Raw genomic sequence first — 54,835 nt, 5'->3', positions numbered from 1 at the left:
TCATGATGGGGCGTCGCGGCGAGAGGTCGGGCGGATGACTCATGATGGGGCGTCGCGGCGAGAGGGTCGGGCGGATGACTCATGATGGGGCGTTGCGGCGAGAGGTCGGTGGATGCGGCTCCGGTCGGGGCGCGGGAGGATGTGGGGCGTGGACGAGGAGAAGGACTTCCTGGCTGAGGCTCGTGCTCTTGAGGCGGAGGCTGCGCTGGCGCGGGAGGAGGCTCGGGCGGCTGCGGAGGAGCCCGCGGCTCAGCGGGAGTGGATTCGGCAGTCGAACCTGATCTACGGCGGGTTGGGCGCGGCTGGGCTGGTGGTGGTGCAGCCGTTCTTGACCGTGGAGTCGCTGGATCCGTCGGCGATGGTGTGCGTGGTGGCGTTCGCGGTGTCGTTGCCGTTGCTTGCTGGGCTGCTGATGCTGAACTGGCAGGAGGAGTTCCGGCGCCGGGTGAGCAAGTCGGGGCTCGTCGAGGTGGCGAAGTCGCTGGCCCAGGGCTCGGCGTTCGTGGGCGTCGCGGCGGCCTTCTGGCACATCTCGATGGTCGCGGGGATCGTCTTCCTGGTCATGGGAATCGTCGCGCTGGGCGTGCACTCCTCGGGATACACAGCCCTGGAGTACGACTCGAAGTTCCGCTCAAGATTCCGCTCCCGGAAGTCCCCTGCGTCAACACCTCCGGCTGACGGCCAAGCCCAGAACACCTCAAACACCAACAACCAGTAGGCACGGCAGGCCGCAGGACAGTAGGTACGGCGGGCCGCCGAACAGTAGCTACGGCGGGCCGTTCGAGCCGAACTGGTTGACGGGCGCCGCTAGTTATCGCGTCGTGGCGTCGTTAGTCTCGCGTTCTGCGAGGAACTGGTCGAGGAGTTCGACCACGGCGGCGTGCGTGTGTGTCGTACCCAGATAGATGCTTCGGCCAGCGAACGGCGCTAGCGGTAGCCGTGTTTTAGGAGGTAGGTGGCGCCGGCTTCGAAGGAGGCTGGGGGTAGTAGTTCGAAGGCGAAGGCGTCGGACAGGCGGGTGGTGATGTTGAAGGCGGTGCAGACGGCTACGGCGTCCTTGATTTGTTGGGGAGTCGCCCCGGTGGCGAGGACTTGGCGGATGTGGTCGGGGGTGATGGTGGCGTGCTGGGTCAGGTGGGCGAGCATGCCCAGGGTGGCTCGGAGCTGAGGCGTGATGGGGGCGGAGTCGAGGTCGGTGAGGACTGCTTGGACCAAACCCGAGTCCTGGTAGGCCTGGGAAGCGGTGGCGGTGTGGGCGCGGGTGCAGAAGGCGGATTGGTTGAGGTTGGAGATGTAGGCGGCCATCAGTTCCCGGTCGGCTACGGACCAGGCTGACGGGCCGCGCATGGCTTCGTGGGTGAAGAGTTTGGCTTTGGCGCCGTAGAAGTCAGGGCGGTAGAAGACCACCTTGGCGGCGTCGGGCACGGGGTGGCCGGAGAACAGGCGGATGATGGCGAAGAGGAGCTTCGTACGGCGGCGGTAGCCGTGGTTGAGAACGGCGGGGCGCATCAGCCGGCCTCCCCGGTGGCTTCGGCGAGGGCGGCCAGGCCGGCGTCGTACATGCGGGCGGACTGACCGACGGCCGCCGCGATGACCAGTTCGAAGAGCTGGTCGTCGGTGAGGCCGGTTGCGGCGAAGTCTTCGTCGGTGATCTGGGTCGGTCTCGTGGCCACCTTGTCGATCAACGGATGCGAGGGTACGGCGTTGTCGAAGGCGCGGGCGCGCTCGTCGGCGGACGTCGTACCCGGGCCGTTCAGGATCTGGTCGACCAGGGCTCGGTGCGCTGTTTGCTTTCTCTCCACACTCATATGACGAATGAGATCAGGAGAAATGTGACATGCGGTCACTCCTCGACGAAGGGGATCTTGCTGACGCTCTCCTGGTACTGGTCGAGCGCGTCCTCGACCGAGAGGTGGCCGAACTGGAGCGAGGTCAGCACGCCTTCGAGCTCGGTGTTGCAGACCTCGGCGGCGGTGACGCGCGCGGCGAGGTCCTGGGACTTGCTCAGGTTGCTCGAGATGACGGAGATCAACGAGACGATCAAGGCCGCCAGGCACAGCGGCTGCCAGACGGCCGCGGAGGTGTCGAGGGACAAGTCTCCTTTGACTCGCTCGGTGAACTGCACGCCCATCAGCGCCGGGCCGGCCACGAAGGCGGCGGCCAAGGCGCTGCTGACGATGCTGATGTTGGTCAGCCGGTTACGGCGCGGCCGGACCTCGCGCAGGAACGCCGCGATGCCGGCCCGCCGGGTTTCGATCTGCGCCCGCAACTGCGCGCGGACGTCGATGTCCTCAGCCATGGTCCTCCTCCTGCCCCTTGCCATGCCGACAAGATGCACAAGGCGGACGATAAATACCGCGCGCTGCAACTCAACCGCCTGCCACGAAGGCGCGGAGAGCGCCGCGCGGTCGACTAACGCGCGAGTCGTCCAGTGCCTGCGTGCTCGTCCTGCTCGTCTTGGTCGGATGGCTCCGGCCAGGTCATCACCGGCAGCGGCTCCGTGAGGCCGAGCCCACTGCAGGCACGACTGCACGATAGCTGTGAGGCCCCGCCGGCGGTGGTGGGGCCGCACGGGTCAGTTGCAGAAGGCGGTGTTGAGGAAGTTCTTGATGGTGATGTCGGGGTCGCCGGTGTGGGTGGGGGTTACTACGACGGTGGCTTGGCGGTGGGTGTCTTCGGTGGAGAAGGACCAGGACTGGTAAGTGAGTGAGTCGCCGTCGTTGCCGTAGACGCGGGTTCCGCAGGAGGTGTCGCGCCAGGCCAGGCCCAGGCCGTAGTTCCGGTCGGGGACGGCAGGGGTCTTCATCTCGGCCAGCAGGTTCGGCGGGAGCAGGTCGCCGTCCAGCAGTTCGGCGAAGAAGTGGTTGAGGTCGGCCGCGGTGGAGATCAGCTCGCCGCCGGCGCCGAAGATCGACGGGTTCATCTCGGTGTAGTCGACGAGGCCCTGGTCGCTCGGGATGTAGCCGTGCGGGTGCGGTCGCCGGATCAACGGCGACGTCCCGGGCAGTTCGGTGCCGCGCAGCCCGAGCGGCAGGATCACGCGACGCTCGATCTCGTCGGCGTACGACGCTCCGGTCACCTTCTCGATGATCATGCCGAGCAGGGTGTAGTTGGTGTTCGAGTAGTCGAAGACCTTCCCCGGCTCCTTGGACGTCGGCGGTTTCGCCAGCGCCCGCGCGACCATCTCCTCGGCCGTCCAGGTCCGCCACCGGCTGTCCAGGATCTCCTGCATCGTCAGGGTGTCCTTGAAGTCGAACAGCGTGCTGGTGTGGTTGAGCAGGTAGCGCAGCTTGATGTTCTCGCCGTTCGGGACCACGCCGGGCAGGTACTTCTCCACCGGGTCGTCCAACCGCAGCTCGTCCTCCTCCACAAGCTGCAGTACGACGGTTGCCACAAACGTCTTCGTGATGCTGCCGGCCCGGAACTGACCGCGGACCGGGACCTTCCGCGTCGTACCGACCTCGGCGACACCACTGGTCCCACGCCACACGTGGTGCCCGTCGCGCACCTCCGCCAGCGCGCCGACTCCACCGTCAGCCACGACGGTGTCCAACAGTCTCTGCAGTTCGGCGCGATCCGGTGGTGCGGCAACGGCAGCCACTGGAGCCGCCATCACCGCCGACACCGTCGTCGCAGCCACCAGAACTCGCAGCCCTCGGCGCATACCAGCCCTCCCTGTCAGCGTTTTGCGTACAGGGCAAGCCTGGCGAAGTCGGGACCGCGGCAGATCCGGGAACGCCCTCCGTTCTCCCCCAAAGCCCTATAGGGGTCGACGGCAACGAGTCGTCAGGCTTCGATCCGGCGGCCGGTGAACGAGCCGGTGTCGGTCGAGGGATCCTCGCCCGGGACGAACAGCGTGAAGGTGAAGGTGCCGCGGATCCGGTCACCCTTCACCTCACCCCGCAGCTTGAGCCGTGCGGTGGGTCCGGTGGATCCCGGACCACCCTCGCCGGGGAACCCGGACCACAGCGTCGCGCGCCACTTGCTGCCGTGCTGTGCCCAGGACCCGGTGAACGGCGGGCCTGCCGGGCTGATGTCGTGCGTGATCGCGACGCCCCCGTCGGCGAAGCTGCCGACGGAAATCAGGTTGCCTCCCTGTGGACCGCCGGACGCCACGTCGACCAGCCAGCTCCCTGCCAACCGCTTGGAGCCGCTGCTCGCGGCGGCCGGTTGCGTTGCCAGCGCCCCCACCCCGACAACCACTGCCCCACCGGCGGCTGCGCCGGCTCCGTGCAGCAGTCGTCGGCGATCGATCGCGTTCGCTTCCATGACTCCCCCTCGTGCTCCCCCTTGTACTGCTGACTTCCCCGTGAATCCACCATGCGCCGCAGCAGGGAGGCCCACAACCCCGTAGGAACCCGGACCACGAACGGCCAGTGCGCGACTACGCCGCGGCAGCAGCCTCGGTCAGTTCTTCGGAAGTCGGCTGCAGTTGCGGCGAGGCCAGTGTCAGAAGGACGTTGGCCAGGGCAAACACCGCGGCCGCGAGCAGGCCGCGTTCGTACCCAGCCACGAGGGCTTGCTGCTGGGTGGCACCGTGCGTGAGTTCCTGCGTGGTGTGGGTGATGGACAACGTGGTGACGATCGCCAGACCGAGTGCGCCGCCCACCTGGTACATCGCGTTGACCACACCGGACGCCGCACCGGCCTCGGCCGGCCGGACCTCGGAGACAGCGGTGATCTGACCGGGTACGCCGACACCGATGATGCCGAAGCCGAAAATCACCAAGCCAGGCAGGAGTTCTGAGGAGTAGCTGCCAGTCGCATCAGCCTGCGACAGCAGCAGCAACCCAGTCACACTCAACACTGCGCCAGTGAGCTGCACGGTACGAGTGCCAACGCGCTGCACCAACTGCGACGCCAGCACAGCGCCGGCGATCGCCGCACCACCCATGGGCAGGAAGTGCACACCCGCCTCGAGCGCACTGTCCCCACGCACCTGCTGCAAGTAGATAGCAGTCAGGAAGAACATGGACAGGAACGCAGCCCCGTTCAGCGCAAGCGATCCGCCCGACACACTCAATGCACGCGACCGGAACAACCGCAGCGGCACCAGCGGAGCAGCAGACCGCCTTTCCACCAGTACGAACGCCAGCAGCAACACCACTCCAGCAGTCAGTACGCCGACCACCTCGAACGATCCCCACCCTGACGGCTCCGACCGCACCACGCCGTACACGACCGCCAGCAAACCCGTCGTAGCAAGCACAGCCCCCAAGGTGTCGAACGTACGGCGACCAACCGCGTGCCGCACGTCGCGCACGAACACCGGGATCACCGCGACCAGCGCAACCACGATCGGCACGTTGACGAAGAAGATCCACTGCCAGCTGAGCGAGTCGACCAGTACGCCGCCCGCCACCACGCCGAGCGTGCCACCGAGACCCGCAAGACCACCCCAGACCCCCATCGCGATGTTCCGCTCGCGCCCGTGCGCAAACGTCACCGTGAGAATCGCCAGCGCGGCCGGTGACAGCAGCGCCCCACCAAGACCCTGTACGGCGCGGGCGGCGATCAGGAACTCGGGTGAGCTCGACAACCCCGCGACCAGCGAGGTGACGCCGAACAGGAGCAGCCCGGCCACGAACACCCGGCGCGGCCCGAGCAGGTCGGCCATCCGGCCGCCGAGCAGCAGGAAGCCGCCGAAGAGCAGCGTGTAGGCGTTGATCACCCACTGCAGGGAGTCGGCGGAGAAGTTCAGGTCCGCCTGGATGTGCGGCAGCGCGACGTTCACGATCGTCACGTCCAGCACCACGATGAACTGCGCAAGGGCCAGCACCGCCAGGGTGGCCCAGGGACTGCGTCGCATGACTACCTCACTCGAAGTTCAGTCTACGTTGTATGTATACGCTGTATGCGTACGCAGTACACGCTAGGTCTACGGTGTAAACTTGTCAACGTGATCAGCAAAGAACCCGCCCGCAGGCTGGACCCGGACAAGGTCGTGGACAGTGCGCTCGCGATCGCGGACGACGAGGGACCGGCCGCCGTCACCCTCCGTCGGCTGGCCGGTCAGCACGAGGTCACGCCGATGGCGCTGTACCGGCACTTCAAGGACAAGGACGACCTGCTCGCCGCGCTCGGCGACCGGCTGCTGGCGGACGTCGTACTGCCGGAGCCGTCGGACGAGCCGTGGGATCAGCAGCTGCATGCCGTGCTGACGGCGTTCGTCACCGCGCTGCGAGGCCACCCGCGGCTCGCGGATCTCACCCTGACCCGCATCCTCGTGGCCGAGCCAGGGCTGGTGATGGCCGAGCGGACGATGGAGCTACTCACCGCGGGTGGGTTCTCCGTCGACGACGCGGCCGAGGTCGGGCGGCAGTCGATCTGCTCGCTGATCACGCTCGTCACCAACGACCCGATCGCGCGGGAGGCGAGCGACCCGATCACCCGTGAGGACTCGTTGCGGCGCAAGCGTGCGTCGCTGGCCTCACTGCCCCCGCGCAAGTACCCGCTCGTCACGTCCGCCGCGGACACCCTGGTGTGCCCGACCTCGACGGACCGGTACTACGAGCTCGGCATCGACCTGGTCGTCGCGGGCGTCCGCGGCGTACTGAAAGAGGAGAAGTAGCTTGGCACTCAGCGTCCTGACCTACCTGGAGCAGCACAGCCCGGACGAGATCTTGCCGGCCAACGAGCAGCCGATCGAGATCCGGCGGGTCGAGGAAGTCTCCCCGGAGTTCGCCCGCTACCTCTACACCGCGGTCGGCGGTCACTGGCACTGGATCGGCAAGCTCGGCTGGAACTGGGACCAGTGGACCGGCTGGCTGAGCCGGCCCGGGTTCGAGACATACGTGCCGTGGGTCGACGGCGTCCCGGCCGGGTACGTCGCCCTGCGCGGCGTCGGCAGCGAGGTCGAGATCGAGAACTTCGGGCTGCTGAAGGGTTTCATCGGCCGCGGTATCGGCGGCCACCTGCTGACTGTCGGGCTGCAGATGGCCTGGACGCTCGACGAGCGCCACGAAGGCGTCGACCCGATCACCCGGGTCTGGGTAAACACGAACACGCTCGACGGGCCGGCCGCCCTGGTCAACTACCAGGCCCGCGGCCTCAAGCCCTACAAGACGGTGGAGGAGGAACGCCCCGATGCCGACGGACCCGCGCCCGGTCCCTGGCCCGGCTGGTCCGGCCCACCCGGCGTGGTGCGTGAGGTCCCGGCAGGCTGACGGGGCTGGAGGTAGGGCGTCGACGACCAGACCGACCGAGAACCCAAGAGAACAAGGGGGTCTCGCCACGACGCGGCGAGACCCCTTGTGCTCAGAGACCGGACTCGAACACCACGCCACGGACCTCCACACCGAGGCCCTCGATCGAGGCGTCCGGGATCATCGCGGCCAGCTCGTACGCGCGCTCCGCCGAGGCCACGTCGACGATGTAGTAGCCGCCGAGGAACTCCTTCGCCTCCACGAACGGCCCGTCCGTCACCGCCGGAACCCCGTCGCGGACCTTGACCACGGCGGACTTGGCCGGCTCGGTGAGCGCGACTGTGCTGTGGAACTCCCCCGAGTCCTTGATGGTCGCCATGAACTTCTCGTGCCCCGCGCCGATCGCAGCCTGCTCCTCCTCGGTCAGCGCGGCCAGCACCTCGGCGTTGATGTTCAGCACCAGCAGATACTTCACGGTGTCTCCTTCATCCACGGCCCCCGGTTGGAGAGCCTCTCGCCCATCAGTACGGAGCCGGCCGCGCCATCTTGACATCGGATGCGCAGCAGAGCGGATAGCGTCGGCGGCATGGCCGAACTGAGTCTCACAGACATCCGGTCCGCCGCCGACCGGATCGCCGGAATCGCCCACCGTACGCCGGTCCTGACCTCGCGGACCCTGGACGAGCGAGTGGGCGCGCGGGTCTTCCTCAAGGCGGAGAACCTGCAGCGCATCGGCGCCTTCAAGTTCCGTGGCGCGTACAACGCGGTCAGCCGCCTGGCCCCGGAGCAGCTCCGGTACGGCGTCGCGGCGTACTCCTCCGGGAATCACGCCCAGGCCGTCGCGCTGGCGGCGCAGATCGCAGGGACGAAGGCGGTCATCCTGATGCCGGCGGACGCCCCGCCGACGAAGGTCGCGGCCACCCGTGGGTACGGCGCTGAGGTCGTCACGTACGACCGGTACGCGCAGGACCGGACCGCGCTCGCGAAGGAGCTGGCCTCCGAGCGGGGGCTCACGCTCATTCCGCCGTACGAGCACTACGACGTGATGGCGGGGCAGGGGACGGTCGCGCTGGAGCTGATCGAGGAGACCGGGCCGCTGGACGCGCTGCTCGTACCGGTCGGGGGCGGTGGGTTGATGGCCGGGTGCGCGACGGCAGCGACCGCCTTGGCACCCGGGATCCGGATGATCGGGGTCGAGCCGGCCGCCGGGGACGACCATGCCCGGTCGCTGGCAGCGGGTGAGCGGGTGGAGATCGACGTACCGCGGACGATCGCGGACGGGCAGGCGATCTCGACGCCGGGTGAGCTGACGTTCGCGGTGAACCGGCGGCTGGTGGACAGCTTCGAGCTCGTCACGGACGACGAGATCCTGGCCGCGATGGCGTTCGCGTTCGAGCGGCTGAAGATCGTGCTCGAGCCGAGTGGCGCGAGTGCGCTGGCGGCGTTGCTGGCCGGGCGGATCCAGTCGCTGCCGGAGCGCGTCGGGGTGGTGCTGTCCGGCGGGAACGTGGGCCTGGACCGGTTCCTGGAGCTGCTCGGGAAGTAGCTGAATGCGCAAGCACCTGAGGGTGCCCTGAGTACGCACTGTGCCCGTTGTCACAGAAAGCTACTAGCGACTGTGACTGAGGTCACATGAAAGCGCTCATTTGCCCGCTGAGCCCCGCTCAGACACGCTCAGGACACCTGATGTTCACCCTCGATCCCTGATCCGTCAGAGAGCCTTCCAGGGCCTTCCTGAGGGCTGCCTGTGGATCGGAGGGTTTGCGTCGTGATCGTTCTGTTATACAGTCGTCGGCGGTTCGGTAAACAACACGAACCGCATCTGTGTCAACGCCGAGCCCTGCCAGGCACAGTTGCTCCCCTCGAACAACCAAGGCAGGGGTGGGGGACCCAGGAGGTTGGGTCTCGACCGTGAGTGGTCGGAACCCTGGGGTGAAGTCCGCGGGAGCGGACCGGGCGATGAATCCCAGCCCGAACCCGACAGCTAACTCCGCAGGCGTCGGGAGACAACCATGCCCGTCACTGCCCGACGGACGTCGCTTTCGCGCGCCGTCAGTCAGACCAGCGAGCTGAGTACCAGGCCCACCGGCCGGACCCTCGCGAAGCACCGCAAGCCCACCAAGCCCGCGACTCCGCGGGCCGCAGCCGCTGTCCTCACAGTGGGCCTCACGGTCGGCGGTGGAGCCGCCATCACGCTCGCCGCACCTCCGGCCACCGCCTCGGCGGCGACCACCTCCGCCACCGCAACCACCACGCCGCGTGGCTACTGGAGCATCCCGAGTCGGCCGCTGCTCCGGTTCCGCGACAAGGGCCCCACCGTCAAGTACGTGCAGCGGGCCCTGCACCTCGGCCCGGACGGGTACTACGGCGCCAGCACCATCCGGATCCTGAAGAAGTACCAGGCATCCTGGGGTCTCAAGCCCACCGGGACGACGACCCGGGCGACCTGGGGCCGGCTGACCTACACCGCCAAGCGCGGACTGCTCTACGGTCCGTACGGCAAGAGCAGCGGCAACACCACCTTCCGCGCCAAGGTGCTGCGCGAGGCGGCGAAGCTGAAGGGCACGCCGTACCGCTACGGCGGCACGACCCCGCGTGGCTTCGACTGCTCCGGCTACACCGGCTACGTGTACAAGAAGGCCGGCAAGAAGCTGCCCCGCACCTCGCGTGCGCAGTACAGCGCGACCAAGCACATCAGCCGGTCCACGGCCAAGCCGGGTGACCTCGTCTTCTTCAAGAGCGGTGGCGGCGGCGTGTACCACGTCGGCATCTACGCCGGCGGCAACATGCTGTGGCACTCCTCGAAGCCGGGTGTCCCGGTCCGGAAGGCCAAGATCTGGACCAAGAGCGTGGCCTTCGGCCGCGTCTGAGCCAATCCCGTCAGCGTTTCCCTCCCCCCAGGATCGCTGACCTGAAACCGGTCGCGGGCCGTCGTCCCCCCACCCCTCCGACGGCCCCGGCCGGTTTCCCTTTCACCCGTCCAGCAGGCCCGCGTCGTGGGCGAGGATCGCGACCTGGACGCGGTTGGTGGCGTCCAGCTTCACCAGCACCCGGGAGACGTGCGCCTTCACCGTCGCCTCGCTCATGTACAGCGTCTTGCCGATGTCGGCGTTCGACAGCCCGCGCCCGACCGCGGCCAGCACCTCGCGCTCCCGGTCGGTGAGCACGGCGATCCGCTCCCGCGCCTGCCGCTGCCGGTCCGAGCGCGAGTCCGCCGCGAAGTGCCCGATCAGCCGCCGGGTCACCGCCGGCGACAACATGGCGTCCCCGGCCGCGACCACCTTCACCGCCTGCACCAGTTCCCGCGGCGGGGTGTCCTTGAGCAGGAACCCGCTCGCCCCGGCCTGCAGCGCCCGGAACACGTAGTCGTCCAGGTCGAACGTCGTCAGTACGACGACCTTCGGCGGATCCGGCAGCGCCTGCACCTCCCGGGTCGCCGCCAGCCCGTCCAGCCGTGGCATCCGGATGTCCATCAGGACGACGTCCGGCCGGTGCTTCACCACCATCGCCGCCGCGTCGGCGCCGTCCTCGGCCTCGGCGACCACCTCGAGGGCGTCGTCCGACTCGAGGATCATCTTCAGCCCGGCCCGGACCAGCGCCTCGTCGTCCACGATCAGCAGCCGCGTCATCGTTCCCCTTCGTCCACACCCGAGTCCGCACCCGGGTCCACACCTGACTCGACGTCGTCCCGGCCGTCCGGCCAGGGCAGCCAGGCGTCCACCTGCCAGCCGCCGTCCTGCGTCGGCCCGGTCGACAGCCGGCCGCCGACCAGCTGCACGCGCTCGCGCAGGCCGACGAGCCCCGCTCCGGCGCCTGGGAGCAGTGAACCAGCAGCGACCGGCCGCACGTTCGTCACCCTCACCCGGACGCCGTCTCCCCTGCTGCCATGGACGACGACCTCGGTCGAGGCACCCCGGGCGTGCTTGTGTACGTTGGTCAGCGACTCCTGCACCACGCGGTAGACCGTCCGCCCCACCGAGGTCGGTACGTCGTCCGGCAGCATGAACTCGCCCGTCACACTCACCCCGGCGCTCCGGGACGCCTGGACCAGGCGATCCAGGTCCGAGGCCCGCGGCACCGGAGTCAAGTCGGCTCCGTCGACGCTGAGGTCGGAGCGCAGTACGCCGAGGACCTCGCGCAGATCCTCCATCGCCTGCCGCGCGGTCTCGCGGATCAACCGGGCCGAGTCCTCCACCTTCTCCGGACCGACCGCCGGGTTCACCTCGAGCCCGCCGGCGTGCAGCGCGATCAGCGACACCTTGTGCGCGAGTACGTCGTGCATCTCCTGGGCGATCCGGGCGCGTTCGCCCAGCCGGGCCTGCTCGCCACGCAGCTCACGCTCGGCCTCGGCCCGCTCGGCGCGGTCCCGCAGCGACACCATGAGATCCCGGCGCGCGCCGACGTACGCGCCGACCGCGATCCAGGACCCGATCAGGAACGGCGCGGTGAACAACGCGACCCAGACCTCGCCGTCACCGGACGCCGTGTTGACGACGTAGGCGACGTAAGCGGCGAATCCGACGATGGCGAGGATCAGGTCGCGACGGCGGATGGCGAGGGTCAGCAGGGCGAGACCCATCGGCACGAAGATGGCGGCGGCCAACATCGCCGCGATGCTGACCAGGGTCACGGTGACCGGGAATCGCCGCCGCCAGAACAGGGCGACCGAGGCAACCACGCCGGCGCCGAGCACGAACCACGACTTGGTGTCCCAACCGGCGTCGGCGCCGGTGGAGGCGGCCTGGGCCACGATGGTCAGCAGGCTGAAGCCGACGAACAGGATGTCCCGCAGCCGCGGGGCATGCCGGGACAACCAGGCATGCCAGCGCTGCAGTCGTCGTCGCATTCTGTCAGCGTAGTTGCGGGGTCGGGGTGTTCTCTTCACCCGATCGGGTGGGTTCAGGGTCGTTCCCCGACGACTTTCGTAGGGGGTCGCCGCAGCCGCTCGTCCGATGTGCGACCGGGGTCCCGAACGGTTGACTCGTTGCCATGATCACCGTCGAGAACCTGACCAAGCGGTACGGCAGCACCACGGCCGTCCACGACGTCTCCTTCACCGTCCAGCCGGGCAGCATCACCGGATTCCTCGGCCCGAACGGGGCCGGCAAGTCCACCACGCTGCGGATGCTCACCGGGCTCACCCCGCCGACCTCCGGCACCGCGACCATCACCGGCAAGCGGTACGTCGACCTGCCCAACCCGGGCCGGGTCGTCGGGGTCATGCTCGATGCCGCGGCGCAGCACCCGGGCAGGACCGGACGGGAGACGCTCCTGCTCAACGCGAGCCTGCTCGGTGTCCCGAAGTCGCGGGTGGACGAGATGCTCGAGGCCGTCGGCCTCAGCCATGCCGCCAAGCGTCGGGTCGGGCAGTACTCGCTGGGGATGCGGCAGCGGCTCGGGATCGCGAGCGCGCTGCTCGGCGACCCCGCCGTACTGATTCTGGACGAGCCGGCCAACGGCATGGACCCGGAGGGCATCCGGTGGATGCGCGGGCTGCTGCAGGACTTCGCCTCCCGCGGCGGCACGGTGATCCTGTCCAGCCACCTGCTGGGCGAGGTCCAGGCGACCGTCGACCGGCTGGTCGTCATCGGCGGCGGCCGGATCGTGGCCGACGGCTCGCTGGAGGAGCTGCTGGCCGGAAGCGGCACGCTGGTTCGCGGTCTCGACCCGATCGGCCTGAACCAGGCCCTGACCGCCGCCGGGCTGCACCTCGAGCCGCTCGCCGAAGGCGCGCTCCGCGTCGACGCCACCGCAGAGCAGGTCGGCCGGGCCGCGGCGGCCGCCGGCCAGATCCTGCTCGAACTCCGCCAGAGCGACGGCGCCGGGCTGGAGGACCTGTTCTTCCAGCTGACCACGCCCATCGCCGAAGCCGCCTGACCACGCCTACTCTTCTGGAGCTCATAGACATGACCACTCTCACCGAAGCCGCTCCGCCGGCCCCGGCCAAGCACCGGGCCGAGGTGGCGACCGCGCTGCCGCCCGCGCGCGGCCAGTCCTTCCTCAAGCTCGTCACCATCGAACTGCGCAAGTCCCTGAACACCCGCAGCGGCCGGGTCCTGATCGCCGCCGTCCTGCTGCTCGCCGTCGCCGCGATCGGCTGGCAGCTCACCCACCTGCCGCAGGGACCCGCCGGGTTCGACGGCTTCCTCGGCGCCGCGTCCACCGGCGTGATGCTGATCCTGCCGGTCATCGGCGTGATGGCGATGACGAGTGAGTGGACCCAGCGGACCGCGCTGACCACGTTCACGCTGTCGCCGCGCCGGGTCCGGGTCCAGCTGGCCAAGTTCGTCTCCGCGATCGTGCTGAGTGTCGTGGTGATGACCGGTGTCGTCGCCCTCGCCCTGGCCGGTACGGCACTCGCTGGAGCGGTCACCGACCACACGACGTCGTACGCCGACCTGGGTGGGCAGCTGGCCGGGGCCTACCTGACCGTCGCGCTCAACGTGGTGATGGGCGCCGCCTTCGGCGCGGTGATCGCCCAGACCGCGGTCGCCATCCTGGTGTACTTCATCGCCCCGACCGCCTGGTCGCTGGCCGGGCCGGCGCTGTTCAAGGACAACGCGAACTGGCTGGACGTGTTCGGCGCCTTCGGCCGGATCATCGAGCGCGACCTGAACGGGATGCTGCCCGAGACGCTCACCGCGATCGGGATCTGGATCGTGCTGCCGACCATCGTGGGACTGTGGGCAAGCTCACGTCGCGAGGTCAAGTAGCTGTTAAGCAGCGGGGGATCGACGCGGTGGGGTGGGCCGGTTCGAGGGGACCGGCGCACCCCGCCGACGGTGTGATCGGACCTCTCGGGGTCCAGCCAGGGGGCCGGTGCGTGTGTCGATCCCGTGCTCCGGGTATCCTAGAAACACGATTACTGACGACTGATCCGTGGGCGCCACGCTGCGTACCCGGTTGACTTGTGCGAGGGGGTCGACGCTATGGGGCGCGGCCGTGCAAAGGCCAAGCAGACGAAGGTCGCTCGCGACCTGAAGTACCGCACCTGGGACACCGACTTGGACCAGCTCAAGCGAGAGCTGTCCGGTGACCAGGGGAGCGACCGTTCTGCCAACGGCGAGAACGACGGCGACGACTACGACGCCGACGACTACCACCCCCGTCGGTAAGCAACAGCTCGGCTGACCTGCTCAGCGCCCTCAGGGGTGGCTGAGCAGTTAGTCGCGCGTCCGACGAGCTTCACCACACCAGCAGTAGCCGGAGCGGTCCCGCCTGCTCGAAAGCCGGCGGGACTTCCTCGGTGCCTCGGTCAGCCGCTCAGCGGTCGGCCTACTTGGCGTACACGCCTTCCAGCGTGACGGTCCCGCCCGCGGTCGGGCCGACCTCGCCGCACACCCATGCCGGGATGTCGCGCGCCGCCAGCGCCGCGATCGCCTGGTCCGCCACCGACGGATCCAGTACGGCGACCATCCCCGCCCCCATGTTGAGCGTCTTCTCCAGCTCGGGCAGCGCCACGTCGCCGAGCAGCCCGACCAGCCCGAAGATCGGGTCCGGCGTCCAGGTGGACCGGTCGATCCGGACCGACAGCTCGTCCGGGATGACCCGGGCCAGGTTGGCCGCGAACCCGCCGCCGGTGATGTGCGACATCGCGTGCAGCGGCTTGGCGTCGCCCTCGAACTCGCCGTTCAGCTCCTGGATCAGCTCCAGGCAGTGCTTGGCGTAGACCCGGGTCGGGGTCAGCAGCACCTCACCCAGCGTGGTCCCCAGCTCCGGCACCTCGCGGTCCAGCGTCCAGCGCGCCCGCTGGAGGAACACGTGCCGGACCAGCGAGTACCCGTTCGAGTGCAGGCCCGAGGATCCCATCGCCACGACCACGTCACCCGCGCGGACCCGTTCCGCACCCAGCACCTCGTCGGCCTCGACGACACCGGTCGCTGCGCCGGCGACGTCGTACTCGTCCGGCTCGAGCAGGCCCGGGTGCTCGGCGGTCTCGCCGCCGACCAGCGCCGTACCGGCCTCGACACAGGCCTCGGCGATGCCCTTCACGATCTGCGCGATCGTCTCCGGGACCACCTTGCCGGTGCAGATGTAGTCGGTCATGAACAGCGGCTCGGCGCCGCACACGACCAGGTCGTCGACGACCATGCCGACCAGGTCGAACCCGATCGTGTCGTGCTTGTCGAGCTTCTGCGCGATCGCGACCTTGGTGCCGATCCCGTCGGTCGAGGTCGCCAGCAGCGGCCGCCGGTACGACGTCAGCGCGGTGGCGTCGAACAGCCCGGCGAACCCGCCGAGCCCGCCGACCACCTCGGGGCGGGTCGCCTTCGCCACCCACTCCTTCATCAGCTCGACGGCCCGGTCCCCGGCCTCGATGTCGACTCCGGCGGCGGCGTAGCTCCCATCACTCACGGTTCTTCTCCTCGGTACGGCGTACGCCCGTTACGGGCAGCCCATTACGGACGGCCCATTACGGACGGCTGAGTGCGTCGGCGGCGCCGGCGCCACCGGAGACAGTGGCCAGGCCGTCGATGTCGGTGGCCACCGGCAGCTCCAGCAGGTGCTTGCCGAGGTGCTCCGGGTCCGGCAACTCGACCGGGTAGACCCCGTCGAAGCAGGCACGGCAGAGCCGCTCCTTCGGCACCGTGGTGGACTCGACCAGCGCGTCCAGGCTGATGTAGCCGAGCGAGTCGGCGCCCAGCGAGCGGCAGATCTCCTCGGTGTTCAGGCCGTTCGCGATCAGCTCGGCGCGACTGGCGAAGTCGATGCCGTAGAAGCACGGCCACTTCACCGGCGGCGCCGTGATCCGGACGTGGATCTCCTTGGCGCCGGCCTCGCGCAGCATCCGGATCACCGCCCGCTGGGTGTTGCCGCGGACGATGGTGTCGTCGACCACGACCAGCCGCTTGCCCTCGATCACCTCGCGCAGCGGGTTCAGCTTGAGCCGGATGCCGAGCTGGCGGATGGTCTGGCTGGGCTGGATGAAGGTGCGGCCGACGTACGCGTTCTTGACCAGGCCGGAGCCGTACGGGATGCCGGACTCCTCGGCGTACCCGATCGCGCCGGGGACGCCGGACTCCGGGGTGGCGATCACCAGGTCGGCCTCGGCCGGGTGCTCGCGGGCCAGCCGGCGGCCGATCTCGACCCGGGTGGAGTGGATCCGCTGACCGGAGATCTGGGTGTCCGGGCGGGCCAGGTAGACGAACTCGAACAGGCAGCCCTTGGGGTCGGCCTCGGCGAACCGGGTCGAGCGCAGCCCCTCGGCGTCGATCGCGACGATCTCGCCGGGCTCGATCTCCCGGATGAAGGAGGCGCCGACGATGTCCAGGGCGGCGGTCTCGCTGGCGACCACCCAGCCGCGCTCCAGCCGGCCCAGCACCAGCGGGCGGATGCCCTGCGGGTCGCGGGCGGCGTACAGCGTGTTCTCGTCCATGAAGACCAGGCTGAAGGCGCCCTTCACCTTCGGCAGGATCTTGGCCGCCGCCTGCTCGATGGTGAGGTCCGGGTAGCCGGCCAGCATCGAGGTCAGGATGTCGGTGTCCGAGGAGGCGCTGTGCTTGGCGTTCGCCTTCGCGTGCTCGACCTCGACGTCCAGGCCGAGATCCAGGTCACCGCCGCCGTTGAGGCTCGCGGCCAGCTCACCGGTGTTGGTGAGGTTGCCGTTGTGACCGAGAGCGATCGACCCGGTCGCGGTGGACCGGAACGTCGGCTGCGCGTTCGCCCACACGCTCGACCCGGTGGTCGAGTACCGGCAGTGACCGATCGCGATGTGCCCCCGCAGTGAGGCCAGGGTCGCCTCGTCGAACGCCTGGCTGACCAGACCCATGTCCTTGTAGACGAGGATCTGGCTGCCGTTGCTGACTGCTATGCCAGCCGACTCCTGCCCGCGGTGCTGCAGAGCGTAGAGCCCGAAATAGGTGAGTTTGGCGACCTCTTCCCCCGGCGCCCAAACCCCGAAGACGCCACACGCGTCCTGCGGGCCAAGGTCCTGCGGGTCCAGGTCATGAGTGAGCCGACCATCGCCACGAGCCACGCCAGCAGTCTACGGGACGCGGAACAGCCCTCCGGACACCACCGATCCCGGTGGACTACCAGCAGGTCATTCCGATGCATCCGGGCCGGCTGCCCGCGGCGACGGTCGTGAGGGACGTCGGGGCGGCGGGCAGCAGGAGCAGTCCGAGGCTGACTACAGTCAGCAACTTCTTGATCACAACTTGTCCCTTCGAAATAATTCCGGAACCAACTGCCGGGTCTCACTGTCGAAGCACTGTGTATATGGTCGGTTCCACCAAGTCCTGAGGAGAGAAGAAAAGTGTTCGAGCCGCTGGGGGTGGACGAAGCCACTTTCGCGGTCTATCACGCCCTCCTCAGCCACCCAGACAGTACGCCGGAGCAGATTGCCGCGCTAGTAAAAAGTCCGTTGCCGCAGGTTCAGCAGCGGATGGACACTCTGCGCGAACTCGGCCTGCTGGTGCCGACCTGGACCGACCCGGACAGTGAGCACGCAGTGCACCCGCGGGTCGGCCTGACCGGTCTCGCCGAGCGGCGGCGCACCGAGCTGAACATGGCGCTCGGTGAGCTTCGCGAGGCCGAAGCCTCGGCCGAGATCGTCGCGGAGCAGTACAACGAGTTACTGACGGCCCGGAGCAGCGGCGACGTCGAGGTGCTGAAGGGCCGGGCGAACGCGTCGCGCCGGATCGAGGAGCTCGGCCTGAAGGCCCGGGAGACGTTCTGGGGCCTGGTGCCCGCTCACATCGACGACACCATCCAGCCGATGGACCGGTCGCCTGACCTGCCGTTGCTCGAGCGCGGGCTGAAGATGCGGACCGTCTACCTGCAGAGCATGACCGCGTCGAAGCAGGCGCTGGACTACGCCGCGGCGATGCACCGGCTCGGCGGTGAGGTGCGGGCGACCCCGACGCTGCCGATGCGGCTGCTGATCTTCGACCAGGAGATCGCGATCATGCCGATGGACCCGGAGAACCCGACGGCCGGCGCGGTCATCCACCGGTCCCCGGCCGTCGTCTCGGTGGCCCTCGCGCTCTTCGACTCCTACTGGTCCCGGGCGACCGAACTGTTCGCCCCGGAGGACCGCGACGACAACACCCCGCTGACACCGCACGAAGCCGAAGTTCTGCGTTTGCTCGCAGGCGGCGCGAAAGACGAACAGGTCGCGCGTTTGCTGGGTATTTCTTTGCGTACTGCCCGGCGAATTACCGCGAACCTTTCCGAGCGTCTCGACGCCGCCAGCCGATTTGAATTGGGCGTGGCCGCGGCAAAACGCGGCTGGGTCTGACCGGACCGGCAATTCCGGCCGAATTCCCCGGGTACGGCGCCCGCGCCCGGACGCCTGTGTCCGCAAGGATTCCCGGCCGGCGCATCCGGTCTGTACCGCTGGCCGGCGACCCGGGCAGGAAGATGCCAAACGCTTGATTATCCGGGTTTGGCGTGGTTTAGTTCGCGGCTTTCGCCGTTGACAACGTAATCGGGGTCAGACCATCTTGAGGGCGGCGAGGAGTTTGGTGAGCGAGTCACGGGCGTCGCCGAACAGCAGCGTGGTTCGCGGGTCGTAGAGGAGCTCGTTCTCGATACCGGCGAAACCGGGCCGCATCGAGCGTTTGAGGAAGATGACCCGCTGGGCCTCGTCGGCGTTCAGGATCGGCATCCCGTAGATCGGGGCGCTCGGGGTGGTGCGGGCGGCCGGGTTGACCACGTCGTTGGCGCCGACCACCAGGACCACGTCGGTGGACTTGAAGTCGCCGTTGATGTCGTCCATCTCACGCAGCTGCTCGTACGGCACCTGCGCCTCGGCCAGCAGCACGTTCATGTGGCCCGGCATCCGGCCCGCGACCGGGTGGATCGCGTAGTCGACCTTCACGCCGCGGCTCTGCAGCTCCTCGACCAGCTCGCGCAGGGTGTGCTGGGCCTGGGCGACCGCGAGGCCGTACCCGGGCACGACGATGACCTTGTTCGCGTACCCGAGCAGGATCGCGACATCCTCCGCGCCACCCGAGATGACCGGCCGCTCGGACGCCGTACCGGCGCCCAGGGTCGAGCCGCCGCGGATCGCGCCGAACAGGATGTTGTAGAGCGAGCGGCCCATCGCATCGGCCATCAGCTTGGTCAGCAACGTACCGGCCGCACCGACCAGGGTGCCGGCCACCAGCAGCAGCGTGTTGCCGAGCACGTACCCGCCGGCCGCGACCGTGAGGCCGGTGAAGGCGTTCAGCAGCGAGATCACGATCGGGACGTCGGCGCCGCCCACCGGCAGCACCAGCATGACGCCGACCGCGAGCCCGAGCAGGCAGAGCAGAACGCCGACCCACACCCGCGGGTCGGAGACCAGCCAGCCGGCCAGCGCGATGCCGCCGATGATCGCGGCGATGAACAGCACCGGCAGCCCGGGGAACGTCACCGGCCGGGTCGTCATCAGCTCCTGCAGCTTGGCGAAGGTGACGATCGAGCCGGAGAAGCTGATCGCGCCGACCAGGATGGTGAACGCGGTCGCGATCGCGGCGACGGTCTGGCCGTCGCGGACGTCGCCGAGCTCCATCAGCGCGACCAGGGCGGCCGCGCCGCCGCCGACGCCGTTGAACAGGGCAACGAGCTGCGGCATGTGGGTCATCTGCACCCGGCGGGACCCGACCACGCCGCCGACGGTGCCGACGGCCAGCGCGATCAGGATCGGCGCCAGGTGGTCCGGCTTGTAGGCGACGAAGGTGATCACCACCGCGAGCACCGCGCCGGCCGCGCCGAGCGCGTTACCGGCCCGGGCGGACTTCGGCGACGACAGCGCCTTCAGCGCGACGATGAAGCAGACCGCGGCGACCAGGTAGCCGATCTGGGCCCAGGTGGGGATCACTTGCGCAGCTCCTTCTTGCGAGCCCCCGGACCTTTGAACATCTGCAGCATCCGGTCGGTGACCACGAACCCGCCGACCATGTTGACGGTCGCCAGGACGACGGCCAGCAGCCCGACCGCCACCACGATCGCGGACTCGGCCTGGCCGGTGACGATGATGGCGCCGACCAGGATGACACCGTGGATCGCGTTCGCCCCGGACATCAGCGGGGTGTGCAGGGTCGAGGAGACCTTGCTGATCACCTCGACGCCGACGAACGCGGCCAGCACGAAGATCGTCAGCAGCGCGATGGACTCGCTCACGGGGCTTGTCCTTCCAGAAGTTCACGGGTCGGCTCGTGCAGCACGCTGCCGTCGTGGGTGACGCAGCAGCCGCGGACGATCTCGTCGTCGAAGTCCGGATCGAACGCCGCATTGCGGGTCATCAGCCGGATCAGGTTGGCGATGTTCTGACCGTAGAGCCGGCTGGCCGGTCCGGCCAGCTGACTGGGCACATTCGCGCCACCCCAGACCAGCGCGTCGCCGATGGTCAGCTCGGTGCCGGCGACCGACCCCTCGACGTTGCCGCCCTGCTCGGAGGCCAGGTCGACCACGACCGAGCCGGGCTTCATCTGCTCGACCATCGAGCGCGACACCAGGATCGGCGCAGTCCGCCCCGGTACGGCGGCTGTGGTGATCAGGGCGTCCGCGGCGGCGACGTACGGGGTGAGCAGCTCGCGCTGCAGCTGGGCGCGTTCCGGTGTCATCTCGCGGGCGTAGCCGCCGGGGCCGTCCAGCGTCCCGAGCTCCAGCTCGATCGGTACGGCGCCCATCGACGCGATCTCCTCGGCGGCCGCCGTGCGGACGTCGTACGCCTTCACGACGGCACCGAGGCGCTTGCAGGTCGCGATCGCCTGCAGGCCGGCCACACCGGCGCCCAGGATGAGGACTTGAGCGGGTGGGACCGTGCCGGCCGCGGTCATGTTCAGCGGGAAGAAGCGCGGCAGCCGTTCGGCCGCGACGATCGCGGCGCGGTAGCCGGCGACCAGGGCCTGCGAGGACAGCGCGTCCATCGACTGGGCCCGGGAGATCCGCGGGATCAGCTCCATCGCGAACGCGGTGAGCTTGGCCCGGGTGGCGGTCCGGACCACATCCGGCGGATTCGTCGGCAGGAACGACATCAGCGCCGTACCGGCGTGCAGCCGCTGCAGGCGCTCGCGCTCCAGCGGCTGCACCGACGCCACGATGGTGGCCGCGTGGTCGGCGCCCCAGGCGACGTCGGCCCCGGCGTCGCGGTACTGCTCGTCGGAGTACAGCGCTCGTTCGCCGGCGGCCGGCTCGACCGCCACCTCATAGCCGAGCTCGATGAGTTTCGCGACTTGTTCCGGCACCAGCGCAACCCGGCGCTCGGCCGGTCTGGTCTCCCGTACGACTGCGATCTTCACTCGCCGAAACCTATGCCAAACACTGGGTCGCCGGAAAGCCCGGTCAGGCTTGGTCGGCCAGGTTCTGGAGCAGGAGGGCCTCGGCGAGGCAGACCTTGCGGAACTCCGCCAGGTGCAGACCCTCGTCGATTCCGTGCGCGCGGGTGTCCGGATCCTCCACGCCGGTGACCAGGATCGAGGCCTCCGGGAAGGCCTGCTGGAACTCGGCGATGAACGGGATCGACCCGCCCATGCCCATGTCGATCGGCTCGACTCCCCACGCCGTCTTGAAGGCGGCTCGGGCTGCTTCGTACCCGGCGCCGCGCGCGTTGATGCTGCACGGCTGGCCGGTCTGCCCGTCGGTGACGGTGACCTGCGCACCCCACGGCGCATTGTTCTCGAGGTGTTCCCTCAGCGCCGCGCTCGCCTTGATCGCGTCGTCGCCGGGCGCGACCCGCAGGCCTACCTTGGCGCGCGCGACCGGCACCAGCGTGTTGCTGGCCTCGGCCACCGACGGGGTGTCGATGCCGAGGATGGCGATCGACGGACGCGTCCACAGCCGGTCGACGAGCGAGCCGGAACCGGTCAGCCGGACCGAGTCCAGCACACTCGACTCGGCCCGCAGCCGGTCCTCGGGGTACACGACATCCGCCGCCCGCGAGGCGTGCAGACCGTCCACGGCGACGTCGCCCTTGTCGTCGTGCAGGGTCGCGAGCAGTCGGCACAACGCCGACAGCGCGTCCGGAATCGGGCCGCCGAACAGGCCGGAGTGAACCGCGTGGTCGAGGGTGCGGACCTCGACGTACGACTCGACCAGGCCGCGCAGCGACACGGTCAGCGCCGGCTGGCCGATATCCCAGTTGCCCGAGTCCGCGATGACGATCGCGTCGGCGGCAAGCTCCTCGGAGTACTCGTCCAGCAGTTGCAGCAGGGTCGGTGAGCCGATCTCCTCCTCACCTTCGACGAACACCGTCACGCCCACCGGCAGGTCGTTGCCAAAGGCCCGTACGGCGGCCAGGTGCGCAGCGATCCCCGCCTTGTCGTCGGCCGCGCCCCGGCCGTACAGCCGGTCCCCGCGCTCAGCCGGCTCGAACGGGTCGGAGGTCCACTGCTCGACCGGTCCGGTCGGCTGGACGTCGTGGTGCGCGTACAGCAGGACCGTCGGCTTCCCGGCCGGGGCCGCCTTCTTAGCGATCACCGCGGGCGCGCCGTCGCCGGCGCGGACGATCTTCACCGTGAAGCCCTCGGCCTCGAACAGCGAGGCGGTCGCCTCGGCGGAGCGCTGGACGTCGGCCGCGCGGGCCGGTTCGTAGCTGACCGACGGGATCCGGATGAGGTCCTCGAGGTCGGCACGGACGCTGGGCAGAACGCGGTCGATCGCCGCGGACAGATCGGTCATGCGCCTACCGTACGGCGTCCGTTCGGGAGCGCGACGCCCGCTACACCCTCGCGCGTTACTCATTGCCGATTTACTCTGGAATTGTCGTAGGTTTCCGCCCAACCTCGAAGGACAACGCCCATGTCCAGACGACTGACAGCCATCTTCGCTGCCCTCCTTACCTCCGCTGCCACGCTGACCGCCGGACTGCCGGCCAGTGCCGCGATCAGCTGTGACACCGCCACCAGTGGCGGCTCGACCTTCTACGACGGCCCATCCGCGTCGTACAAGTACGACGCCCGCTTCAGCAACAGCGCGAGCATCCCCAACCTGAGCACGCACACCCCTCAAGGCGCCGGCACTTGGTACAACTGGGACGGCACCGGCAAGAACCTCCTGCTGGTCGGCTCCTACCGCACCGGCGCCGACTCGCAGATCTACGGCATCGACCCGGCCACGGGCGCCACCGTCGGCGTGGTCGCGATCGCTGAGTCGCACGTCGGCGGCATCACGGTCAGCAAGGGCTGGGCCTTCGTGTCCGGCCAAGGCAGCAGCATCCGCAAGTACCGGCTGACGGCCTTGCGTGATGCGCTGAAGGCTGCGGGTACGCCGTACCTCACGCAGGTCGGGACCGCGCGGGACGTGGCTGCCTCGTCGTTCATCGGGAGCTACGGCGACTCGCTGTTCTCGGGATCGTTCAACTCCGAGGGTCGCGGGATCATGTACGAGTACAAGATCGCCGACGACGGGACGCTGACCACGGTGGCCGGCGCGTGGGAGGTGCCGACCAAGACGCAGGGCCTGACGGTGACCGCGAACCACTTCATCTACAGCACGTCGTACGGGCGCACCAACCGCAGCAACATCTACGTGGTGAAGCGCGGCCAGAAGGACCTGGACGCGGCGGCACTGAGCTGCTTCCGGGCCCCGAGCATGACGGAGGGCATCACGGAGTACAACGGAACGGCGTACCTGGTCTACGAGTCCGCCTCACACCTCTACGGCTCCGACCCGGCCACCCTCAACGTCATCCCCCGCATGCACAAGGCAACCATCTCGTCGCTGACGTCGCTCGTCCCTTAGGGCGTGTACGACGCCGAGTCCAGGACGGCCTGCCTGTTCTCGGGGTTGTCGTCACGCACCTGGACCTGCAGGAGCTTTCCATCAGGTTGCAGGATGAACCGCTCCAAGACGGTGTGCGCGTCCGAGCACGGGTAGCGGAAGAGGACCGCCTGCTGACCATCGACGTCCTGTTTCTCCCCCGCGATCGCCTGGCAGCCCGGCGGAGGTGTCGCGGTGGTCGGCAGCTCGGTCTTGCTGGTGATGCCGAGATACACACCATCGGTTTGGCTGGACTTGCCCCAGTCCGCGGTGTTGGTGCTCACCAGCAGCGCAGGTCCGTCTCCCCGCTCGGCTTTCTGCGTCCACTCCCTCGGCACTTCGACGGACAGCCCGCTGTACTCGACGGTCGCCGGGCGGGTCAGCACGAACTGGTAACCCGCGTAGCCACCGCCGGCGGCGAGGACGAGGGCGACCAGTGCGGCGATGACGCGGCCGCGGACCGAGCGTTTTGGTTTGGTCGCGACTGTGGACTGGTTGGCGCTGGCGAGGGCGGTGGCCTGGTCGACGTCGGCGGGTGGGGCGGCGGGGGTTGGCATCTCGGCGGCCGGGACCAGGCCGGGCGGGACCTCGCCGGTGGTGTGCGCGTCGCGCAGGGCGTTGAGGAAGCTGTCCAGGTCCGGCCAGCGCTTGTCCCGGTCCGGCTCGAGGGCACGCCGTACGACGACGTCGATCGCGTCCGAGATGTCCTCGCGCAGGGTCGCCATCGACGGCGGCGGGGTGTCGATCTGCATCACGGCGCTCAGGCTCGCCACGCCGTACGGCGCCTGGCCGGTGAAGGCGGCGTACGCGACCGCGCCCAGCGAGTAGAGGTCGGCCCGGTGGTCCAGCCGCTCGCCGCGGACCTGCTCGGGCGCGACGTACGCCGGGGTGCCGCCGGGCATCGTGATCCGGGAGACCTCGGCCAGCGACTTGCCCAGCCCGAGGTCGGACAGCATCGCGCGGTCGCCGGCCGGGTCGGTGCGGAACAGCACATTCGCCGGTTTCACGTCGCGGTGCAGGACGCCACGACTGTGTAGGTGCTTCAGGCCCCGGCCGACCTGGCCGATCACCCGGACCACCTCGGCGATCTCGAGCGGGCCGGCCTTGATCCGTTCCGCGAGAGTGCCGCCGTCGGCGTACGTGAGCACCATGAACGGGCGGCCGTCCTCGGCCTCACCGATGTCGTGGACGCCGACGACGTACAGCGAGTCGACCTTGCGCAGGAACCGGCCCTCGGCCAGGAACCGGCGCCGGACGTCCTCGTCCTCGATCCAGTTGTCGGAGAGGATCTTGACCGCGACCTCGGCGTCCAGCTGCTCGTCCCGGGCCAGCCAAACGGTCGCGAAACCTCCGGCACCCACCCGGCGGACCAGGGAGTACCGGCCGATCCGGGGTGGCTGGTCCATGGCGCAATTATGCTCGATGCCTCCTGCGACTCGTTCGCCGGAGCATCGGGTACGGCGTTTCGGGCCGAACAAATCGGGGTTCCGGAGCGTCCAAACGGCGATGAACGAGGCAGGGGTGACCAGCAGAAACCACTCGTTGGTGGCGGGCGTACCTCCGAACCTCTGCTGCTCGGATCGTAAGTAAGGAGCCCGGTGATGCGGAGCAACAACAGGCGCCTGGTCATCCTGGTCGCCTCCGTAGCAGTAGCCGCCGTAGCGATCGGCGCAGCCTTCGCCTACCGCCAAGGCCCGCAGTCAGCCGAAGCCGACGCCGCCCCGTTGACCGGCTCACCGTCTCCGACCCCGAGCCCCACGCCGAAGCCGACGCCGTCGAAGACTTCGACGTCCGCCAAGCCGACGCCGACCGTGACGCCGACCAGCGCCCCGCCGACGTCCACCGGGCCGACCAAGGTCAACGTGGACATCAACAAGCTGTCCCAGGGCCGCGAGCCGGCGATCCCGTACCTGGTCGGCCGCGAGGTCCGCGGCGGCGCCGGCAGCGCGCTCAAGATCCCCGGCACCGGCGGCATCCTCGCGATCGGCCGGCTGGAGACCGATGCCCTGGCAGCCGTCACGAATGGCGACGCGGGGACCGAGCTGATCAAGGTGACTGGCTCCGGCGAGGTACGCCGTACCCCGGACGTGTCCTCGCTGGTCACGAAGGCCGACCAGTCCGCGGCGGCCTATGCAGCGGCCCGGCCCAGCTGGCTCGGTGCGCAGAAGCAGGGCGGCATCGTCTACGCCGAGGACCCGGGTGAGGACGGCTTCCTGAAGTCGCTGAAGCTGCCGGACGCCTGGAATCTGCAGGTGCTCGCCTACGTGGGCGACAAGGTCTACTACCGCGCGGACAACGACGACAGCGGCGCTTGGAAGCTGTACAGCTGGGTGCCGGGTGCGGCGAAGCCCGTCGTGGTCAAGACGGTCGCCTCGGCGTCGGCCGTGTCGAGGGACGGCAGCGTGGCCTCCTCGGTGAACCTGATCAACGACGGCGGCAGTTGCTCGTCGATGGTCGACGTCGGCTCCGGCAAGCAACTGTCGCGCACCTGCGACTACTGGATCACCGGCTTCACCCCGGACGCCCGTACGGCGGTCGGCGGACCGGCGTACGGCGACGGCTACTGCAACGTGGTCCAGGCCGCGGTGGACGCCCAGACCGGCAAGGTGGTCCGCGAGTGGAACGGCTGCTTCCACCGGATCGCCGCCGAGGACGACCAGCACGTGCTGATCGTGGCCGTGGGCGACGGCCAGGGCGAGACGGAGAACGTCGACCAGGCGATCGTCCGCTGCAACCTCGCCACCGCCGCCTGCGAGCTCGCCACCAAGATCGTCACCGACCAGTCGCTGGTGCTCGGCACCTGATCTGCCGGTAGCAGACATCCCCGCTGCCGTCGCGGTTTCACAGCAGACTGGCGGCATGACGACTGTTGCGGTGCTGGCGGACGTGCATGGGGTGTTGCCTGCGCTCGAGGCGGTGCTGGGCGAGTCGGACGTGCGGGACGCCGATGTGATCGTGCTGGCGGGGGACATCGCCAGCGGGCCGCAGCCGGTGGAGACGTTGGACTTGCTGGTGTCGCTCGGCGAGCGGGTGGTCTGGGTGCGGGGGAACGCGGACCGCGAGCTCGTCGCCATGGCTCGGGGGACGTTCGAGGGCGAGGCGCCGGACGGTGTGAGTCCTTGGGCCGCCGAGCAGTTGCGGGCCGATCAGGTCGCGCTATTGGCCGGCTTGCCAACCACGGTGACGATCGGCGAGGCGCTGTTCTGCCACGCGACGCCGCGGGACGACGAAGAGATGGTGCTGGTCGACAGCCCGATCTCGCGGTGGGCGCAGGTGTTCAGCGGGCTGCCGGACGAGGCCCGCACAGTGGTGTGCGGACACACGCACATGCCGTTCGCCCGCCAGGTCGACCGGCGCCTCGTGGTCAACGCCGGCAGCGTAGGCATGCCGTACGGCGCCCCCGGCCCGAGCTGGGCCCTGCTCACTCCAGACGGCGTACAGCTGCGAAGGGCACATTTGGACAGGAGGTATGCCGCCGACCGGATCGTCGCTGAGTCGTCGTACCCCGATCGAGAGGCCTGGGTGGCCGAATACCTCCTGTCGAACTACTCCGACACCGAAGCCCTGGAGGCGTTCAGGCCCCGCGCGGAGGGTTGAGCGGTTACCGTCAACACGTGTTCGCGCGACGGCGGAAGCATTTTGGGACTCCGGCTGACAAGGCGACGTATGCGACCCTGCATACCGCCTCGCTGGCCACACCCCACCTGCGGGAGGGCCTAACCCCCGCCGCGGCGGGCAAGGCGAGCCGCCACCTCCGGGACCTCCTGGGTACGGCGGCCATCGCCATCTGCGACTCCTCCGGCGTACTGGCCTGGGACGGCGTCGGCGGCCCCTATGAGAGCACCCACCGCGGCGACGCGAAGGCGCTCGCGGCCCCCACGCTCCGCACCGGTCGTACGGCGGTCCTCGGCGCCCACGACGTGGCTTGCAGCGACCCACAGTGCCCGATCCGTACGGCGGTGGTCGCTCCGATCGTCACCGAGGAGCGAGTGGTCGCCGTACTGGTCGCGTACAGCATCCGCTCGTCGGCTGCACTGGTCAGAGCGACCGAGGAGGTCGCCCGCTGGGTATCCGGCCAGGTGGAGCTGGCAGAGCTCAACAAGGAGCGCACCCGCGCGATGGAGGCCGAGCTGCGGGCGCTGCGGGCCCAGATCAGCCCGCACTTCATCTACAACGCGCTGGCTGCGATCGCGTCGTTCGTGCGGACCGATCCGGAGCGGGCGCGTGAGCTGCTGCTGGAGTTCGCCGACTTCTCCCGGTACGCGCTGCGGCGCGGTGGGGAATTCACCACGCTGGCCGATGAACTGCGCAACGTCGAGCGGTATCTGGTGCTCGAGCAGGCCCGGTTCGGCGACCGGCTGAAGGTGTCGTTGCTGATCGCACCCGAGGTGCTGCCGGTGGTGATCCCGTTCCTGGTCGTGCAGCCGCTGGTGGAGAACGCCGTACGGCACGGCCTGGAAGGCACCACCGGGGTCGGCCGGATCACCATCCGGGCCCGGGACCGGATCAACGAGGCCGAGATCAGTGTCGAGGACGACGGCGCGGGCAGCGACCCCGAGGTGATCCGGGCCGCGCTGGCCGGGGAGTCCGGCAGCGACTCGGTCGGCCTCGGCAACGTGGACGCCCGCCTCCGGCAGGTGTACGGCGACGCGTACGGCCTGGTCGTGGAGACCGCGGTCGACGCCGGAACCAAGGTGACGTTCCGCATCCCCAAGTACTCGTCCGGAGTGCATGCCGCGCCGTAGGGCTGTGTCGCGTTGACCGTGACGTTGGGGCTGACTAGCGTCGAAGACGATCCCCCTGACGGCGTCGGCCTTGCGCGCCATCGCCTCTGGACGGGATTCACCTGAGCGGGGCAGGCGACGACCGGATCGCCTTCTGCTGGGGGCGATCGCGGCCCGGGAAAGCGGTATCGCACGGCTCCATGCGTTCCGCGGTGGAGCCTCCTGGAGAGGAGCGATTTTCTCGTGCCAGGTAACAGGGCAGTAATTTACAAAGGGCCGGGCGACGTGGCGGTCGAGACCATCGACTACCCGAGCCTCGAGCTCAAGGACGGTCCGGGGGTCAACCCCGCGAACGTCGGCCGTCAGATCCCGCACGGCGCGATCCTGAAGGTGGTGGCCAGCAACATCTGCGGCAGCGACCAGCACATGGTGCGCGGCCGGACGACGGCACCGCCCGGACTGGCGCTCGGCCACGAGATCACCGGTGAGGTGGCGGAGGTCGGCCGGGATGTCGAGTTCATCAAGGTCGGCGACCTGGTGTCGGTCCCGTTCAACATCGCCTGTGGGCGGTGCGTCAACTGCAAGGAGGGCAAGACCGGAGTCTGCCTGAACGTGAACCCGGACCGGCCGGGGTCGGCGTACGGGTACGTCGACATGGGCGGCTGGGTCGGCGGCCAGGCGGAGTACGCGCTGGTGCCGTACGCCGACTGGAACCTGCTGAAGTTCCCCGACAAGGAGCAGGCACTCGAGAAGATCCGCGACCTGGCGATGCTGTCGGACATCTTCCCCACCGGGTACCACGGCGCGGTCACTGCCGGCGTCGGGACCGGTTCGACCGTGTACATCGCCGGGGCGGGACCCGTCGGCCTGGCGGCCGCCACCTCGGCGTTCCTGCTCGGCGCGGCGGTCGTCATCGTGGCCGACCTGCAGAAGGAAAGGCTCGAACAGGCACGCAGTTTCGGCTGCGAGACGATCGACGTGTCCGAGGGTGACCCGAGGGATCAGCTCGAGCGGATCCTCGGCGAACCGGAGGTGGACTGCGCGGTCGACGCGGTCGGGTTCGAGGCACACGGCCACGGCACCGACGCCCGGTCCGAGCGTCCTGCGACCGTGCTGAACACGGTCATGGACGTCACCCGTGCCGGTGGCGCAGTCGGCATCCCGGGCCTCTACGTCACCGGTGATCCCGGGGCGAGTGACGAGGCCGCGAAGACCGGCTCGCTGTCGATCCGGCTCGGCCTCGGCTGGGCCAAGTCGCTGTCGTTCACCACAGGTCAGTGCCCGGTCATGCGGTACAACCGCCAGCTGATGCAGGCGATCCTGCACGACCGTACGCAGATCGCGAAGAACGTGAACGCCACGGTGATCCCGCTCGACGAGGCACCGCAGGGCTACCGCGAGTTCGACAAGGGTGCGGCGCGCAAGTACGTACTCGACCCGCACGGGCTGATCAAGTAACCGCGCAAACCGACGGGAGCCGGGCCACTGCCCGGCTCCCGTCGTGTGCAAACTCGTCATCGGGGCGAAACGCATCGGTAACCATGCCCGAGCGATACTTCGATTGAAGGGATCCATGACGAGAGCGACCGTTCATGAGCAATGACAGCCGACTGGACCTCGAGTTCGCCTACACGACCTACGAGGACTCCTGCCGAGACCTTTACTCGCCGTACTACTACTGCCGGCGTCCACGCGGTCACGACGGGGTCCATGCCGCGGGCTTCGGATCGAGCCGCCTGCGCTGGGAGCACCAGCCGGAGCACGCTCCGCACATGTTGTTCTGAGCCGGTGGACGCCGTGCGGCTGTTCCTGGGCGGCGATGTGATGCTCGGCCGGGGCGTCGACCAGATCCTGCCGCATCCGGGCGACCCGGTACTGCGGGAACGCTCGGTCCACGATGCCCGGACGTACGTCGCGCTGGCCGAGGCCTTGAACGATCCGATCCCCTCGCCGGTCGGCTACTCCTGGCCGTGGGGAGACGCCCTGGCGATCCTCGACAGCTTCCGGCCCGACGTACGGCTGGTGAACCTGGAGACCAGCGTCACCCGGAGCGACCACTTCGCGGCCGGCAAAGGGATCCACTACCGAATGAACCCGGACAACGTAGCCGCGCTGTCGGCTGCCCGGCTGGACCTCTGCTCGCTCGCCAACAACCACATCCTCGACTTCGGCGTCGGCGGACTCGAGGAGACCCTCGACGCGTTGCGCCGGGCACGGGTCGCAGTCGCGGGCGCGGGCCGCAACGCGACCGCGGCGGTCCAGCCCGCCCTGCTGCCGGCCGACGGCGGCCGGGTGGTGGTGTTCGCCTTCGGTGCGACGTCCAGCGGCGTACCGAAGGGCTGGGCGGCGACGGCGACCCGCCCCGGCATCGCCGTGCTGCCTGATCTGTCCGAGCACACCGCCGATGCGATCATCGCGCGAGTGTCGCAGGTCAAGCGCGACCGAGATGTCGCCATCGTCTCGGTGCACTGGGGATCCAACTGGGGGTACGCCGTCGCGGCCGGACAGACGCGCTTCGCGCACCGGCTGATCGACGGCGGCGTCGATGTCGTGCACGGACACTCCGCACACCATCCCCGGCCGATCGAGATCTACCGGGACCGGCTGGTGCTCTACAGCTGCGGCGACCTGATCGACGACTACGAGGGCATCAGCGGCTACGAGCAATACCGCGACGACCTGCGTTTGCTGTTCCTCGCGACGGTGGAATCCACGACCGGCCGGCTGACCGGGCTGCGGTTGGCGCCGCTGCAGACCCACCACCTCCGGCTGCGCCCGGCAACGGCCGAGGACTCCGAGTGGTTGTGCCGAACGCTCAACCGCGTATGTCGCCGCTACGGCACCCGATTCAAGCTCTACGAGGACGGGCTGCTCGAGCTCACTTGCTGAGCGCCTCGACTTCCGCGTCGTCCAAGGTGAACGTCAGCGCCCCGGCGTTCTGGGCGGCCTGGTTCGCGTTCTTGGCGCCTGCGATCGGCAGTACGCCGTCCTGCTGGATCAGCCAGCGCAGTGCGACCTGACTGGGACTCCGGTCGTGCCGATCACCGATCTCCCGCAGCAGCTCGACCAGACGGGCCAGCCTGTCGCTGCTGAAGGCCCGGTTGTATCGCCGCCAGCCCGCTGGTCGGTTGTCGGCCGAGTACTTGCCGGTGAGCGCCCCCGAAGCCAGCGGCATGTAGGCGATCAGAGTGGCCCCCAGCTCTCGGCAGGCGTCGAGCACGCCGTCCGTCTCCGGGTTGCGGTGCAGCAGCGAATACTGGACCTGGTTGGAGGCCAGCGCCAACCCGTTGCGAGCCAGCTGAGCGTGCGCCGTACGCATCTGGTCGGCGCTGTAGTTGCTTACGCCCACCGCTCGGACCTTGCCGGCCTCGACGGCGTCGGCCATCAGGTCCATCAACGCCGTGATCGACATCCACCGGCTCGGGAAGTGCACCTGGTACAGGTCGACCGTCGTACGGCGGAGTCGTTCGAGGCTCCCGTCCAGCGTGGCCGGCAGGCTGCTCGTCCGGGAGAAGAAGCCGGACGGGAACTTGGTCGCCACGACGATGTCCCGCCCTGCCGTGAGCTCACCGACCCTGCGCTCGGACGCACCCTTGCCGTACATCGCGGCGGTGTCGATGAAGTTCAGTCCCGCCTTCAGGCTCACGCCCAGCGCCGCTGCCTGCTCCTCGGCCGTGCTGGTCGGCCCGTAGGCGTTCCGGGCCGGGTTCCAGCGCGGCGCGGTCGACATGTCACCCCACACCATCGCGCCGACACCGAGCCGGGACACACGAATGTCCGTCTGCCCCAGTGTCATCGACAGCGTGCTCATCCGGTCACCTCAGCGGTTCAACAGTAGCTCCAAATCGCGATCGGCTGGCATTAGTGTGTGGGCATGGCCGACACTCCCCTGCGCGCGCTGGTCGCGGACGACGAGGAGCCCGCCCTGGCCGAGCTGGTGTACCTGCTGTCGCGGGACGACCGGATCGGCGAGATCCGGACCGCGTCGAACGGTCCGGACGCCCTGAAGATCCTGCAGGCCGCGGACCTGGACGTGGTGTTCTGCGACATCAAGATGCCCGGCCTGGACGGCATCGACCTGGCCAGCGTGCTGTCCAAGTTCCGCCAGCCACGGCCGCAGATCGTCTTCGTCACCGCGTACGACGAGCACGCGGTGGCTGCGTTCGAGCTGCAGGCGACCGACTACGTGATGAAACCGGTCCGGGCCGAGCGACTGGCCGAAGCGGTCCGCCGGGTCCTCACCGCGGGCGCACCGGCCGCGCTGCAGTCCCCGGAGGAGACCGAGGACGAGGTGATCCCGGTCGAGCTGGCCGGCGTCACCCGGTTCGTCCAGCGCTCGACAGTTCGGTACGTCGAGGCACAGGGCGACTATGCCCGCCTCCACACCGGGCAGAACTCGCACCTGGTCCGGATCCCGCTCAGCACGCTGGAGGAACGCTGGCGCGACGCCGGCTTCACCCGGATCCACCGCAGTACCCTCGTCGCCCTCGCGCACGTGGACGAGATGCGCGTCGACGGCGGCCGGTGCGCGGTCCGCGTCGGCGGCGACTGGCTGCCGGTCAGCCGCCGCCACACCCGCGAGCTCCGCGACCTGCTGGTCCGGTCGACGTCACTGCGTGGCTGACATGAGTACGCCGGAAGGACCGCGCCGCGTCCGGGTCACCAGCCCGCGAACGAGCGCGGCCCGGCGCCCGATCATCCCGACCGGCACCCGCGAGATCGACGAGCAGACCCGGCTCGGCGAGGTCTACATGTCCTCGCTGATCCAGTCCCAGCTCCGCCTCGCGCTCGCCGTCATCGCCGGCGCGGCCGTCGTCCTCGGCGGCATCCCGCTGCTGTTCGCACTGGTCCCCGCCACCCGCACCTTCGACGTCTTCGGCCTGCCGCTGCCCTGGGTCATCCTCGGCATCGTGGTCTACCCGGTCGTCTACGTCGCCGCCCGGATCTACGTCCGCAACGCCGAGCGGATCGAGACCGAGTTCACCGAGTTCGTCGGGCGGAAATAGTGCCCACCGGGAGGCACTAGATGTCGCCGGCAACGAGTTTGACGGCGATCGCGCTGGTGATCGTGGCCACGATCGGGATCGGCCTGTTCGGGTTGCGGATCTCCCGGACGACCAGTGACTTCTACGTCGCCAGCCGGGTGGTGACGCCACGGTGGAACGCGTCCGCGATCAGCGGCGAGTACCTGTCCGCGGCCTCGTTCCTCGGCGTCGCCGGGCTGGTGCTGGTGAACGGCGCCGACATGCTCTGGTTCTCCGTCGGCTACACGGTCGGCTACCTGATGCTGCTCGTGCTCGTCGCCGCACCGCTGCGCCGATCGGGTGCGTACACATTGCCCGACTTCGCCGAGAGCCGTTTCGAGTCGGCCGTCGTACGGCGGATCTGCTCGGGTCTCGTGGTCGGCATCGGCACGTTGTACCTGCTGCCCCAGCTCCACGGCGCCGGCCTCACTCTGCAGACGGTCACGGGTGCGCCGCCCGACGTCGGCGCCGCGGTCGTCGCGGTGATCGTGGTGATCAACGTCGCCGCCGGTGGCATGCGTTCGATCACCTTCGTCCAGGCGTTCCAGTACTGGCTGAAGCTCACGGCCCTGGCCGCGCCGATCTTCGTCATCCTGATCGGGTGGCGATCCCTCGACCACTCGGTCGGCGTACTGTCCTCACTGCAGGGTGCCGGCGCGGAGTGGGCCGAGCCGCTGTCCACCGCGGGCGGCCGGGACCACCCGCTGTACGCGACGTACTCGTTGCTCCTGGCCCTTTGTTTCGGAACGATGGGCCTGCCGCACGTGCTGGTCCGCTTCTACACGAACCCGGACGGACGGGCGGCACGCCGTACGACGGTCGTCGTACTGGCGCTGCTGGGGACGTTCTACCTGTTCCCGCCGATGTACGCGATCCTCGGGCGGACATTCGCGCCGGACCTGGTCGGGACTGGCGCGGATACCGTCGTACTGGAGCTGCCGGGACGGATTTTCCCTGGTACAGCAGGGGATCTGCTCGGGGCGCTGGTCGCGGCCGGGGCGTTCGCGGCGTTCCTGTCGACGTCGTCGGGGCTGACCGTGGCGATCGCCGGGGTGATCGACCAGGACCTGTTGCGGAGCCGGTTGCACCGGTGGACCGGCGGCGACTACGTCGCGGTGAACAGCTTCCGGATCGCGGCGCTGCTGTCGATGTGCGTGCCGTATCTCGCGTTCCAGTTGACGGGGTCGCTGAGTCTTGCGGACACGGTCGGGCTGGCGTTTGCCGTCGCGGCGTCGACGTTCTGTCCCCTGCTGGTGCTGGGGATCTGGTGGCGGCGGATGTCCACGACCGGCGCCGCCGCCGGTCTCGTCGTCGGTGGGGTCGCGGCGAGTGCCGCCGCTCTTGTCAACGTGATCGGCGGGCCGGAGAGCGGTTGGCCGCAGGCCCTCGTCGGCCAACCGGCCGCGTGGACGATGCCGCTCGCGTTCCTCACCGTCATCGTCGTGTCCAAGCTGACTCCCGACAAGATCCCGGCCGGCACCGCCCGCAGCATGGTCCGCCTGCACACCCCCGAGGCCGTCGACGTCGACCGCGGTCTGCCGCTGTCGCCGTACCGCTCGTCGTGAGGATTCGACCGCTCGTCGCAGGACCGTGATCCACCGAACGACTGGTGTGGTCCGCTGAGCGCTCGATGCTCGTGGGTGCTGTCTCCTGGCGCGTGACCGGGGACACAGTACGGACCAGCAACCCCCTGCCGGTCACTCCGCCCGGCCTGACATTGTCTGGAGGTCCGTGCATGACTGACACGCGACCCACGGGCGACTCGGGGCTGACGACGTACCGGGACGTTCAGGTTTCGCCTGACTTCTCCGACCTGCGTCGCCGGTTCCGGCGCTTCGTGTTCCCGATGACCGGCCTGTTCCTGGTCTGGTACTTCCTCTACGTGCTGCTCGCCGCCTACGCCCCGGACTTCATGTCCACCAAGATCGGCGGCAACATCAACGTCGCGCTGTTGCTCGGCCTCGGTCAGTTCGTGTCGACGTTCGCCATCACGATGACCTACGTCCGCTGGGCCGACAAGCGGGTCGATCCCGACGCCGAGAGGCTTCGCCACCAGATCGAGGGAGCCGACCAGTGAGCGCACCCCTGCTGTTGCCGATGGCAACCGACATCGGCAACCCGACCGTCAACATCGCCATCTTCGCGCTGTTCGTGCTGGCGACCCTGGCGATCGTGATCAAGGCGTCCCGGAACAACCGGACCGCGGCCGACTTCTACGCCGGCGGCCGGTCCTTCACCGGCCCGCAGAACGGCGTCGCGATCGCCGGCGACTACCTGTCCGCCGCGTCCTTCCTGGGCATCGCCGGCGCGATCGCCCTGAACGGGTACGACGGCTTCCTCTACTCGATCGGCTTCCTGGTGGCATGGCTGGTGGCCCTGCTGCTGGTCGCCGAGCTGCTCCGGAACACCGGCCGCTTCACGATGGCCGACGTACTGTCGTTCCGGCTCAAGCAGCGGCCGGTCCGGATGGCGGCCGCGATCTCGACCCTCGGCGTCTGCTTCTTCTACCTGCTGGCGCAGATGGCAGGCGCCGGGGGTCTGGTCGCCCTGCTGCTCGGCATCGACAGCCGGGCCGGGCAGAGCCTGGTGATCGCCGTGGTCGGCATCATCATGATCACCTACGTCCTGGTCGGCGGCATGAAGGGCACCACCTGGGTGCAGATCATCAAGGCCGTCCTGCTGGTGCTCGGCGCCGGCCTGATGACGCTGTGGGTGCTGGCGAAGTACACGTTCAACCTGTCCAGCCTGCTCGGCGCCGCGGTGGACCGCAGCCCGGCGGCCGGTGAGAAGCTGCTGAACCCCGGCCTGCAGTACGGCGCGACCGGCATCAGCAAGCTGGACTTCATCTCGCTGGCGCTCGCCCTGGTCCTCGGCACTGCGGGTCTGCCGCACGTGCTGATGCGCTTCTACACGGTGCCGAACTCGAAGGAAGCCCGCCGCAGCGTCAGCTGGGCGATCTGGATCATCGGCATCTTCTACCTGTTCACCCTGGTCCTCGGGTACGGCGCCGCCGCACTCGTCGGCCCGGACGCGATCAGGGCCGCCCCGGGCAAGGCGAACTCGGCCGCCCCGCTCCTGGCCTTCGAGCTCGGCGGTGAGCTGCTGCTCGGTGTCATCTCCGCGGTCGCCTTCGCCACCATCCTGGCGGTCGTGGCCGGCCTGACGATCACCGCGAGTACGTCGTTCGCCCACGACGTCTACGGCCAGGTGATCAAGAAGGGCCAGGTCAACGCCGACGGCGAGGTCCGGGTCGCCCGGATCACCGCACTGGTGATCGGCGCGGTCGCGATCATCGGCGGCATCTTCGCCAACGGCCAGAACATCGCGTTCCTGGTGGCGCTCGCGTTCGCGGTCGCGGCCAGCGCGAACCTGCCGACCATCCTGTACTCGCTGTTCTGGCGGCGGTTCAACACCCGTGGCGCGCTCTGGAGCATCTACGGCGGCCTGGGCTCGGCGATCCTGCTGATCGCGTTCAGCCCGGTCGTCTCCGGCAAGGTCGACGCCAAGACCGGCGCCAGCCTGTCGATGATCACCGACACCAGCATCGACTTCCACTGGTTCCCGCTGGACAACCCCGGCATCGTCTCGATCCCGCTGGCGTTCCTGCTCGGCTGGCTCGGCACGGTCACCAGCAAGGAGCAGACCGACGTCGACAAGTACGCCGAGATGGAGGTCCGCTCCCTCACCGGAGCAGGCGCCGAGAAGGCCGTACAGCACTGAACCTGTCAGGCAGGCCCTGCTGACCAAACGCGATCCTGCCTGACAGCCCCACCCCCGCCCCTGAAGACGGGCCCGGACCCTCCCGCCGGGCCCGTCTTTCTGTTCCTCTGGCGCGATGTGTGGGGAGCACGTCGTCGACGCCAGACGGTGCGGCTGCCTAGCGTCGAGACATGGCTGACCCTGCAGTGATCTTCGCGAATCCGACCGGCGTGATCCGGTACTGGAACTCTGGCATGACCGACCTGTTCGGCTTCACCGAGGACGACGCCCTCGGAGCCACCCTGGACCTCATCGTCCCGCCCGACTACCGAGAACGCCACTGGATCGGCTACCGCGCCGCCATGAACCTGTCCGACGGCGTCGTAGACCACGGCTCCTTCAACGTCCCAGCCCTCCACAAAGACGGCCACACCATCCGCCTGGAAGTCCACCTCAACGTAATCCACGACAGCCGAGGCCAAGTACTAGGAGCCTTCTCAGCCTTCACCCCCGACCAAGGCCCCTCGGAGTCCATCGAGCCGCTGTAACCTCTCGCCACCACCACGGTCGGCTCGACGAGGGCGGGTTGGCGGGACCACGGGGCGGTCGAGTACGCGCGGTAGCGCGTAGGTGAAGCGCGATAAGCGCGTGCGTCGGGGTGGGTGGGAGCGGGGCGGCGTAGTGCGGCGACGAAGGAGCTGCGACGAGCGCCGCGTGGGATGTACCTCAGCCCAGTTTGAGTTTTGGCCAGAGGGTGTAGAAGTCTTCTCGGGACTGGATGCCGCGGTGTTCTTCGGCGGCGTGCAGGCGGCCGAAGGTGAAGGCGTTGCCGCCGTCGAGGTGGACCTGGACGGCGAGCTGGCGCAGGAGGTCGCGGGAGACGACCGAGTCCTGGTGCGCCCCGAGCACTTCCTGGACATCTTCGGCCCGAGCGGCGAGGTCAGCGGCATCGTCACCCTGGACAGGTACGGCGGACTCCGCGGCGTACCGGAGTCGCTTGGCTGCCTTGCGGACCTCGTGCAGCTCGTGGTCCTGCTCAGCCGTCGTCTCGGCCACCTTCGACCGGCGCACTGCCTTCCGCATCCGCTTCCAGTCGTGGTCGAGCAAGTCGCCGATCTGCTTCTTCGCCTTCCGGTCGTCACCCACCAGCGGCGGGTTGGCGATCAGCCGATCGAGAGCATCCAGCAGCCGGAAGTACCGCTCACTCTCCAACGCGACAAGCGCCCCGGCCCGTCCCTCCCTGTAGACACCCCGCAGATGATCGTCGATCCGCCCAGCGACCCGCCCCATCACCAGCTCGGCCGGCTGCTCAGCAACTGTCGCGGCGAAGTGCTCGCGCTGCACCTCGGCGTCCCGCGCGACCCCGAGCTCACCGGCGAGCCACTTCAGCTCGTCCCGGATCCGGTCCCCTGCCTCACGGTCGACCACCGGCCGGTACGTCGCCAGCGCCGAGCGGAGCCGCCGCGTCGCGACCCGGAACTTGTGGATCGAGTCCGGGACGTCACGCCGCACCTCCGGGTCCCGCTCCCGGATCGCCTGGACCTGCGTACCGGCGTACTCACGGAACAGGTCCGACGTGCGCGGCTTCGACGGCAGCTCCCACACAGTCGGAGTCGGCACCCGATCGCCCAGCGCCCGCGCCAGCTTGCTCGGCCCCGCCGCGGGCTGCGCGCCGGCGGACAGCAGGACCTTCTCGGCGTCCTCGAGCAGCGAACGTTCACCGCCGACGAGCTCGACCTCCCACTCCCGCCAGCTCTCCGGCTCGCCGCCCTCGACGGTCGCGGTGACCCGGTCGTCGGCAAGCTCCGCCAGCACTTCCCCGTCCTCGCCGAGCAGCTTGTACACGATGCGCTTGGTGGTCAGCGTGACCACCGGGACGAGCTCGTGGTCGCGGACGTGCACCCGCACCATGCGAATCAACGCGATCGGCACCTTGGCGTTCGACCGGCCGAGCGGTTGTCTGACCTCGAGCCGCTCGCCGGACGAGACCGGCAGCTTCACGTGCCAGCCGTCGTCCTCGCCGCCGGTCCGCCGCCGCAACGTCACCTTGTTCGCGGCCAGGTCGAGCGCGTCGGTGTCGTAGTACACGGCCTCCAGGTCCAGCTCGACCGGTTGCGCGACACTCGCGACCCCGGGCAACTCGTGCAGCGCGGGCAGGCTCGCGCTCTCGTCGACGTCGTACTTGCTCTCGATCTCGAGCTGTTCGCTGGTTGCCATCCTCCTTGTTTACCAGGTGTTCATGAACTGGTCAGCGCAGCGCCTGCAGATCGGCCACCAACCGTTGCAGATCACGATCGGGTACGGCGTTGCGCGCGGTGCCTGGCGTGGACGGCCAGGTCTGGCGGTCGTGGTTGAGTTGCAGGGCCCAGGCGATCAGGACCAGGAACAGCAGCAGGATCAGCATTTTCGGCCTACCGATTTGAAGAAGGTGTAGTGGAAGGTGCCGCCGGTCTCGGCGGCTTTCGACAGTTCACGGATGCCTTGGGCCCATTCGGCGGGTGTGCGCATCCCGGCGGCGATCGCGCGGTCCCGGACCGACTCGACCATCGCGATGAACGTCTTGCGGGTGAAGCCGTCGACCAGGTGCGGCAGGGTCTCGTCGGCGTACACGGTGCACGGCCAGGCGCGGACGTCGTCGTACCCGGCGTCCTTGAGCAACGGCTGCAGCCGGCGGCCGATCAGTGAGTCGCCGCCGGCCTCGGCCTGGAGGTCGACGAGGCAGTCGATGACTGCCTGCGCCGCCGTACTCCTCGGGTGGAAGAAGGCGGACTCGTGGTCGCCCTCGATCACGGTGATCGTGCCGCCCGGCTTCAGCAGGCTGCCGAGCCGGACGAGCGCGTCGTGCGGGTCGGCCAGGTGCTCGAGGACGAAGCAAAGGAAGACGTGGTCGAACTCGCCGGTGAGTTCGTGCAGGTCGGCGAGCCGCCAGTCGACGCGGGCGTCGGGGGCCGCGGCGCTGACGCGTGCCTTGGCCTGGGCGAGTGACTCCTCGGAGATGTCGACGGAGACGAGATCGATGCCCGGGCTGCGAGTCACCAGTTGGACCGTCTGCGCGCCGACCCCACAGCCCGCTTCGAGCACCCGGCTGCCGGCCGGGTAGGCGGTCCCGGCGTGCAGGAGGTCGGCGAGAGTCTGCGCCTGGTCGGTCAGCCGGCGGGTCTCGGCGGGGGTGTAGCCGTGCACGTAGTCAGTTCCCATACCTCCAAGTTGCCGCCACAATGGTCCAGTGAACAGGTCCAATCAGGGCGAAAGTGGTCGGTCCAAACCAGGAGCCGACTTCCTCCAGCTGGACCCGGCGGACGCGCCGCCGGGCGGCCTGTCGAGCTGGCTGACCGAGCATCTCCGAGCGGCAATCTCCGACGGCCGCCTGCCCATCGGCAGTCGCCTCCCTGCCACCCGAGTCCTCGCCGCCGAGCTCCAGGTCTCCCGCGGCGTCGTCACCGAGGCCTACCAACGCCTGACCGAAGACGGCCACGTATCCGGCCGCGGCCGCGCCGGCACGGTAGTAGTCACCTCCCCCGGGCCGGCCTCCCGGCGGGCCTCGCAGCCCTCGCACCGACACCGCAGCGCGGCGCCGGACACGGCGGAGACGGTGGCGAGTGGGCCGGGGCTCGATGTGTTCGATGTCTTGCGGGCGGCGCCGGCTCGGATTGATTTGACGCCTGGGGTGCCGGATCTGGCTGCGTTTCCGCGGGCCGCCTGGCTGAAGGCCGAGCGGGCCGTCTTGAGTGATCTGGAATCAGCGGAGTTCGGGTACGGCGACCCGGCCGGCACGCCCGCGCTCAGGCGGGCCGTGGCGAACTGGCTCGCGCGCAACCGGGGCGTGACGGCGCACCCCGACGACCTGATCATCGTGGCCGGTGTATCCCAGGCGATCGGCCTGGTCGCGCAGGTCCTCAGGTCCCGCGGGATCACCGAGATGGCGGTCGAGGATCCCGGCTCACTCGGCTCCCGCCAGCACCTGCAGAACTGGGGTCTCGACACCCCGCCGATCCCGGTCGACGACGGCGGCCTCCGGGTCGACCTCCTGCGCGAGTCCGGCGCCCGCGTGGTGATGGCGACACCCGCGCACCATTTTCCGACTGGCGTCGTACTGGACGGTGAACGGCGGCGCGAGCTGATCCAGTGGGCGGCCGAGGGCGGGTTGATCATGGAGGACGACTACGACGCCGAGCACCGGTACGACCGGCCGCCGGTTCCGGCCCTGCGCGCGATGCTGGCCGACCAGGTGATCTACGCGGGCAGCGTGTCGAAGCTGCTCGCGCCGTCGCTGCGGATCGGGTGGATGCTGCCGCCGGCGTCGTACAAGGACGACCTGATCGACATGAAGCGCCTGGCCGACCTCGGCAACGCCGCGCTGCCCCAGCTCACGCTCGCACACCTGATGGAGTCCGGCGAGCTCGAACGCCAGCTCCGCTTCCTCCGCCGCCGGCACCGCACCCGCCGCGACGCGATGGTGCGGGCCGTCGCGAACTACTTGCCCACCGCAACCGTCCACGGCGCCGCCGCCGGCCTCCACCTGACCATCACCTTCGAGGCCTCGGTGAACGACGTCGAGCTCGCCGCGGCCGCGCTGCAGAAGGGCGTGAAGACTCACCCGCTCTCCTGGCACTGCCAGCTCCCGCACGCTCCCGGCCTCGTCCTCGGGTACGCCGCCCGCACGCCCACCGATCTCACCGAAGCCATCGCCACCATCGCCGACGTCATGTGACCGGGCTCCACCAGTTCGCGCGACCAGCCAGCTTCATGAACGCTGGCAGCAGCACACCCCGGATCGCGGTCGCATCCACCAGCACGGCCACAGCCATCCCGATCCCGATCATCTTCAGGTAGACGACCCCGCCGGTCGCATACACCGCAAACGACAGCGCCAGTACGACGGCCGCCGTCGTCACCAACGGCGCCGACTGCTGCAACCCCGTCGCCACCGCCCCGACCGTGTCCCCCGTCCGCCGATACTCCTCCCGGATCCGCGACACGATGAACACCTCGTAGTCCATCGACAGCCCGTAGACGATGCAGAACATCAGCATCGGCATACTCGCCTCCAGCACCCCGGTCGCCGTGAACCCGAGCGGCCCGGACAGGTTGCCCTGCTGGAAGACCCACACCATCACGCCGAACATCACCGCCAGGCTGAGCAGATTCAGCACGGTCGCCTTCAGCGGGAGCAGCACACTGCCCGTCGCGAAACAGAGCACCGCGAAGCTCAGCAGCAGGATCAGCCCGAACACCAACGGGATCCGCTCGGTCAACGCCGACCGCCAATCGACCATCTCGGCCGGAGTCCCGCCGATGATCGCGTCGTACGGCGGATCCACCGCACGCACCCGCTCCACCCAGCCGCCGACGTCCCCTTCCAGCACCTCCTGGGTCGGCGTGACGGTCAGGTAGGCGCCACCGTTCCGCGAGTACGTGTCGACCTGCGCGACCCCGTCCAGCTTCGACAACTTCTCGGCGTACGGCGGAAGCGCAGCGGACTGAGACGTGTCCGGCATGACGACGTACAGGGCGTCGGACTCCTCTTGGCCGAAGTTGGTGCGGACCTGGTCGGCCATGATCCGGCTGCTCGCGTCGGCCGGCAGGATCCGGGCGTCCGGGAGGCCGAGTCGCAGACCGAGAGCCGGTGCCGCGAGCAACAAGATCAGCGCGAGCATCGCGCCGCCGGTGAGGACTGGTCGACGCATGACGTAGTGCGCGAGCCGGAACCAGCCTGTTCTCTTGCGTTGGGCAACTGGCCCGGCGGCTCGGTGGCCGAGGAGGGCGAGGGCGGCCGGGAGGATCACCAGGGCGCCGACGAGTGCGGAGGCGACGACCAGCACTCCGGCGTACCCGAAGGAACGCAGGAAGGGCAGCGGGAACAGCAGCAGGGCGAGCAACGACATCGCGACGGTCAGGCCGCTGAAGAACACCGTCCGACCGGCCGTGCGCACTGCCGTTACCACCGCGTCGCCGACTTCTGCGCCGTGCGCCAACTCCTCGCGGTAGCGTGCGATCACGAACAAGCAGTAGTCAACGCCGAGGGCTAGACCCATGACCAGGGAGAGGTTCGCGGCGAAGGTGGAGACCTCGGTGAACGCGGCGATCGCCCGTAGCCCGGCCAGCGCACCGCCGACCGCGAAGATCCCGACGCCGAGGGTCACCAGTGCCAGCGACACCCGTCGATAGATCAGCACGAGCAGCACCAGAACCATCGGCAGCACGATCACCTCCGCCCGCAGGAAGTCCTCCCGCGCCTGCGCCCCGATCTCCCGGAACACCTCGTCCTGCCCACCCGCCTCAACCGAGATCCCGCCGCGCTGCCCGGCAAACTCCTGCGCAAGCTCGCCGACCCGAGCCCGCGCCTCGTTCACCTCGCCCGGCACCCGAACGAGCACCAGCGCCTGCCGCCCGTCCTCACTCCGCAACGCCGGGCTGTTCTCGCGCGACCAGTACGACGCCGCTTCCGCGACGCCGGCCTGGTCGGCAATCTCCTCGGTCAGCGCGAGCCCTTCGGCTCGCACCTTGGCGTCGTCGACGCTCCCGCTAGCCGTCACCAGGAACGCGAGGTTGGGCGGGCCGGTCTGGAACTGGGTGTCGAGGACGCGACGCGCCCGATCGGACTCCGACGCGGAGTCGGCGATCCGGGACAACGACAGGGCATTCAGAGCGCCGGCGGCGATCGCCAGCACCAGAACGGTCAGAACACCCGACAACGCGACGACCAGGCGCCGTCGCCGTACGGCAAACCGACCGAGCCGCTCGAGCAGACCGGCCTGCGTCGGATGGGCGGGGGCGGTTTCGGGCATGGGGGAACCTCCGGGCAGGCGGCGGTAGGATGACAGAACACGAGTAGTTGCTCGCGTATGAAGAAAATACGAGTATTTGCTCGTGTTTGTCAATCGAGGGGTGACGCATGCCTGAGGAACCGCGTCGGCAGGCGCGCGGGCAGCGGCGGATGGAGCAGCTGACCGACGCGGCCGCGGTGGTGTTCGCCGAGGTCGGGTACGCGAAGGCGACCACCAACGCGATCGCCAAGCAGGCGGGCGTCTCGCCCGGCACGCTGTACCAGTTCTTCGCCAACAAGGAGGCCCTCGCCGAGGCGCTGGCCGAGCGCTACCGGGCCGAGCTGAAGGCCGCCCACGAGCAGGCTTTCGACCTGAGCATGGTGAAGCTGCCGCTGCCGGAGATGGTCGACCGGATGATCCGCCCGATGGTCGAGGTCAACCTCGCGAACCCCGGTTTCAAGGCGCTGTTCAGCAGCGGCGACCTCCCGGACCGGCTCACCGCCCCGACCCGCGCCCTGCAGCAGGCCGTCACCGGCCGGGTGGCCGAGATCATCGGCGCCCGCGTCCCCGACCTGCCCGCCGACCAGCGCGACACCGCCGCGGCCGTGGCCACCCAGATCTTCGCCGCCCTCCTGGGCACGATCGTCTCCGCCGCACCCGCCGACCGCGACCGCTGGATCACCGAGCTCAACCGAGCCCTGGTCGGCTACCTCACTCCCCTCGAGACCCCTGCCCACCCCCACTGATCCCGACCCACGGCCTCCCGGCTGGGCAATGTAGAGATCTACATCACCGGGTGTACAGCGGGGACATCGCGAGGGCGAAGGCGGTCATGGTGTCCGGGTCGATCGCCCGGGCGGGCAGCGGGACCAGGTCGACCAGTTTGTCGTCGCCGACCAGGATCGTGGTCCGGCCGGTGGCGGTGTCGACGTACGCCTCGTCGCCGAGCGGGATCGACTGCGCCGTCGAAGCCTTCCGGATCGGCTCCATCAACGCCTTCGCGTTCGGCGTACGGCGGACCGACGTGGAGAGCACGCTGGTCGGGTTGACCCAGCCGCAGACCAGATCGCCGAGCGCGGTCTGGCCGTCGCGGCGGACCATCGCCGGTGCGCCCATCACCTTCTCGGCTTCGTCCGACCCCCGCTCACAGTCCGGTCGCGCGATCAGCGCCGGCGCCTCCGGCAGCCCGGGTGCCTGCCGGACCACTTCCTGCCCGAGTACGACGTACTTCGCCAGAGTCGCCGGTGGTCCGCTGACCTTGTACAGCCGCCCCTGCAGCAGGAACACCACGAACGTGCTGGTCCCGAACCCGCCCTCGCCCACGACCGCGGGCTTGGCCGGCTCACCCTTCGTCGCCGCGTAGGCCTTCTGCGCGCCGGCCAGCGTCGCCTTCGTTGCCGGAAGCACCGAAACCCCGACCCGCAGCACCGGCCCGTTCGGGCTGGTGCTCAGCCCGAACTGGCAGACGTCGTACGTCGGCAGGCCGAAATCGGCCGGGGGGACCTTCGTCTGGAGCGTCACCACCGGTGTCCCGAGGGTCGCCTGCACCAACGCCTGGTCCATGCGCACGCACAGCGTCTCCGCGACCTTCGCGGTCGGCGGCGTGCTCGGCGAGGGTGTCTCCGACGGCGTCTGGGTCGGCGTCGTACTCACCGAAACCAGCGGCGGCACGTTCGGCGCGGTCTCGTTACCGGGACCACCACAGCCCGCGACGGCGAGCAGAGCAGCGGCCAGAAGGGCAGGACGGATACGCATGGTGAGTCGACTCTAACTCGCCGCGCGCAACTCCCTTTCGCGGATCGCGTGTTCGTCGGTGCGGGCGTCGTACCCCCAGAAGTCGCGCAGGCAGGCCGCGGTCACGACCACGCCGGCGACGCACAGGATGCCGCCGCTGACGATCGACGTCCGGACGCTGGTGAGGTCCGCGACCAGGCCGGACCGGGACTGGCCGCCGAGCGGGCCGAGCGAGTAGGACAGCATCTCGATCCCGGCCAGCCGGCCGCGCATCTCGTCCGGGATGGTCTGGTTCCAGATCACCGAGCGGAACAGTCCGGAGATCATGTCCGCGCCGCCGGCGATCCCGAAGAACGCGATCGCGAACCAGATGTTCGGCGCCAGCCCGGCGACGCCGACCGAGGCACCCCACGTGATGGTCGCCAGTACGACGGCCCGGCCGTGGTGATGCACCCGTCGGGCCCAGCCGCTGGTCAGGGTGGCCAGCATCGCGCCGATCGCCTCCGCGCTGTAGAGGAGACCGAGCAGTTTCGGCTGCTGCAGCACCTCGGTCGCGAACGCCGGGAACAGCACGATCGGCATCGCCAGGAACATGCCGACCATGTCGACGGCGTACGTCCCGAGCAGGTCCCGGCGGCGGAAGGCGTAGCGGATGCCCTCCCCGATCGCGCGCAGGCTCGGCGGCGTGCTGTGCTCGCTCACCTTGTACGGGCGAAGCAGCAGGTAGAGCAGGGTCGCGACGGCCAAACCGGCGAGCTCGACCGTGAACGCCCAGGCGACACCCGCGGTCGCGACCAGGACGCCGCCGAGCGCGGGACCCGCGAGCTGGCCGACCTGGAGGGTCAGCGCGTTCAGCGTGACCGCGGCCGGCATCTCCTTGTGTTTCACCACCCGCGGGAAAAGCGCGTCCCGGCTCGGGCGCTGCAGTGACGACGCGATCGCATTGAGACCACCGCAGACGTAAATGAGCCAGACCTGCGGATTGGAAAGCAGAGTGTTGGCGAGCAGCAGGGCACAAATGACCACTTGCGCTATCCCGGTGCCGATCAGCATTTTCCGCCGGTCGACGTGGTCCGCGAGCGCACCGCCGTACAGGCCGAACACGACGAGTGGCGCGATCGTCACCAAACCCATCGCGCCGACGGCGAAGTTCGAGTGCGTCAACTGGTACAGCTGGTACGGCAGGGCGACGTACCCGACCATGCCGCCCAGAAAGAACACCGATCCGGAGATCACCAGGATGCGGAAGTCGCGGGAACCACGCCACGGCGTCAGATCGACGCGGAGCCGGGAAAGCCGTTCTCGGACACTTGATGACACCGGCACATGGTGGCATGCACCCTCGCTCCGGGAAGAACCCTTTTTCGTCCCTACCGTCGAACCGATTGGTTGCCCACGGCGTCAATCATCCCGGTCCGGAACCGCCGGTCGCTGAGTCATCGCTCAAATGAGTGGGAGCAGCGGGCCGAGGTCGGTGCGTTCGCCGCTGGCCCGGAGCTTGCCGGAGCTCCGGGCCTCCGGCCAGGTGGTGCGGCCGAGGGCGAGGTCGATCCACAGCTCGGGCGGGAGCTCGACCACAGCGCCCGGGGTGCCACGCGTGTGCCGGGGGCCTTCGATGCACTGCACGGCGCCGTACGGCGGGACCCGGACCTCGACCGCGTGCCCGGGAGCCTTGGCGACCAGGAGCTTGAGCAGCTGCTTGGTGAGCAGCTTGAGGTCCGCGCGATCCGCCGTACCGGCGTCGTACCGCTGCAGGGCCTGGGCGAAATCGGGATCCACGACGAGCCAGCGTACGCGGGGATTGTGGGGTCGCCCCCTTCGTGGTCGATAATCAGGCGGGAAAGAGGGAAGCGAGGTCGGGATGCTCACGCCCAGGCACCAGGCGCTGCTGATGACGCTGGCGGGAATGACCGTCGGCGTAGCCGTGTTCGGCGGCGTACTGGCGATCAACGGGGACTTGCTGGGGACCGACACCCCGGCTGGGAACGTGAACAACAGCCAACCCGCGCCGACCACACCGTCCTGCACGGACTGCCTGCAGGCGGACTCGCTGCAGTACACGCTGCAGACCTTCGGCACCAAGAGCGACCCGGTGTCCGCCGAGGTCCCGAACGGGTGGAAGAGCGCCCAGGAGGGCACCCGGCCGCGGTTCATCGACCCGAGCGGGGTCTGGCAACTACGGTTCGACACGCGCGGGAGCAGCAAGTCGCCGGACGAACTGGTGGGCAGCCGCGAGCGCAGTATCGACGAGCAGGGCCTCAAGGTGATCAGCCGCGACAACGGCACGCTGATCTACACGTACGTCGACCAGACCCGCGGACCGCGGATGGGCCTGTCCCGCTGGATCTCCCAGGACGGCGGCCAGAAGACCGCCGTCGAGATCACCGTCGGCGGCCGCCCGAAGGACGAAGCAGCCCTCCGCGCCGTCCTCGAGCAGGCCACTCAAACGTTGCAGCTACCCACGGCGGACAACGACACCCGCCCCAGCTAACACTTGATGTCGGCGGTGGGCGCCGTACCTTGCAGGAGGTAGCTCTCCACGGCGTTGTCCACGCAGGCGTTGCCGGCCTTGTAGCCGGTGTGCCCGTCGCCGTCGCGGGTGATCAGGACACCGCTCTCCAGCTGACCCGCCAGCCCGACGGCCCACTCGTACGGCGTCGCCGGGTCGCGCGTGGTGCCGACGACCACGATCGGCTTGGCGCCGGCCGCCTTGATCGCGTGCGGCTGGTTCTCCGGCTTGACCGGCCAGTTCGCGCAGGCCATCGAGCCCCAGAGCAGGAAGGCCCCGAACCGCGGTGACGCTGCCTTGTACTCCGGCTCCTCCGCCTTCGCCTGCGCGATCGAGCTGATGTCCGGGCGGTCCAGGCAGTTGACCGCGTAGATCGCCTCGTTGCTGTTGTTCGAGTACCCGCCCGGCTCGCGGCTGGTGTACTCGTCGGCGAGCGCCAGCAGGCGGGCGCCGTTCCCGGCCAGCCCGTCCAGGACCGCGTCCTCGAGCCGCGGCCAGAAGTCCTTCACGTACAGCGGGTAGATCACGCCGAGCACCACCAGCGCCTGCGTGACCTCACGCCTCCCGTCGCCGGGCAGCGGGGTCGCGTCACTGTCGTTGATCAGCTTGTCGACCTTGGCGAGCACCTCCTGCTTGGTGCTGCCGAGTCGGCACGACCGCTGCGCGCAGTCCTCCGCGAACGCGTCCAGCGCGGTGTCGAAGCCCTTCGCCTGGGCCATGTTGTTCTGCTTCGAGGACTTCGACGGGTCCACCGCGCCGTCCAGCACCAGGCGGCCGACGTTCTTCGGGAACAGCTCGGCGTACGTCGCACCTAGGTAGGTGCCGTACGACATGCCGAGGTAGTACAACTCGGAATCGCCGACGATTCCCCGCAGTACGTCGATGTCGCGCGCCGCGTCCTTGGTCGACACGTGCGGCAGCAGCTCACCGGAGCGCTGCTGGCACCCGTTCGCGAAGACCTTGGACTCCTCGTTCAGCTCGTTGATCTCGGCGTCGTCGTCCGGGCTGCCGTCGGTCGCGATGTACTTGTCCATCTGCGCGGTGTCCAGGCAGCGCACCGGCGTCGACTGCCCGACCCCGCGCGGGTCCCAGCCGATCACGTCGAACTTCCGCAGCAGCTGCGCGCCGAGCACGAACCCGGCCGAGGCGGCGAACTCCTGCCCCGAGGCGCCCGGACCACCCGGGTTGATGAACAGCGTGCCGATCTTGCCGGCCCGGTCCCGCGCGAGCACCTTGCGGGCCCGGAGCTCGATCGTCTCGCCGGTCGGCTTCGAGTAGTCCAGCGGGACCTCGATGGTCGCGCACTGCTGGTTGGAGCCACAGCGCTCCCAGTCCGGCTGCTGCTGGTAGAACTTCTCCAGGCCGGCGGGGATCGGGCCGGCCGGACCCTTCGTCGGGTTGCTGCCGCTGCCGGTCGAGCCGGTCGTGCCCTCCGCTCCGGCGTCCTGGGCGCGGCTCGCGATCCCACAGCCGCTCACCAGCACCGCGAGAACCGCAAACACAGCAACCCCTCGCTTGGCCCGGGAGCTGGTCAGCCCTGCGCGGGGGGTGGTCGTTGTGCGGTAACTCACTGCGGGCTGTCTCCCTCGTCGTCATGGTGCAAGCGCCGGCGCCGCCGCGGCTTCCTTCGCCTCGGCTCCGTGGCCTCCTCGGCTGCCGCGATCTCCGTGGGTTCCGCGGTCGGCGTGGTCGTCGCCGTCGCGGCCTCGGGCTCCACGGGTACGTCGTCTGCCGGTACGTCGACGATCGGCGGGGCGTCCGGTGTCGTCGTACTGGAGGCTTCGTACTGCTGGCGCGGCGAGCAGACGTCCGCCCGGCTGCAGGCGCAGCGCCGGCCCGACGCCGCCAACCGCACCACCACGGTGTCGCTCGGCACGTTGTGTCCGACCACCACTCCATCACCCGCGGGGGTCTCCACGTGCGTCCCGGCCGGCGGGGCCTTGGCGTTGAACTCCTGGTAGAGCGGGTGCTCGTACTTCAGGCAGCACATCAGCCGGCCGCAGGCGCCGGAGATCTTCAGCGGGTTCAGCGGCAGGTCCTGGTCCTTCGCCATCCGCACGCTGACCGGCTCGAAGTCCTTCAGGAACGTCGCACAGCACAGATCCCGCCCGCACGGCCCGATCCCACCCTGCAGCCGCGCCTCGTCGCGCGCACCCACCTGCCGCAGCTCGATCCGCGCCCGCAGCCCACGCGCCAGATCCCGCACCAACTCCCGGAAGTCGACCCGGTGCGGCGCGGAGAAGTACACGATGACCAACTGGTCCACATCCGCGCGGCGATCCACGAAGTCGATCCCGACCACCTTCATCGGCAGCCCATGCTGACGAATCAACCGCTTCGCCGTCACCCGCGCATCAGCCCGCCGCTGCCGGTTCTGCTCATCCCGGTCCAGATCCGCGGTCGTCGCGATCCCCTCACACAGCGGCAGCCCGCCGATCTCCTCCGTGACGTACTGCGGCGCCCACACACACTCGGCCACCTCAGGCCCGTCATCGGTCGGAACCAGCACCTTGTCCCCGACACGCGGACGATGCGGGCCGGGGTCCAGGTAGTAGAGCCGCCCGTACCGCTCGAACGACACCGCCATCACCATGCCCACGCGGCCAGCGTACTTGCACGACTGATAATGAGCCCACGCGTGCTACGCCAGCTCCTGCGTCGCCCCCGCTCCGCCCGCTCCCACCCGCCCCCGGCTCAGCGCCGTCCTTCCCCTACCCGGCTGCCGCCGGGGTTTGCGGGCTCCCGCCCGCCCCTGCGTGCTCCTTCGTCACCCGCACTCGAGTGATACGCCGGCGCCCGTCCGCAGGACAACTGCCCCTCACGGCGACCTGCGCCGTGCGGCGTGGACGCGTTCTAAGATTGCGGATCGGCAGGGGCGTAGTAGCTGGTGAGCATCTCGGTGGTCCAGGCCGGCTGATAGGTAGCACCTCGGGGCCCGAACTCGCTGAACCACGGTTTGATGTCGATCACCGGAGTGCCGTCTACGGCGTCGAGGTCCTCGACGTGAAGATCGAGCCCGTCGACCTTCAGCAGGCGGCAACGGGAGACGCCGAGCCAGTTGATCCGGCGCATATTGCGGTGGCCGAAGGCCCCGACCTCGGGCCAGTCGGGGTTGTCCCGGGGTCGGCGGGCGCCGAGGTTGAGGTCGGTCTGGTCGGTGAGATGAAAGAAGAACACGACCTCGAGGTGGGAAAAGGCCTCCAGACCGGCCACAGATCGTTCGTCGAATCGGTCGCCGTCGATGCGCAGGATGGCGCGAGTGCCGCCCAGTAGTCGTCGGTCGGATCGGGTCGGCCGCCGACGACCTGAGCAACTGGTTCGACCGTGATAGCGCGCTGCGTCATGGAGAGGATCCTTCGCTTGGGGTTGGTGAGCAGGGTGTCACCTCGCTGCGGAGGCAAGATAACGGCACACTGATCGAGTTCGGCAGCAGCGCGAGCCAGGTTCACGACGCCGGGCACCCGCACCACCGCGACCGACACGGCCGCGCGGACATCGGATGGGAGGCGACGACCAATGGCTGAACTCACTGCCCCGTGGACCGAGTTCGACTACGCCGTGGTCGACGTCGAAGGCAACGGTCAGCAGCCGCCCGACCTTGTCGAGATCTCGATCGTCGCGATCGAAAACGGCACAATCGGTCCGCCGAAGACCTGGTTGGTCCGGCCGCCGCGGCAGATCACTGCGATGGCGCGACGCTTCCACAGGATCACTGACGACATGGTCGCCGCAGCTCCCACGATCGCCGACCTCGACGGGCAGTTGCGTGAAGCGCTTGGCCGCACGGTATTCGTCGCCCACAACGTGCGCGTTGATCTCGGCGTGGTCAGCCGCGAGCTACCCGGCTTCCAGCCCGCGCAGGTCCTCGACACCCTGAAGCTGGCCCGACGGCTCCACCCCGGCCGCGGTTCTTACAAACTCGGCGCCCTGATCGACGCGTTCGGACTGGCCGACGGCCTACCAAGCGACCTGGTACCGCATCGTGCAACGTACGACGCCATCGTCTGCGCCCGCCTCCTGGTTCACCTGGCCAGCCCGCCCGATCGCGCCCCGCTCACCCTGACCGAACTACTGGACACCATGGGTCGCAAGGCCCGCACGGGTACCGCTGCCAATGAACCGGCCGCGACTCTCTTCTGAGTACGGCGCCGGCCTCTTCGTCACCATCGGCACGTCTTGACCCGAGACAAGCCGAGTTGCTCCCAAGCTGGCACTCAGCTCGCCCTGCCAGCACAACGATCCGTAGGAAATCCTCTACATCAACATGGCTGATGTAGGGGATATCCGGTTCTCCTGTCTGATGTGTGGGTCGGCTTGGTGCCCCACCTCGCGACCGATGGCGGTCGAGCGCACCGCACCCATGCCACCCCGCGAACAGGATCCCCCGATGATGCGGACCGCCAGGCCATCACAATCACCACCTACGACCCGGCACCCTGCCTGCCACCACCGACGCCAGCCGATTGTGATGGCCCGGCGGTCCGCCACTCGACAGCCCCCAACAACTCAACACCCCAATGGCTTGCGCTCGCTCAACCCGCGCCCCACACATCCGTCACAAGAGGGGATCTCCGTCCGTGTTGTGCCTTCTCCTCTCGCGTATCGAGGGAGAAGGCACAACAGCACCGGATATCCGACGCCCCGTATTCGGTTGCCAGCCGAGGCGACTGCATCCCATTGGCTCACGCCGCGTCGCGGGCACTGGAGCCGGAGACGGGCGCCAGCTGGGCGGTCGCCGGGAGGCGGTTGTTGGCGTCGATGCGCCGGGCAGGTGGTCGAGGGCGTGCGACGGAGGAGCGCGCAGGGCCGGCGGTAGCCGGGGTGGCGGCGGGAGCCGCAGAGGCGGGCGGTAGCCCGCAGCAGGTTGGGTGGGTGGGAGCGCGCGTAGCAGGGGCGACGAAGGAGTCCCTGTGTAGCACGCGTGGGGCAGAAGAATCAGCGTTTGGTGCCTTTGATGCTTCCGGTTAGTTGGTCGAAGTCGGGGCCGTAGGCGGCGCAGACGACGAGGCGGTCTTCGTCGTTCCAGAGTTGGCGGGTGGGGGTCCAGTAGTCCCATTCCAGCTCGGTGGACTTGACGGTGGAGCCGACGTACTTGGTGAACTCCGTGGTGCAGGCCTGTTCGCCGGCCTTGTCGACCTCGCGGTCGCCGGGGTACGGGCCGTCGGGGAGGGTGACGCCGGCGATGATCTCGCCGTCGTGCAGGTCGGCGCAGGGGCGGCGGACGACCTCGTCCTCCTCGTCGGCATCGTCGAAGCACTCGCCGACGGCGAGGTCGTCGATGTACGTCGTCGCGGTCGAGTACGACGAACTGGGCTCGGGGGCGCCGTAGTAGTCGTCGTCGCTGGTCGCGCCGATCACGCCGAGGGCGACGATCAGGATGAGGTACAGCAGCCAGCCGATGGTGATCAGGCTGCCGATCACCAGACCGGCGATCGCCATGCCCTTGCCGTCCTGGGGGCGCTTCTTGAGCTGCGACAGCGCGATGATCCCGAGCACCAGGCCGACCGGGCCGGCGATGGGGATGCACAGGCCGCCCAGGCTGGTTGCCAGCGAAGCGATCGCCATGCCGTTGTTGCCACCGTCCGACCCGGGATACCCGTACCCGTACGGCGTCGGCCACGACCCGGCCGACGGATACCCAGGCTGCCCGTACGGCGCCTGCGCCCCAGGTTGCCCGTACGGCGACGACCCAGCCGCCGCCTGTCCGTACGGCGACCCGCCCGGCTGCTGCCCGTAAGGCGACCCCGCGGGCTGTTGTCCGTACGCCGACTGCCCCGCCGACTGGTGCGGTTGCCCCGGAGCCGCCCACTGCGTCGCCCCGGGCTGCCCGGACGACTGCTGCCCGGACGTCTGCCCGTAGGGCGACTGCCCCGACTGCCCGGACGAGGGCTGCCCCGACTGCCCGTAAGGCGACTGCCCTGGCTGCCCGGCCGAAGACTGCCCCGGCTGGCCGGACGGCTGCCCCGCCTGCCCCGCCGGTGCCCCGCTCTCAGACGGCTGGGGTGGTTGCCCGGGGCGTCCGTACGTCGGGAACGACCGAGGCGTGTCCTGTGGCCGGCCCTGGTCCGGTCCGTACGGTGGTTGGCTCACGTTTGCTGTCCCCCGCTGGTGCTACCGCTGCGACCCGCGCATGCTACCCGTCAAGTGGGTCCCCGGCATGCCGAGCAGGCACAGGACGTTGCCGTCAGCAACTGCGCGGTCGCCGAGCACGACGTAGTACATGTCCAGTTCCGACTGCTCGTACGACTTCCCGACGAACGCGCTGAAGGCGGTCGCACACTGCTGGGTGGCCACCGTGCCCTTGTCCTCGGCCGAGAGCCCGGCCAGGTTCGCCCGGACCTTCGCGTACCCCTCGCCGGTGTGGGCGACGGCACAGTCGGCGATCCGCACCACCCGCAGCGTCTCCGCCTCCAGGTCCGCGTCGAAGCACTGCTGTACGGCGACCTGCGAGATGGCGACCGTACGGCCGATCCCCGCCCGGCGCTCGCCGTACAGGTTCAGGGCGACCGCGATGGCGATCGCGACCGTCCAGGCCAGGCTGATCGCC

Annotated in this window: 56 protein-coding genes and 1 riboswitch (1 of these 57 only partly in view); of the genes, 27 read left to right on the top strand and 29 right to left on the bottom strand. The window is 69.2% G+C overall.

Going from position 1 to position 54,835, the window contains the following annotated elements; all coding sequences use genetic code 11:
- The first annotated feature begins 148 nt into the window (after positions 1–148).
- A complete protein-coding gene (locus tag ACIBGM_RS14165; RefSeq protein ID WP_396385681.1) occupies positions 149–718 on the top strand; it encodes a hypothetical protein in 570 nt (189 codons plus the stop codon).
- A gap of 209 nt (positions 719–927) precedes the next feature.
- On the opposite strand, the gene ACIBGM_RS14160 is transcribed toward ACIBGM_RS14165, so the two are convergent.
- From ACIBGM_RS14160 to ACIBGM_RS14135, 6 genes are all read right to left on the bottom strand, one after another.
- Positions 928–1,509 (bottom strand): carboxymuconolactone decarboxylase family protein, encoded by a 582-nt coding sequence (locus tag ACIBGM_RS14160; RefSeq protein WP_396385680.1) that lies wholly within the window; start codon positions 1,507–1,509, stop codon positions 928–930.
- Positions 1,509–1,808 carry a hypothetical protein gene (locus tag ACIBGM_RS14155; protein ID WP_396385679.1) on the bottom strand — a complete coding sequence of 100 codons (300 nt, stop codon included), beginning with the start codon at positions 1,806–1,808 and terminating at the stop codon, positions 1,509–1,511. The genes ACIBGM_RS14160 and ACIBGM_RS14155 overlap by 1 nt, the downstream gene beginning before the upstream one ends.
- Before the next feature lie 35 nt (positions 1,809–1,843).
- Complete coding sequence (locus tag ACIBGM_RS14150; RefSeq protein WP_360524704.1) at positions 1,844–2,299, bottom strand: hypothetical protein; 456 nt, start codon at positions 2,297–2,299, stop codon at positions 1,844–1,846.
- A 276-nt stretch (positions 2,300–2,575) separates the two neighbouring features.
- A complete protein-coding gene (locus tag ACIBGM_RS14145) occupies positions 2,576–3,664 on the bottom strand; it encodes a serine hydrolase domain-containing protein (protein WP_396385678.1) in 1,089 nt (362 codons plus the stop codon).
- Positions 3,665–3,786: 122 nt separating this feature from the next.
- On the bottom strand, positions 3,787–4,269 hold the full coding sequence (locus ACIBGM_RS14140) for a hypothetical protein (RefSeq protein WP_396385677.1): 483 nt from the start codon (positions 4,267–4,269) through the stop codon (positions 3,787–3,789).
- Positions 4,270–4,384: 115 nt separating this feature from the next.
- Positions 4,385–5,809, bottom strand: a complete 1,425-nt coding sequence (locus ACIBGM_RS14135; RefSeq protein WP_396385676.1) for an MFS transporter — start codon at positions 5,807–5,809, stop codon at positions 4,385–4,387.
- A 90-nt stretch (positions 5,810–5,899) separates the two neighbouring features.
- Between ACIBGM_RS14135 and ACIBGM_RS14130 the strand changes: the two genes are divergently transcribed.
- Entirely contained in the window at positions 5,900–6,571 is a 672-nt protein-coding gene (locus ACIBGM_RS14130) for a TetR/AcrR family transcriptional regulator (protein WP_396385675.1), read from the top strand.
- A gap of 1 nt (position 6,572) precedes the next feature.
- Positions 6,573–7,166 carry a GNAT family N-acetyltransferase gene (locus ACIBGM_RS14125; protein WP_396385674.1) on the top strand — a complete coding sequence of 198 codons (594 nt, stop codon included), beginning with the start codon at positions 6,573–6,575 and terminating at the stop codon, positions 7,164–7,166.
- Positions 7,167–7,257: 91 nt separating this feature from the next.
- Here the strand turns inward: ACIBGM_RS14125 and ACIBGM_RS14120 are convergent, their stop codons facing one another.
- Complete coding sequence (locus tag ACIBGM_RS14120; protein WP_360524683.1) at positions 7,258–7,620, bottom strand: YciI family protein; 363 nt, start codon at positions 7,618–7,620, stop codon at positions 7,258–7,260.
- A 111-nt stretch (positions 7,621–7,731) separates the two neighbouring features.
- Between ACIBGM_RS14120 and ACIBGM_RS14115 the strand changes: the two genes are divergently transcribed.
- Positions 7,732–8,691, top strand: a complete 960-nt coding sequence (locus ACIBGM_RS14115) for a pyridoxal-phosphate dependent enzyme (RefSeq protein ID WP_396385673.1) — start codon at positions 7,732–7,734, stop codon at positions 8,689–8,691.
- A 275-nt stretch (positions 8,692–8,966) separates the two neighbouring features.
- Positions 8,967–9,158, top strand: a riboswitch (cyclic di-AMP (ydaO/yuaA leader).
- The gene (locus tag ACIBGM_RS14110; RefSeq protein ID WP_360524677.1) at positions 9,158–10,015 is read left to right on the top strand and encodes an NlpC/P60 family protein; all 858 of its coding nucleotides are present in this window, start codon (positions 9,158–9,160) and stop codon (positions 10,013–10,015) included. (Overlaps the previous riboswitch by 1 nt.)
- 102 nt (positions 10,016–10,117) lie before the next feature.
- On the opposite strand, the gene ACIBGM_RS14105 is transcribed toward ACIBGM_RS14110, so the two are convergent.
- The gene (locus ACIBGM_RS14105) at positions 10,118–10,774 is read right to left on the bottom strand and encodes a response regulator transcription factor (RefSeq protein ID WP_360524674.1); all 657 of its coding nucleotides are present in this window, start codon (positions 10,772–10,774) and stop codon (positions 10,118–10,120) included.
- A complete protein-coding gene (locus tag ACIBGM_RS14100) occupies positions 10,771–11,991 on the bottom strand; it encodes a histidine kinase (protein WP_396385672.1) in 1,221 nt (406 codons plus the stop codon). The genes ACIBGM_RS14105 and ACIBGM_RS14100 overlap by 4 nt, the downstream gene beginning before the upstream one ends.
- A 143-nt stretch (positions 11,992–12,134) precedes the next feature.
- Here ACIBGM_RS14100 and ACIBGM_RS14095 point away from each other — a divergent pair, with 143 nt between their 5' ends.
- The 3 genes from ACIBGM_RS14095 to ACIBGM_RS14085 all read left to right on the top strand — a co-directional run bounded on the left by ACIBGM_RS14095 (position 12,135) and on the right by ACIBGM_RS14085 (position 14,260).
- A complete protein-coding gene (locus ACIBGM_RS14095) occupies positions 12,135–13,022 on the top strand; it encodes an ABC transporter ATP-binding protein (RefSeq protein ID WP_396385671.1) in 888 nt (295 codons plus the stop codon).
- 29 nt (positions 13,023–13,051) lie between these two features.
- A complete protein-coding gene (locus ACIBGM_RS14090) occupies positions 13,052–13,858 on the top strand; it encodes an ABC transporter permease (RefSeq protein ID WP_396385669.1) in 807 nt (268 codons plus the stop codon).
- A gap of 216 nt (positions 13,859–14,074) precedes the next feature.
- The gene (locus ACIBGM_RS14085) at positions 14,075–14,260 is read left to right on the top strand and encodes a DUF3073 domain-containing protein (protein WP_360524662.1); all 186 of its coding nucleotides are present in this window, start codon (positions 14,075–14,077) and stop codon (positions 14,258–14,260) included.
- Positions 14,261–14,420: 160 nt separating this feature from the next.
- Here the strand turns inward: ACIBGM_RS14085 and purM are convergent, their stop codons facing one another.
- Both purM and purF read right to left on the bottom strand, forming a co-directional pair.
- Positions 14,421–15,500 (bottom strand): phosphoribosylformylglycinamidine cyclo-ligase, encoded by a 1,080-nt coding sequence (purM, locus tag ACIBGM_RS14080; RefSeq protein ID WP_396385668.1) that lies wholly within the window; start codon positions 15,498–15,500, stop codon positions 14,421–14,423.
- Positions 15,501–15,558: 58 nt separating this feature from the next.
- Positions 15,559–17,121: an amidophosphoribosyltransferase gene (gene purF / locus ACIBGM_RS14075; RefSeq protein WP_396385667.1), complete on the bottom strand. Its 1,563-nt coding sequence runs from the start codon at positions 17,119–17,121 to the stop codon at positions 15,559–15,561.
- A 279-nt stretch (positions 17,122–17,400) separates the two neighbouring features.
- Between purF and ACIBGM_RS14070 the strand changes: the two genes are divergently transcribed.
- Positions 17,401–18,384: a LuxR C-terminal-related transcriptional regulator gene (locus ACIBGM_RS14070; RefSeq protein WP_396385666.1), complete on the top strand. Its 984-nt coding sequence runs from the start codon at positions 17,401–17,403 to the stop codon at positions 18,382–18,384.
- Between the two features lie 195 nt (positions 18,385–18,579).
- Here the strand turns inward: ACIBGM_RS14070 and ACIBGM_RS14065 are convergent, their stop codons facing one another.
- From ACIBGM_RS14065 to ACIBGM_RS14050, 4 genes are read right to left on the bottom strand one after another with little or no spacing between them, the layout of a single operon-like run.
- Positions 18,580–19,950, bottom strand: coding sequence for an NAD(P)(+) transhydrogenase (Re/Si-specific) subunit beta (locus ACIBGM_RS14065; RefSeq protein ID WP_360524651.1), 1,371 nt, complete (start codon positions 19,948–19,950; stop codon positions 18,580–18,582).
- Positions 19,947–20,252, bottom strand: a complete 306-nt coding sequence (locus tag ACIBGM_RS14060) for an NAD(P) transhydrogenase subunit alpha (RefSeq protein ID WP_396385665.1) — start codon at positions 20,250–20,252, stop codon at positions 19,947–19,949. Before ACIBGM_RS14060 ends, ACIBGM_RS14065 begins: the two co-directional genes overlap by 4 nt.
- Positions 20,249–21,373: an NAD(P) transhydrogenase subunit alpha gene (locus tag ACIBGM_RS14055; protein WP_396385663.1), complete on the bottom strand. Its 1,125-nt coding sequence runs from the start codon at positions 21,371–21,373 to the stop codon at positions 20,249–20,251. The genes ACIBGM_RS14060 and ACIBGM_RS14055 overlap by 4 nt, the downstream gene beginning before the upstream one ends.
- A gap of 43 nt (positions 21,374–21,416) precedes the next feature.
- Positions 21,417–22,751, bottom strand: coding sequence for a dipeptidase (locus ACIBGM_RS14050; RefSeq protein ID WP_360524642.1), 1,335 nt, complete (start codon positions 22,749–22,751; stop codon positions 21,417–21,419).
- Positions 22,752–22,871: 120 nt separating this feature from the next.
- Here ACIBGM_RS14050 and ACIBGM_RS14045 point away from each other — a divergent pair, with 120 nt between their 5' ends.
- Complete coding sequence (locus ACIBGM_RS14045; RefSeq protein WP_396385662.1) at positions 22,872–23,813, top strand: hypothetical protein; 942 nt, start codon at positions 22,872–22,874, stop codon at positions 23,811–23,813.
- Here ACIBGM_RS14045 and ACIBGM_RS14040 read toward each other — a convergent pair.
- Positions 23,810–25,237: a serine/threonine-protein kinase gene (locus ACIBGM_RS14040; protein ID WP_396385661.1), complete on the bottom strand. Its 1,428-nt coding sequence runs from the start codon at positions 25,235–25,237 to the stop codon at positions 23,810–23,812. The genes ACIBGM_RS14045 and ACIBGM_RS14040 overlap by 4 nt on opposite strands.
- A 195-nt stretch (positions 25,238–25,432) precedes the next feature.
- On the opposite strand from ACIBGM_RS14040, the gene ACIBGM_RS14035 reads away from it, so the two are divergent.
- From ACIBGM_RS14035 to ACIBGM_RS14010, 6 genes are all read left to right on the top strand, one after another.
- Positions 25,433–26,635 (top strand): hypothetical protein, encoded by a 1,203-nt coding sequence (locus ACIBGM_RS14035; protein ID WP_396385659.1) that lies wholly within the window; start codon positions 25,433–25,435, stop codon positions 26,633–26,635.
- 55 nt (positions 26,636–26,690) lie between these two features.
- Positions 26,691–27,428: a metallophosphoesterase family protein gene (locus ACIBGM_RS14030; protein ID WP_396385658.1), complete on the top strand. Its 738-nt coding sequence runs from the start codon at positions 26,691–26,693 to the stop codon at positions 27,426–27,428.
- Between the two features lie 17 nt (positions 27,429–27,445).
- On the top strand, positions 27,446–28,576 hold the full coding sequence (locus tag ACIBGM_RS14025) for a histidine kinase (protein ID WP_396385657.1): 1,131 nt from the start codon (positions 27,446–27,448) through the stop codon (positions 28,574–28,576).
- A gap of 222 nt (positions 28,577–28,798) precedes the next feature.
- The gene (gene fdhA, locus ACIBGM_RS14020) at positions 28,799–30,013 is read left to right on the top strand and encodes a formaldehyde dehydrogenase, glutathione-independent (protein ID WP_360524624.1); all 1,215 of its coding nucleotides are present in this window, start codon (positions 28,799–28,801) and stop codon (positions 30,011–30,013) included.
- Positions 30,014–30,147: 134 nt separating this feature from the next.
- Positions 30,148–30,339 (top strand): hypothetical protein, encoded by a 192-nt coding sequence (locus ACIBGM_RS14015; protein ID WP_360524621.1) that lies wholly within the window; start codon positions 30,148–30,150, stop codon positions 30,337–30,339.
- A gap of 4 nt (positions 30,340–30,343) precedes the next feature.
- Positions 30,344–31,444: a CapA family protein gene (locus ACIBGM_RS14010; protein WP_396385656.1), complete on the top strand. Its 1,101-nt coding sequence runs from the start codon at positions 30,344–30,346 to the stop codon at positions 31,442–31,444.
- Here the strand turns inward: ACIBGM_RS14010 and ACIBGM_RS14005 are convergent.
- Entirely contained in the window at positions 31,434–32,366 is a 933-nt protein-coding gene (locus ACIBGM_RS14005; protein WP_360524615.1) for an aldo/keto reductase, read from the bottom strand. The genes ACIBGM_RS14010 and ACIBGM_RS14005 overlap by 11 nt on opposite strands.
- A 63-nt stretch (positions 32,367–32,429) precedes the next feature.
- Between ACIBGM_RS14005 and ACIBGM_RS14000 the strand changes: the two genes are divergently transcribed.
- The 6 genes from ACIBGM_RS14000 to ACIBGM_RS13975 all read left to right on the top strand — a co-directional run bounded on the left by ACIBGM_RS14000 (position 32,430) and on the right by ACIBGM_RS13975 (position 37,826).
- Positions 32,430–33,179 (top strand): LytTR family DNA-binding domain-containing protein, encoded by a 750-nt coding sequence (locus tag ACIBGM_RS14000; protein ID WP_360524612.1) that lies wholly within the window; start codon positions 32,430–32,432, stop codon positions 33,177–33,179.
- Position 33,180: 1 nt separating this feature from the next.
- Positions 33,181–33,561: a hypothetical protein gene (locus ACIBGM_RS13995; protein WP_396385655.1), complete on the top strand. Its 381-nt coding sequence runs from the start codon at positions 33,181–33,183 to the stop codon at positions 33,559–33,561.
- 20 nt (positions 33,562–33,581) lie between these two features.
- Positions 33,582–35,144, top strand: coding sequence for a cation acetate symporter (locus ACIBGM_RS13990; RefSeq protein WP_396385653.1), 1,563 nt, complete (start codon positions 33,582–33,584; stop codon positions 35,142–35,144).
- 170 nt (positions 35,145–35,314) lie between these two features.
- Positions 35,315–35,656 carry a DUF485 domain-containing protein gene (locus ACIBGM_RS13985; RefSeq protein ID WP_396385652.1) on the top strand — a complete coding sequence of 114 codons (342 nt, stop codon included), beginning with the start codon at positions 35,315–35,317 and terminating at the stop codon, positions 35,654–35,656.
- A gap of 20 nt (positions 35,657–35,676) precedes the next feature.
- Complete coding sequence (locus tag ACIBGM_RS13980; RefSeq protein ID WP_360524874.1) at positions 35,677–37,299, top strand: cation acetate symporter; 1,623 nt, start codon at positions 35,677–35,679, stop codon at positions 37,297–37,299.
- Between the two features lie 170 nt (positions 37,300–37,469).
- Positions 37,470–37,826 carry a PAS domain-containing protein gene (locus ACIBGM_RS13975; RefSeq protein WP_360524600.1) on the top strand — a complete coding sequence of 119 codons (357 nt, stop codon included), beginning with the start codon at positions 37,470–37,472 and terminating at the stop codon, positions 37,824–37,826.
- A 178-nt stretch (positions 37,827–38,004) separates the two neighbouring features.
- On the opposite strand, the gene ACIBGM_RS13970 is transcribed toward ACIBGM_RS13975, so the two are convergent.
- From ACIBGM_RS13970 to ACIBGM_RS13960, 3 genes are read right to left on the bottom strand one after another with little or no spacing between them, the layout of a single operon-like run.
- Positions 38,005–39,495 carry a CYTH and CHAD domain-containing protein gene (locus ACIBGM_RS13970; protein WP_360524597.1) on the bottom strand — a complete coding sequence of 497 codons (1,491 nt, stop codon included), beginning with the start codon at positions 39,493–39,495 and terminating at the stop codon, positions 38,005–38,007.
- 31 nt (positions 39,496–39,526) lie between these two features.
- Complete coding sequence (locus ACIBGM_RS13965; protein ID WP_360524594.1) at positions 39,527–39,682, bottom strand: hypothetical protein; 156 nt, start codon at positions 39,680–39,682, stop codon at positions 39,527–39,529.
- Positions 39,676–40,476 (bottom strand): methyltransferase, encoded by an 801-nt coding sequence (locus tag ACIBGM_RS13960; protein WP_360524591.1) that lies wholly within the window; start codon positions 40,474–40,476, stop codon positions 39,676–39,678. Before ACIBGM_RS13960 ends, ACIBGM_RS13965 begins: the two co-directional genes overlap by 7 nt.
- A gap of 28 nt (positions 40,477–40,504) precedes the next feature.
- On the opposite strand from ACIBGM_RS13960, the gene ACIBGM_RS13955 reads away from it, so the two are divergent.
- The gene (locus tag ACIBGM_RS13955; RefSeq protein WP_360524588.1) at positions 40,505–41,989 is read left to right on the top strand and encodes a PLP-dependent aminotransferase family protein; all 1,485 of its coding nucleotides are present in this window, start codon (positions 40,505–40,507) and stop codon (positions 41,987–41,989) included.
- Here the strand turns inward: ACIBGM_RS13955 and ACIBGM_RS13950 are convergent.
- Positions 41,982–44,066, bottom strand: a complete 2,085-nt coding sequence (locus tag ACIBGM_RS13950) for an MMPL family transporter (protein ID WP_360524585.1) — start codon at positions 44,064–44,066, stop codon at positions 41,982–41,984. The two genes, ACIBGM_RS13955 and ACIBGM_RS13950, sit on opposite strands and share 8 nt — an antisense overlap.
- A 107-nt stretch (positions 44,067–44,173) precedes the next feature.
- Between ACIBGM_RS13950 and ACIBGM_RS13945 the strand changes: the two genes are divergently transcribed.
- Positions 44,174–44,791, top strand: a complete 618-nt coding sequence (locus ACIBGM_RS13945) for a TetR/AcrR family transcriptional regulator (protein WP_360524582.1) — start codon at positions 44,174–44,176, stop codon at positions 44,789–44,791.
- A 43-nt stretch (positions 44,792–44,834) separates the two neighbouring features.
- On the opposite strand, the gene ACIBGM_RS13940 is transcribed toward ACIBGM_RS13945, so the two are convergent.
- The 3 genes from ACIBGM_RS13940 to ACIBGM_RS13930 form a co-directional block, all read right to left on the bottom strand.
- Complete coding sequence (locus ACIBGM_RS13940) at positions 44,835–45,800, bottom strand: hypothetical protein (protein ID WP_360524579.1); 966 nt, start codon at positions 45,798–45,800, stop codon at positions 44,835–44,837.
- A 12-nt stretch (positions 45,801–45,812) separates the two neighbouring features.
- Entirely contained in the window at positions 45,813–47,099 is a 1,287-nt protein-coding gene (locus ACIBGM_RS13935) for an MFS transporter (RefSeq protein WP_360524576.1), read from the bottom strand.
- A gap of 123 nt (positions 47,100–47,222) precedes the next feature.
- Complete coding sequence (locus ACIBGM_RS13930) at positions 47,223–47,558, bottom strand: sterol carrier family protein (RefSeq protein ID WP_360524573.1); 336 nt, start codon at positions 47,556–47,558, stop codon at positions 47,223–47,225.
- 82 nt (positions 47,559–47,640) lie between these two features.
- On the opposite strand from ACIBGM_RS13930, the gene ACIBGM_RS13925 reads away from it, so the two are divergent.
- Complete coding sequence (locus tag ACIBGM_RS13925; RefSeq protein ID WP_360524570.1) at positions 47,641–48,270, top strand: hypothetical protein; 630 nt, start codon at positions 47,641–47,643, stop codon at positions 48,268–48,270.
- Here the strand turns inward: ACIBGM_RS13925 and ACIBGM_RS13920 are convergent.
- From ACIBGM_RS13920 to ACIBGM_RS13910, 3 genes are all read right to left on the bottom strand, one after another.
- Positions 48,267–49,790 carry an alpha/beta hydrolase gene (locus tag ACIBGM_RS13920; protein ID WP_360524567.1) on the bottom strand — a complete coding sequence of 508 codons (1,524 nt, stop codon included), beginning with the start codon at positions 49,788–49,790 and terminating at the stop codon, positions 48,267–48,269. The genes ACIBGM_RS13925 and ACIBGM_RS13920 overlap by 4 nt on opposite strands.
- A gap of 65 nt (positions 49,791–49,855) precedes the next feature.
- Complete coding sequence (locus ACIBGM_RS13915) at positions 49,856–50,881, bottom strand: regulatory iron-sulfur-containing complex subunit RicT (RefSeq protein WP_360524871.1); 1,026 nt, start codon at positions 50,879–50,881, stop codon at positions 49,856–49,858.
- Positions 50,882–51,141: 260 nt separating this feature from the next.
- Positions 51,142–51,537 carry a TrmO family methyltransferase gene (locus ACIBGM_RS13910; protein WP_360524868.1) on the bottom strand — a complete coding sequence of 132 codons (396 nt, stop codon included), beginning with the start codon at positions 51,535–51,537 and terminating at the stop codon, positions 51,142–51,144.
- Positions 51,538–51,804: 267 nt separating this feature from the next.
- On the opposite strand from ACIBGM_RS13910, the gene ACIBGM_RS13905 reads away from it, so the two are divergent.
- Positions 51,805–52,428 carry an exonuclease domain-containing protein gene (locus tag ACIBGM_RS13905; RefSeq protein ID WP_396385649.1) on the top strand — a complete coding sequence of 208 codons (624 nt, stop codon included), beginning with the start codon at positions 51,805–51,807 and terminating at the stop codon, positions 52,426–52,428.
- 795 nt (positions 52,429–53,223) lie between these two features.
- Here ACIBGM_RS13905 and ACIBGM_RS13900 read toward each other — a convergent pair.
- Positions 53,224–53,853, bottom strand: coding sequence for a DUF4190 domain-containing protein (locus ACIBGM_RS13900; protein WP_396385648.1), 630 nt, complete (start codon positions 53,851–53,853; stop codon positions 53,224–53,226).
- Here ACIBGM_RS13900 and ACIBGM_RS13895 point away from each other — a divergent pair.
- Positions 53,852–54,025, top strand: coding sequence for a hypothetical protein (locus tag ACIBGM_RS13895; RefSeq protein ID WP_396385647.1), 174 nt, complete (start codon positions 53,852–53,854; stop codon positions 54,023–54,025). The genes ACIBGM_RS13900 and ACIBGM_RS13895 overlap by 2 nt on opposite strands.
- Positions 54,026–54,399: 374 nt before the next feature.
- Here the strand turns inward: ACIBGM_RS13895 and ACIBGM_RS13890 are convergent, their stop codons facing one another.
- On the bottom strand, positions 54,400–54,835 hold the 3' portion of the coding sequence (locus tag ACIBGM_RS13890; protein ID WP_360524558.1) for a DUF4190 domain-containing protein. 230 nt of this gene lie beyond the right edge of the window; 436 of the gene's 666 nt are visible here — the last part of the coding sequence; the start codon falls outside the window, past its right edge — the gene reads right to left on this strand; the stop codon is at positions 54,400–54,402.

The organism is Kribbella sp. NPDC050470 (genome assembly GCF_044458365.1).
GTDB lineage: Bacteria > Actinomycetota > Actinomycetes > Propionibacteriales > Kribbellaceae > Kribbella.
This window is presented reverse-complemented; position numbering and strand designations above follow the sequence as displayed.

What these genes read in the sequence shown, in the direction of transcription:
- ACIBGM_RS14160 (WP_396385680.1), bottom strand. Translation starts at nt 1,509, where the DNA reads ATGCGCCCCGCCGTTCTCAACCACGGCTACCGCCGCCGTACGAAGCTC.
- ACIBGM_RS14155 (WP_396385679.1), bottom strand. Translation starts at nt 1,808, where the DNA reads ATGAGTGTGGAGAGAAAGCAAACAGCGCACCGAGCCCTGGTCGACCAG.
- ACIBGM_RS14150 (WP_360524704.1), bottom strand. Translation starts at nt 2,299, where the DNA reads ATGGCTGAGGACATCGACGTCCGCGCGCAGTTGCGGGCGCAGATCGAA.
- ACIBGM_RS14145 (WP_396385678.1), bottom strand. Translation starts at nt 3,664, where the DNA reads ATGCGCCGAGGGCTGCGAGTTCTGGTGGCTGCGACGACGGTGTCGGCG.
- ACIBGM_RS14140 (WP_396385677.1), bottom strand. Translation starts at nt 4,269, where the DNA reads ATGGAAGCGAACGCGATCGATCGCCGACGACTGCTGCACGGAGCCGGC.
- ACIBGM_RS14135 (WP_396385676.1), bottom strand. Translation starts at nt 5,809, where the DNA reads ATGCGACGCAGTCCCTGGGCCACCCTGGCGGTGCTGGCCCTTGCGCAG.
- ACIBGM_RS14115 (WP_396385673.1), top strand. Translation starts at nt 7,732, where the DNA reads ATGGCCGAACTGAGTCTCACAGACATCCGGTCCGCCGCCGACCGGATC.
- ACIBGM_RS14110 (WP_360524677.1), top strand. Translation starts at nt 9,158, where the DNA reads ATGCCCGTCACTGCCCGACGGACGTCGCTTTCGCGCGCCGTCAGTCAG.
- ACIBGM_RS14105 (WP_360524674.1), bottom strand. Translation starts at nt 10,774, where the DNA reads ATGACGCGGCTGCTGATCGTGGACGACGAGGCGCTGGTCCGGGCCGGG.
- ACIBGM_RS14100 (WP_396385672.1), bottom strand. Translation starts at nt 11,991, where the DNA reads ATGCGACGACGACTGCAGCGCTGGCATGCCTGGTTGTCCCGGCATGCC.
- ACIBGM_RS14095 (WP_396385671.1), top strand. Translation starts at nt 12,135, where the DNA reads ATGATCACCGTCGAGAACCTGACCAAGCGGTACGGCAGCACCACGGCC.
- ACIBGM_RS14090 (WP_396385669.1), top strand. Translation starts at nt 13,052, where the DNA reads ATGACCACTCTCACCGAAGCCGCTCCGCCGGCCCCGGCCAAGCACCGG.
- ACIBGM_RS14085 (WP_360524662.1), top strand. Translation starts at nt 14,075, where the DNA reads ATGGGGCGCGGCCGTGCAAAGGCCAAGCAGACGAAGGTCGCTCGCGAC.
- ACIBGM_RS14050 (WP_360524642.1), bottom strand. Translation starts at nt 22,751, where the DNA reads ATGACCGATCTGTCCGCGGCGATCGACCGCGTTCTGCCCAGCGTCCGT.
- ACIBGM_RS14045 (WP_396385662.1), top strand. Translation starts at nt 22,872, where the DNA reads ATGTCCAGACGACTGACAGCCATCTTCGCTGCCCTCCTTACCTCCGCT.
- ACIBGM_RS14040 (WP_396385661.1), bottom strand. Translation starts at nt 25,237, where the DNA reads ATGGACCAGCCACCCCGGATCGGCCGGTACTCCCTGGTCCGCCGGGTG.
- ACIBGM_RS14035 (WP_396385659.1), top strand. Translation starts at nt 25,433, where the DNA reads ATGCGGAGCAACAACAGGCGCCTGGTCATCCTGGTCGCCTCCGTAGCA.
- ACIBGM_RS14030 (WP_396385658.1), top strand. Translation starts at nt 26,691, where the DNA reads ATGACGACTGTTGCGGTGCTGGCGGACGTGCATGGGGTGTTGCCTGCG.
- ACIBGM_RS14015 (WP_360524621.1), top strand. Translation starts at nt 30,148, where the DNA reads ATGAGCAATGACAGCCGACTGGACCTCGAGTTCGCCTACACGACCTAC.
- ACIBGM_RS14005 (WP_360524615.1), bottom strand. Translation starts at nt 32,366, where the DNA reads ATGAGCACGCTGTCGATGACACTGGGGCAGACGGACATTCGTGTGTCC.
- ACIBGM_RS14000 (WP_360524612.1), top strand. Translation starts at nt 32,430, where the DNA reads ATGGCCGACACTCCCCTGCGCGCGCTGGTCGCGGACGACGAGGAGCCC.
- ACIBGM_RS13995 (WP_396385655.1), top strand. Translation starts at nt 33,181, where the DNA reads ATGAGTACGCCGGAAGGACCGCGCCGCGTCCGGGTCACCAGCCCGCGA.
- ACIBGM_RS13990 (WP_396385653.1), top strand. Translation starts at nt 33,582, where the DNA reads ATGTCGCCGGCAACGAGTTTGACGGCGATCGCGCTGGTGATCGTGGCC.
- ACIBGM_RS13985 (WP_396385652.1), top strand. Translation starts at nt 35,315, where the DNA reads ATGACTGACACGCGACCCACGGGCGACTCGGGGCTGACGACGTACCGG.
- ACIBGM_RS13980 (WP_360524874.1), top strand. Translation starts at nt 35,677, where the DNA reads ATGGCAACCGACATCGGCAACCCGACCGTCAACATCGCCATCTTCGCG.
- ACIBGM_RS13975 (WP_360524600.1), top strand. Translation starts at nt 37,470, where the DNA reads ATGGCTGACCCTGCAGTGATCTTCGCGAATCCGACCGGCGTGATCCGG.
- ACIBGM_RS13970 (WP_360524597.1), bottom strand. Translation starts at nt 39,495, where the DNA reads ATGGCAACCAGCGAACAGCTCGAGATCGAGAGCAAGTACGACGTCGAC.
- ACIBGM_RS13965 (WP_360524594.1), bottom strand. Translation starts at nt 39,682, where the DNA reads ATGCTGATCCTGCTGCTGTTCCTGGTCCTGATCGCCTGGGCCCTGCAA.
- ACIBGM_RS13960 (WP_360524591.1), bottom strand. Translation starts at nt 40,476, where the DNA reads ATGGGAACTGACTACGTGCACGGCTACACCCCCGCCGAGACCCGCCGG.
- ACIBGM_RS13950 (WP_360524585.1), bottom strand. Translation starts at nt 44,066, where the DNA reads ATGCCCGAAACCGCCCCCGCCCATCCGACGCAGGCCGGTCTGCTCGAG.
- ACIBGM_RS13945 (WP_360524582.1), top strand. Translation starts at nt 44,174, where the DNA reads ATGCCTGAGGAACCGCGTCGGCAGGCGCGCGGGCAGCGGCGGATGGAG.
- ACIBGM_RS13940 (WP_360524579.1), bottom strand. Translation starts at nt 45,800, where the DNA reads ATGCGTATCCGTCCTGCCCTTCTGGCCGCTGCTCTGCTCGCCGTCGCG.
- ACIBGM_RS13925 (WP_360524570.1), top strand. Translation starts at nt 47,641, where the DNA reads ATGCTCACGCCCAGGCACCAGGCGCTGCTGATGACGCTGGCGGGAATG.
- ACIBGM_RS13915 (WP_360524871.1), bottom strand. Translation starts at nt 50,881, where the DNA reads ATGGTGATGGCGGTGTCGTTCGAGCGGTACGGGCGGCTCTACTACCTG.
- ACIBGM_RS13905 (WP_396385649.1), top strand. Translation starts at nt 51,805, where the DNA reads ATGGCTGAACTCACTGCCCCGTGGACCGAGTTCGACTACGCCGTGGTC.
- ACIBGM_RS13895 (WP_396385647.1), top strand. Translation starts at nt 53,852, where the DNA reads ATGCCGTTGTTGCCACCGTCCGACCCGGGATACCCGTACCCGTACGGC.
- ACIBGM_RS13900 (WP_396385648.1), bottom strand. Translation starts at nt 53,853, where the DNA reads ATGGCGATCGCTTCGCTGGCAACCAGCCTGGGCGGCCTGTGCATCCCC.